55 protein-coding genes, 3 tRNA genes, 1 other RNA gene and 1 pseudogene (1 of these 60 cut by a window edge) are annotated in these 57671 nt (G+C 49.3%); 21 read left to right on the plus strand and 39 right to left on the minus strand.

Features of this window, described 5'->3' with window-relative positions; genetic code table 11:
- From nrfD (HZB31_06840) to fdnG, 3 genes are all read right to left on the minus strand, one after another.
- Nucleotides 1-768 (minus strand): polysulfide reductase NrfD (gene nrfD / locus HZB31_06840; GenBank protein MBI5847652.1); only part of this gene is annotated, 768 nt, incomplete at its 3' end.
- Nucleotides 768-1598, minus strand: coding sequence for a 4Fe-4S dicluster domain-containing protein (locus HZB31_06845; GenBank protein ID MBI5847653.1), 831 nt, complete (start codon nt 1596-1598; stop codon nt 768-770). The genes HZB31_06845 and nrfD (HZB31_06840), both read right to left, overlap by 1 nt.
- A 9-nt stretch (nt 1599-1607) precedes the next feature.
- Nucleotides 1608-4769: a formate dehydrogenase-N subunit alpha gene (fdnG, locus tag HZB31_06850; protein ID MBI5847654.1), complete on the minus strand. Its 3162-nt coding sequence runs from the start codon at nt 4767-4769 to the stop codon at nt 1608-1610.
- A 289-nt stretch (nt 4770-5058) separates the two neighbouring features.
- On the opposite strand from fdnG, the gene HZB31_06855 reads away from it, so the two are divergent.
- From HZB31_06855 to HZB31_06910, 12 genes and pseudogenes are all read left to right on the plus strand, one after another.
- A complete protein-coding gene (locus HZB31_06855; GenBank protein ID MBI5847655.1) occupies nt 5059-6372 on the plus strand; it encodes a PAS domain S-box protein in 1314 nt (437 codons plus the stop codon).
- On the plus strand, nt 6350-7771 hold the full coding sequence (locus HZB31_06860; GenBank protein MBI5847656.1) for a sigma-54-dependent Fis family transcriptional regulator: 1422 nt from the start codon (nt 6350-6352) through the stop codon (nt 7769-7771). The genes HZB31_06855 and HZB31_06860 overlap by 23 nt, the downstream gene beginning before the upstream one ends.
- Before the next feature lie 332 nt (nt 7772-8103).
- The gene (locus HZB31_06865) at nt 8104-8415 is read left to right on the plus strand and encodes a hypothetical protein (GenBank protein MBI5847657.1); all 312 of its coding nucleotides are present in this window, start codon (nt 8104-8106) and stop codon (nt 8413-8415) included.
- On the plus strand, nt 8399-8779 hold the full coding sequence (locus tag HZB31_06870; GenBank protein ID MBI5847658.1) for an STAS domain-containing protein: 381 nt from the start codon (nt 8399-8401) through the stop codon (nt 8777-8779). The genes HZB31_06865 and HZB31_06870 overlap by 17 nt, the downstream gene beginning before the upstream one ends.
- A 49-nt stretch (nt 8780-8828) precedes the next feature.
- Nucleotides 8829-9296 (plus strand): response regulator, encoded by a 468-nt coding sequence (locus HZB31_06875; GenBank protein MBI5847659.1) that lies wholly within the window; start codon nt 8829-8831, stop codon nt 9294-9296.
- A gap of 119 nt (nt 9297-9415) precedes the next feature.
- A tRNA-Thr gene (locus HZB31_06880) sits at nt 9416-9491 on the plus strand.
- Between the two features lie 254 nt (nt 9492-9745).
- Entirely contained in the window at nt 9746-10135 is a 390-nt protein-coding gene (locus HZB31_06885) for a type II toxin-antitoxin system RelE/ParE family toxin (GenBank protein MBI5847660.1), read from the plus strand.
- Nucleotides 10132-10329 (plus strand): annotated as a pseudogene (locus HZB31_06890) (helix-turn-helix domain-containing protein). Before HZB31_06885 ends, HZB31_06890 begins: the two are co-directional and overlap by 4 nt.
- Nucleotides 10285-10464 (plus strand) — tRNA-Thr (locus HZB31_06895). Before HZB31_06890 ends, HZB31_06895 begins: the two are co-directional and overlap by 45 nt.
- A 484-nt stretch (nt 10465-10948) precedes the next feature.
- Entirely contained in the window at nt 10949-11974 is a 1026-nt protein-coding gene (locus HZB31_06900) for an acyltransferase (GenBank protein ID MBI5847661.1), read from the plus strand.
- Nucleotides 11975-12263: 289 nt separating this feature from the next.
- A complete protein-coding gene (locus HZB31_06905; GenBank protein MBI5847662.1) occupies nt 12264-12437 on the plus strand; it encodes a hypothetical protein in 174 nt (57 codons plus the stop codon).
- Nucleotides 12434-13354, plus strand: a complete 921-nt coding sequence (locus HZB31_06910) for a histone deacetylase (GenBank protein MBI5847663.1) — start codon at nt 12434-12436, stop codon at nt 13352-13354. The genes HZB31_06905 and HZB31_06910 overlap by 4 nt, the downstream gene beginning before the upstream one ends.
- Here HZB31_06910 and HZB31_06915 read toward each other — a convergent pair whose 3' ends face one another.
- From HZB31_06915 to HZB31_06970, 12 genes are read right to left on the minus strand one after another with little or no spacing between them, the layout of a single operon-like run.
- Complete coding sequence (locus tag HZB31_06915) at nt 13355-15322, minus strand: hypothetical protein (protein ID MBI5847664.1); 1968 nt, start codon at nt 15320-15322, stop codon at nt 13355-13357.
- Complete coding sequence (locus HZB31_06920; protein MBI5847665.1) at nt 15319-15819, minus strand: hypothetical protein; 501 nt, start codon at nt 15817-15819, stop codon at nt 15319-15321. The genes HZB31_06915 and HZB31_06920 overlap by 4 nt, the downstream gene beginning before the upstream one ends.
- Complete coding sequence (gene pilO, locus HZB31_06925) at nt 15816-16346, minus strand: type 4a pilus biogenesis protein PilO (GenBank protein MBI5847666.1); 531 nt, start codon at nt 16344-16346, stop codon at nt 15816-15818. The genes HZB31_06920 and pilO overlap by 4 nt, the downstream gene beginning before the upstream one ends.
- Nucleotides 16343-17278 carry a PilN domain-containing protein gene (locus HZB31_06930; GenBank protein MBI5847667.1) on the minus strand — a complete coding sequence of 312 codons (936 nt, stop codon included), beginning with the start codon at nt 17276-17278 and terminating at the stop codon, nt 16343-16345. The genes pilO and HZB31_06930 overlap by 4 nt, the downstream gene beginning before the upstream one ends.
- A gap of 22 nt (nt 17279-17300) precedes the next feature.
- On the minus strand, nt 17301-17465 hold the full coding sequence (locus HZB31_06935; protein MBI5847668.1) for a hypothetical protein: 165 nt from the start codon (nt 17463-17465) through the stop codon (nt 17301-17303).
- Entirely contained in the window at nt 17443-18381 is a 939-nt protein-coding gene (locus HZB31_06940) for a general secretion pathway protein GspK (GenBank protein MBI5847669.1), read from the minus strand. The genes HZB31_06935 and HZB31_06940 overlap by 23 nt, the downstream gene beginning before the upstream one ends.
- Nucleotides 18378-20054 (minus strand): Flp pilus assembly complex ATPase component TadA, encoded by a 1677-nt coding sequence (gene tadA / locus HZB31_06945; protein MBI5847670.1) that lies wholly within the window; start codon nt 20052-20054, stop codon nt 18378-18380. Before tadA ends, HZB31_06940 begins: the two co-directional genes overlap by 4 nt.
- Before the next feature lie 37 nt (nt 20055-20091).
- A complete protein-coding gene (locus HZB31_06950; protein ID MBI5847671.1) occupies nt 20092-21540 on the minus strand; it encodes an MCE family protein in 1449 nt (482 codons plus the stop codon).
- Nucleotides 21515-22294: an ABC transporter ATP-binding protein gene (locus HZB31_06955; protein ID MBI5847672.1), complete on the minus strand. Its 780-nt coding sequence runs from the start codon at nt 22292-22294 to the stop codon at nt 21515-21517. Before HZB31_06955 ends, HZB31_06950 begins: the two co-directional genes overlap by 26 nt.
- On the minus strand, nt 22294-23043 hold the full coding sequence (locus HZB31_06960; GenBank protein MBI5847673.1) for an ABC transporter permease: 750 nt from the start codon (nt 23041-23043) through the stop codon (nt 22294-22296). Before HZB31_06960 ends, HZB31_06955 begins: the two co-directional genes overlap by 1 nt.
- 38 nt (nt 23044-23081) lie before the next feature.
- Nucleotides 23082-24179, minus strand: a complete 1098-nt coding sequence (gene alr / locus HZB31_06965; protein ID MBI5847674.1) for an alanine racemase — start codon at nt 24177-24179, stop codon at nt 23082-23084.
- Nucleotides 24172-24387, minus strand: coding sequence for a twin-arginine translocase TatA/TatE family subunit (locus tag HZB31_06970; protein MBI5847675.1), 216 nt, complete (start codon nt 24385-24387; stop codon nt 24172-24174). The genes alr and HZB31_06970 overlap by 8 nt, the downstream gene beginning before the upstream one ends.
- Nucleotides 24388-24762: 375 nt before the next feature.
- On the opposite strand from HZB31_06970, the gene ssrS reads away from it, so the two are divergent.
- The 4 genes from ssrS to HZB31_06990 all read left to right on the plus strand — a co-directional run bounded on the left by ssrS (nt 24763) and on the right by HZB31_06990 (nt 28858).
- Nucleotides 24763-24945: non-coding RNA, 6S RNA (ssrS, locus tag HZB31_06975), on the plus strand.
- A gap of 252 nt (nt 24946-25197) precedes the next feature.
- Nucleotides 25198-26427 (plus strand): replication-associated recombination protein A, encoded by a 1230-nt coding sequence (locus tag HZB31_06980; protein MBI5847676.1) that lies wholly within the window; start codon nt 25198-25200, stop codon nt 26425-26427.
- Nucleotides 26420-27982 (plus strand): ribonuclease Y, encoded by a 1563-nt coding sequence (rny, locus tag HZB31_06985; GenBank protein MBI5847677.1) that lies wholly within the window; start codon nt 26420-26422, stop codon nt 27980-27982. Before HZB31_06980 ends, rny begins: the two co-directional genes overlap by 8 nt.
- 93 nt (nt 27983-28075) lie before the next feature.
- Nucleotides 28076-28858 carry a TIGR00282 family metallophosphoesterase gene (locus tag HZB31_06990; GenBank protein ID MBI5847678.1) on the plus strand — a complete coding sequence of 261 codons (783 nt, stop codon included), beginning with the start codon at nt 28076-28078 and terminating at the stop codon, nt 28856-28858.
- A gap of 15 nt (nt 28859-28873) precedes the next feature.
- Here the strand turns inward: HZB31_06990 and HZB31_06995 are convergent, their stop codons facing one another.
- Genes HZB31_06995 through HZB31_07020 form a run of 6 tightly spaced genes read right to left on the minus strand, consistent with a single transcriptional unit; the run spans nt 28874 to nt 34759 of the window.
- Nucleotides 28874-29149 carry a HypC/HybG/HupF family hydrogenase formation chaperone gene (locus tag HZB31_06995; protein ID MBI5847679.1) on the minus strand — a complete coding sequence of 92 codons (276 nt, stop codon included), beginning with the start codon at nt 29147-29149 and terminating at the stop codon, nt 28874-28876.
- 13 nt (nt 29150-29162) lie between these two features.
- Nucleotides 29163-29717 (minus strand): HyaD/HybD family hydrogenase maturation endopeptidase, encoded by a 555-nt coding sequence (locus HZB31_07000; GenBank protein MBI5847680.1) that lies wholly within the window; start codon nt 29715-29717, stop codon nt 29163-29165.
- Nucleotides 29717-31417, minus strand: a complete 1701-nt coding sequence (locus tag HZB31_07005) for a nickel-dependent hydrogenase large subunit (GenBank protein ID MBI5847681.1) — start codon at nt 31415-31417, stop codon at nt 29717-29719. The genes HZB31_07000 and HZB31_07005 overlap by 1 nt, the downstream gene beginning before the upstream one ends.
- A 58-nt stretch (nt 31418-31475) precedes the next feature.
- A complete protein-coding gene (nrfD, locus tag HZB31_07010) occupies nt 31476-32606 on the minus strand; it encodes a polysulfide reductase NrfD (protein MBI5847682.1) in 1131 nt (376 codons plus the stop codon).
- Between the two features lie 5 nt (nt 32607-32611).
- On the minus strand, nt 32612-33616 hold the full coding sequence (gene hybA, locus HZB31_07015) for a hydrogenase 2 operon protein HybA (GenBank protein MBI5847683.1): 1005 nt from the start codon (nt 33614-33616) through the stop codon (nt 32612-32614).
- Nucleotides 33617-33619: 3 nt separating this feature from the next.
- Nucleotides 33620-34759, minus strand: a complete 1140-nt coding sequence (locus HZB31_07020; protein MBI5847684.1) for a hydrogenase small subunit — start codon at nt 34757-34759, stop codon at nt 33620-33622.
- Nucleotides 34760-35081: 322 nt separating this feature from the next.
- Between HZB31_07020 and HZB31_07025 the strand changes: the two genes are divergently transcribed.
- Nucleotides 35082-35501 (plus strand): OsmC family protein, encoded by a 420-nt coding sequence (locus HZB31_07025; GenBank protein MBI5847685.1) that lies wholly within the window; start codon nt 35082-35084, stop codon nt 35499-35501.
- 21 nt (nt 35502-35522) lie between these two features.
- Here HZB31_07025 and amrB read toward each other — a convergent pair whose 3' ends face one another.
- The 3 genes from amrB to HZB31_07040 are packed head-to-tail and all read right to left on the minus strand — an operon-like array spanning nt 35523 to nt 38139.
- Entirely contained in the window at nt 35523-36329 is an 807-nt protein-coding gene (amrB, locus tag HZB31_07030; GenBank protein ID MBI5847686.1) for an AmmeMemoRadiSam system protein B, read from the minus strand.
- A gap of 2 nt (nt 36330-36331) precedes the next feature.
- Entirely contained in the window at nt 36332-37699 is a 1368-nt protein-coding gene (gene dnaB / locus HZB31_07035) for a replicative DNA helicase (GenBank protein ID MBI5847687.1), read from the minus strand.
- Nucleotides 37696-38139, minus strand: a complete 444-nt coding sequence (locus HZB31_07040) for a 50S ribosomal protein L9 (protein MBI5847688.1) — start codon at nt 38137-38139, stop codon at nt 37696-37698. Before HZB31_07040 ends, dnaB begins: the two co-directional genes overlap by 4 nt.
- A 281-nt stretch (nt 38140-38420) precedes the next feature.
- Here HZB31_07040 and HZB31_07045 point away from each other — a divergent pair, with 281 nt between their 5' ends.
- Nucleotides 38421-39668: an outer membrane protein transport protein gene (locus HZB31_07045; GenBank protein MBI5847689.1), complete on the plus strand. Its 1248-nt coding sequence runs from the start codon at nt 38421-38423 to the stop codon at nt 39666-39668.
- A 60-nt stretch (nt 39669-39728) separates the two neighbouring features.
- On the opposite strand, the gene HZB31_07050 is transcribed toward HZB31_07045, so the two are convergent.
- From HZB31_07050 to galU, 6 genes are read right to left on the minus strand one after another with little or no spacing between them, the layout of a single operon-like run.
- Nucleotides 39729-40562 carry a site-2 protease family protein gene (locus HZB31_07050; protein MBI5847690.1) on the minus strand — a complete coding sequence of 278 codons (834 nt, stop codon included), beginning with the start codon at nt 40560-40562 and terminating at the stop codon, nt 39729-39731.
- The gene (gene rimO / locus HZB31_07055) at nt 40559-41836 is read right to left on the minus strand and encodes a 30S ribosomal protein S12 methylthiotransferase RimO (protein ID MBI5847691.1); all 1278 of its coding nucleotides are present in this window, start codon (nt 41834-41836) and stop codon (nt 40559-40561) included. The genes HZB31_07050 and rimO overlap by 4 nt, the downstream gene beginning before the upstream one ends.
- Nucleotides 41829-42278: a DUF2062 domain-containing protein gene (locus tag HZB31_07060; protein MBI5847692.1), complete on the minus strand. Its 450-nt coding sequence runs from the start codon at nt 42276-42278 to the stop codon at nt 41829-41831. Before HZB31_07060 ends, rimO begins: the two co-directional genes overlap by 8 nt.
- The gene (gene thiL / locus HZB31_07065) at nt 42241-43227 is read right to left on the minus strand and encodes a thiamine-phosphate kinase (GenBank protein MBI5847693.1); all 987 of its coding nucleotides are present in this window, start codon (nt 43225-43227) and stop codon (nt 42241-42243) included. The genes HZB31_07060 and thiL overlap by 38 nt, the downstream gene beginning before the upstream one ends.
- A gap of 10 nt (nt 43228-43237) precedes the next feature.
- Nucleotides 43238-45598: an endopeptidase La gene (gene lon / locus HZB31_07070; protein MBI5847694.1), complete on the minus strand. Its 2361-nt coding sequence runs from the start codon at nt 45596-45598 to the stop codon at nt 43238-43240.
- A gap of 25 nt (nt 45599-45623) precedes the next feature.
- Entirely contained in the window at nt 45624-46502 is an 879-nt protein-coding gene (gene galU / locus HZB31_07075; GenBank protein ID MBI5847695.1) for a UTP--glucose-1-phosphate uridylyltransferase GalU, read from the minus strand.
- 340 nt (nt 46503-46842) lie between these two features.
- Here galU and HZB31_07080 point away from each other — a divergent pair, with 340 nt between their 5' ends.
- The 3 genes from HZB31_07080 to HZB31_07090 all read left to right on the plus strand — a co-directional run bounded on the left by HZB31_07080 (nt 46843) and on the right by HZB31_07090 (nt 51160).
- On the plus strand, nt 46843-47790 hold the full coding sequence (locus HZB31_07080; GenBank protein ID MBI5847696.1) for a hypothetical protein: 948 nt from the start codon (nt 46843-46845) through the stop codon (nt 47788-47790).
- A 23-nt stretch (nt 47791-47813) separates the two neighbouring features.
- Nucleotides 47814-50102: a DEAD/DEAH box helicase gene (locus tag HZB31_07085; GenBank protein MBI5847697.1), complete on the plus strand. Its 2289-nt coding sequence runs from the start codon at nt 47814-47816 to the stop codon at nt 50100-50102.
- 65 nt (nt 50103-50167) lie between these two features.
- Nucleotides 50168-51160: a DUF3187 family protein gene (locus tag HZB31_07090; GenBank protein MBI5847698.1), complete on the plus strand. Its 993-nt coding sequence runs from the start codon at nt 50168-50170 to the stop codon at nt 51158-51160.
- Between the two features lie 38 nt (nt 51161-51198).
- Here the strand turns inward: HZB31_07090 and HZB31_07095 are convergent.
- The 9 genes from HZB31_07095 to mazG all read right to left on the minus strand — a co-directional run.
- Nucleotides 51199-51285: transfer RNA gene (locus HZB31_07095), tRNA-Leu, on the minus strand.
- Between the two features lie 111 nt (nt 51286-51396).
- Nucleotides 51397-51636, minus strand: coding sequence for a sulfurtransferase TusA family protein (locus HZB31_07100; protein MBI5847699.1), 240 nt, complete (start codon nt 51634-51636; stop codon nt 51397-51399).
- A 12-nt stretch (nt 51637-51648) separates the two neighbouring features.
- On the minus strand, nt 51649-53217 hold the full coding sequence (locus HZB31_07105) for a citramalate synthase (protein MBI5847700.1): 1569 nt from the start codon (nt 53215-53217) through the stop codon (nt 51649-51651).
- 53 nt (nt 53218-53270) lie between these two features.
- Nucleotides 53271-54488 (minus strand): aspartate kinase, encoded by a 1218-nt coding sequence (locus HZB31_07110; protein ID MBI5847701.1) that lies wholly within the window; start codon nt 54486-54488, stop codon nt 53271-53273.
- Between the two features lie 12 nt (nt 54489-54500).
- The gene (locus HZB31_07115; GenBank protein ID MBI5847702.1) at nt 54501-55709 is read right to left on the minus strand and encodes a cofactor-independent phosphoglycerate mutase; all 1209 of its coding nucleotides are present in this window, start codon (nt 55707-55709) and stop codon (nt 54501-54503) included.
- Between the two features lie 72 nt (nt 55710-55781).
- On the minus strand, nt 55782-56021 hold the full coding sequence (locus tag HZB31_07120) for an NIL domain-containing protein (protein ID MBI5847703.1): 240 nt from the start codon (nt 56019-56021) through the stop codon (nt 55782-55784).
- A 6-nt stretch (nt 56022-56027) separates the two neighbouring features.
- Nucleotides 56028-56306 carry a MoaD/ThiS family protein gene (locus HZB31_07125; protein ID MBI5847704.1) on the minus strand — a complete coding sequence of 93 codons (279 nt, stop codon included), beginning with the start codon at nt 56304-56306 and terminating at the stop codon, nt 56028-56030.
- Nucleotides 56307-56322: 16 nt separating this feature from the next.
- A complete protein-coding gene (locus HZB31_07130; GenBank protein MBI5847705.1) occupies nt 56323-57564 on the minus strand; it encodes a threonine synthase in 1242 nt (413 codons plus the stop codon).
- A gap of 73 nt (nt 57565-57637) precedes the next feature.
- Nucleotides 57638-57671, minus strand: partial view of a nucleoside triphosphate pyrophosphohydrolase gene (mazG, locus tag HZB31_07135; GenBank protein ID MBI5847706.1) — the final stretch only. Its footprint extends 749 nt past the window's final position; 34 of the gene's 783 nt are visible here — the last part of the coding sequence; the start codon falls outside the window, past its right edge — the gene reads right to left on this strand; the stop codon is at nt 57638-57640.

Genomic DNA, 57671 nt, shown 5'->3' on the forward strand with positions numbered 1-57671 from the left:
GACAAAGTAAAAGCCTATCGCTACGATCGAGCCTCTGGCAAGCCCTGAGAGAATCTTCATATCCGTCTGATGCTTGAAGAATTTCGAGCTCAGAATAGATTCGAAGCTTACCATCGAAAGCCCCATCATAATGGCGGAAACAAGGAAACTGAACGGCAGGAGACTGCTGTACCACAGCGGATGCAGTTTGTCAGGAACAATGAGGTAGACCGCTCCTAATGACGACTGATGCAGGGTCGAAAGCAGAGTGCCGAAAAGGGCGATCGGCATCATGATCTTCTCCACAAATCTCTGTACACCTTTAAGTCCGATCCGCTCAAAAAACATCGGACTCGACTCCATTGCGAGGACTGTTGTGTAAATGACTACATGGATAGCCACAATGAACATGATCGAGTGGATCTGCCACATGACCATGGGATGCCAGATACGAAATGGATGGCCGATCTCGAGAAAAATACCCGAGGCCGCCAACAGATACCCAAGAAAAGCCGTCAGGATCGCCGGTCGTGCTATCGGCTTGTATTTCTTCATATTGAAGAGATATACAGCGCTGGCGATCACAAACCCGCCTGCTGCCATGGCAACACCGCCCAATACGTCGAACCCTATCCAGAATCCCCAGGGGAAATCATCCTGCAGATTTGTTGTTGCACCGAGACCGAGAGTCATCCGTTTAAACACGGACACTGCACCGGCAATAATAAGTATCAGCAGCACCAGTGTCATGGGGGTGAACATCTTTATTTCATGGCGTTCTGTGCTCATTATTCATCCTCCTTGTCCATGTTCTTCATTCTCCGGGTGATCACCCAGCTTCCTATACCTGCAGCAAGGACAACGCCGATAATCGCAGGTATGCCGGAGATGTACTTCCAGGTCAGGTCAGGGAGCACCTGGTCACCGACCTTCGCATGACCTATCTGGTCAAGGGGAATGGCAGAAAGAAGAAGCACGGATGTGCCTCCTGCCTCTTTCTCGCCATAAATGTGATTATGGTATTTCCCGGGGTTTTCGGCGATCCTCTTTTTTGCCTCAGCAAGGTTCTTGTCAATGCTGTCACTGAACTGGATCGTACCGGTAGGACAGGTCTTTGCACAGGCCGGTATCATACCGGCACGGAGTCGGTCATAGCAGAAATTGCATTTCTGAATGCTGGGTGAGAGCTTTTCCCATTCATATTTCGGGACATTGAAGGGACAGGCAAGCATACAGTACCTGCAGCCCATACAGCGGTCCGCCCGGTAGATGACCGGGCCTTCCGGAGTCTTGATCAGGGCCTCAACAGGACATACCGAGGCGCAGGCTGGCTTTTTGCAATGAAAACAGCCGTTTCTTGCAAAGTTCCATGATACTGCGCCGTTCTGCACACTCTCATAAAAAGCGATGTTTGTGTAGGTCTTTGAGTTGAGCTTCGGAGGATTCGTAAACGTGCTGCCCTGAGTGGTCTTATCCGTTGCGTTCTGGTTCCAGGACTTGCACGATATCTGACAGCCTCTGCAGCCAATGCATTTGGTTGTATCAATCAGAAAGCTCGCCTCCATCTTCTTAACGGCCGGGTCTGTCGCTGTTTTTTCCATTATTGCATTCGTTCCCATATCAGCCCCCTAAATCTTTTCCACGTTGACCATGAATGCCTTGGTCTCCGGGATCATTGTATTTGCATCGCCGATAGTCGGGGTCAACAGATTTACAGACTCTCCCCCACTGCCGTCCTCCGGGAACTGCCATCCGAAATGGTTCGGCAGTCCGACCTGATGTATTGTGGAGCCTGCAATCTTAAAGGGCTTAAACCGTTTAGTGACAACAGCAGCGGCAGTAACCTCGCCACGGCCTGATTTGACTTTTACTTTGTCTCCACCTTTAATGCCTTTTTCAGATGCGAGTTCCTCACTCATCTCGACATAAAGCTGGGGTGCAGCCTCCAGCAGCCAGGGCAGATGACGTGTCAGAACACCGGTCTGCCAGTGCTCGGTCATTCGATACGTCGTAGCAACGTAGGGATAGCGGGTATCGCAGGAATAAAAGACATCATCGGGAGAACCGCCCTGGCCATCGTGAAACATCTTGACTGCCGGGTTAATCTTCGTCTTTGACATCAGATTTTCCTGAAGAGGGCATTCGAGCGCTTCATAATGCTCAGGGAACGGCCCATCGGCAAGGCCGGGGCCAAAGATTGCTCCCATGCCGTCCGCCCTCATGATAAACGGATATTTCCCTGCCTTCTCATCTGCCATAGGTGGAGCAGGCCCATCAGGCACATCGCCGTCCCAACCGGGAGCGGTCTTTTTTGTCTTTGGGTCCAGTTTGTCAGGATTCCATTTTATGACAGTACGCTTTGGGTCCCAGGGCTGCCCGGTCATATTAACAGCTGCGCGGTTGTAGATGATCCTCCTGTTGAGTGGCCAGCACCATGACCATTCAGGGAACATGCCAAGCCCCGTAGGATCAGCCTTACCCCTTCTTGCCATCATATTTATGATCTTGCCCTCTTTATGCGTATAGCTGCCGCTATAGATCCAGTTTCCGCAGGAGGTTCTTCCGTCCGCCTGAAGCGTTACAAAATTGGTGCAGAGCTCACTTTTCTTGCCTAACTGCTTCGTCGCATCCTTGGGATCAAAAATGTCCTCAAGATAATATCCGTTGATCTCTCTCGCAATCAGATGGGTATCAAACTCTTTATTCTTTGATTTATAGTTCCAGGTGAGGTTTGTGATGGGAGCAGGAAATTTGCCACCCTTTGTCTGGTAGAGCTTCTTTACGCGTTTATAGAGCTCATGGATAATCTCTCCGTCAGGTTTTGACTGTCCGATAGGCTCGATCGCCTTATACCGCCACTGTGCCCAGCGGCCGGAGTTTGATATACTTCCCTCTTTTTCTACGGATGACGTGCAGGGAAGCATAAAGACCTCGGTCTGAATATCCTTCGGGTTCATGCCCGGACCTTTCCAGAAAGAGGCCGTCTCGTTGTCAAACAGATTTACATTCACCATCCACTTGAGCTGGCCCATAGCCTTTCTGGTCTTATTCGAATTCGCCCCTGAGCATGCCGGATTCTGGCCCCAGGCAAAAAAGCCTTCAAACTTGCCCTTGGACATCTGATCAAAAAGCATAAGCCACGAACCGTTCTGGCCTTCATCCAGTTTCGGAAGCCAGGAATAACCGAAATCATTGTCTTTCGTAGCACTCGCCCCATAGATCGCCTTTAAATAGCTCGCTACATATTTCGGCCGGTTACCCCACCAGTTGACACTCTTGGTGTCTTTGGTCTTGGGCGTATTCTTCTCGTTATACGCATTAAGGTCAACCAACGTAGCGGTAGGCACGGGGACATATCCCGGCAGAATATGGAAAAGCAGTCCCTGATCAGTTGAACCCTGCACGTTGGATTCGCCACGCAAAGCATTTACGCCGCCGCCTGCAAGTCCGATATTCCCAAGAAGAAGCTGAATGATCGTCATTGCCTTTATATTCTGCGTGCCGACCGTATGCTGGGTCCAACCCATTGCATAACACTCTGTGCCGACCCTGTTCGGCTTTCCCGTAGACCCGTAAATCTTGTATACCTCAAGGAGCTTATCTTTTGGTGTTCCGGTTATATCAGAAACCTTGTCTGCTGTATACCGTGAATAGTGCTTCTTCAGAAGCTGGAACACACAGTTCGGGTCCTTAAGAGTCATGTCTTTCTTCGGCAGTCCCTTGTCATCCATCTGGAACGACCATGTCTTTTTATCATACTTGCGGGTCTTCTCGTCATATCCGGAGAAGATGCCATTAAGCTGGCCGGGCATCCTGAAGTCAGGGTTAACCAGATAGGCTGCGTTTGTATAATTGACAACATATTCTCTGAAGAAAAGATTGTTATCGAGGATGTATTTAATCATGCCGCCCAGGAAGGCTATATCAGTTCCGGAACGGAGAGGAGCGTACAGATCAGCCTTTGCCGCCGTTCTGGTAAATCTGGGGTCAACAACAATGAGTTTTGCACCCTTTTCACGCGCCTTCATGATCCATTTCATTGCTATCGGATGGTTCTCTGCAATATTACTGCCCATAACAAGCACTACATCAGCATTCTTGAGATCTATCCAGTGATTCGTCATTGCACCGCGTCCGAACGACTCTGCCAGAGCCGCAACAGTTGCGGAGTGTCATATTCGGGCCTGATGCTCTATATATACAAGCCCCAGCGAGCGGAGCCACTTCTGAAGAACATAGCATTCCTCGTTGTCCAGAGCTGCGCTTCCTACATGGGCAATGGCGTCGGTCCTGTTGACCGTAAATTCCTTTTCTACCTCTTTCTCTGTTCCGTCAGGCTGCTTCTCCTTGATCTTCGATTTTGAAAGGAACTTGAACGTCCGGTCACGCGTATCCTTGACCTTCTTTGCGATCTCGTCCAAAGCCCAATCCCACTCAACTTCCTTCCATTCGGAAGCGCCAGCAGCACGATACTTTGGCTTGAGCACACGTTTGTCATTATTCACGATCTGGTACAGCGATGCGCCCTTGGCACAAAGAGCACCCTCGTTGATCGGATGATCAGGGTCGCCCTCGGTATTGATCACCTTCCCATCCTTGGTATGGGCGATTATGCCGCAGCCCACAGCGCAGTATGGACAGATGGTCTTTGTTTCTGCGGCACCCTTGATGCGGGCTTCAGGTGACTGAAGCTGAGCCGATGCTTCCTGAGGTGTAATACCGGCACCTACAGCTCCCGCCACTGCAGTGCCTCCCGAAAGCTTCAAAAAATCCCTTCTCGAAAGACTCATACGCTACCTCCGATATAATGATTTAAGAATCGCATGAAATGATAAATTAGTCATGATAGCTTTGCATTAAAGGAAGATATAGCCATATCTGGCCGAAAGATCGCATTGTTAGGAAGATTTATCAATTCATTAAACATTTTTATCAACGCTGATAGATTAATGAATGTCTCAGATGCTGTCAAGGATATTTTGGCTCTTTTTGATTGGATAAAAATCGGTATCTGAAGATATTTCATGTATGGCATCTGGACACCCATTGTGCTAATATTGAGCACGCCTGAAGAGCTGCATGATCACAGCTAACAGAATTGTAACCATACATAAAACAGTGATGTCAAAAAAAACCTTTACAGCCAGGAAGCACCTGTTACTCGCAGAGCAAGAGTCGGCAGAGCTTGCCCTTCGTGAAAGTGAAGAGCGATTTCGTCAGATTTTTGAGCAGAATGAGGATGCACTTCTTGTTCTGGAACGCTCAACCGGAGAGATTATGGATTCAAATCCGGCCGCAATCGATCTTTTCGGATATACACAACATGAATTCATTTCGGGCGGCCTCCCCCTGATATTGATGCCACAGGAGCACGAACTATTCAGGACTGAACTGCTCAGTCGCGACACTTCAGACAGACTCCGTATTCCCCGGCTCACGGCCAGAAAAAAAGACGGCTCTTCGATCATAGCATCAATCTGGGGAAAGGCAGTCCGACTGAAAAAAAGCGAGATTCTCTTCTGCTCCTTTCGCAATATTTCTGAAAGGCTTCGCTTGGAAGAAGAAACTCAATTGCTTCAGGCAAAACTCATTCAGATGAACAAGATGACCGCTCTGGGCATGCTGGTCTCAGGCATAGCTCATGAGATAAACAACCCAAACCATTTTATTATGGTAAATGCTCGGATCATTTCTGATGCCTGGAAGGATGCAGCCAACGTGCTGTCTGATCACTACCAAGCGCATGGAGACTTCCCGTTGGGGGGCGTGCCCTTCTCTGAAATGCGGTATATCATGCCTCAACTCCTGGCGGCAATGTCTGAAGGATCAGCCCGCATCAAACACATTGTTGACAACCTGAAAGATTTTTCCAGACAGGGCAAAGCAGCCATTGACAATGCTGTCGACGTAAACAAGGTAATAACCGCTTCGGTAGCGCTCCTCAAAAGCGAGATCGGGAAATTTACCGGCCGATTTGAATTGAGAGAAGACGGTGACCTTCCTCTGGCAAAAGGCAATAAACAGCAACTTGAACAGGTTGTCATAAACCTGATCATGAACGCTCTCCAGTCCCTTCGGGACAGAAACGCCGGGGTTTGTGTATCGAGTCGCCTCGAACAGGAAAAAAACTGCATTCTGATTCAGGTAAAAGACGAAGGGATCGGGATACCACAGGAATTACTTAAGCACATTACAGAGCCGTTTTATACGACCAGGAGCGATGAAGGCGGTACAGGACTCGGACTCTCCATTTCCTTCTCTATACTCAAGGACCACCAGGGATCTCTGACTTTTGAGTCAGAGCCCGGCAAAGGCACGACCGCAACCATCTCTCTGCCGACATACCAAAGTTCCACGGAAAGGAATAGACATGCAACAGACGCTGTATCCTGAATACCCCATTTTACTTATAGACGATGAACCGATGATCCTCCTCAGCTTCGGCACGATCCTCCGCAAATCAGGCATAAACCATTTTCAGACCGTAGAGGACAGCAGGGACGTGCTGCAGACGCTTGAAAATCTGCAGGTCTCGGCAGTCGTGCTTGACCTCACGATGCCCCATGTCTCAGGCATCGAGCTTCTTGCGAAGATTAACCAGAGCTATCCTGAGATTCTGGTCATTGTAGTTACTGCAACGGACGACATTGAAACGGCAGTTGCGTGCATGAGATCAGGCGCCTTTGACTATCTGGTCAAACCGGTAGAGATGAACCGATTTATATCAAGTATCAGAAAGGCCCTTGATATCTCTTCTCTCATAAGCGAGGTATCGTCGCTTAAGCAGCATCTGCTCATCGACAGCCTTGAGCACGAAGCAGCTTTTTCTCCTATCATTACCGAGAGTAAGAAGATGCGAAGCCTTTTCCATTATGCGGAGGCGATCTCTACCTCATCCCAGCCGGTACTCATAACTGGAGAGACAGGCACCGGCAAGGAACTTTTTGCACGCGCTATTCATGATGCAAGCTGCAGAAAAGGTGCTTTTATCGCACTGAACATTTCTGGCCTTGACGACACCATGTTTGCGGACACCCTCTTCGGGCATAAAAAAGGTGCATATACCGGGGCAGATTCCTCTCGCGATGGCCAGATTGCACAGGCCGCAGGGGGCACCCTTTTTCTTGACGAAATTGGTGATCTCAACGAAACATCACAGGTAAAGCTGCTTAGACTGCTCCAGGAAAAGCAATATTTCCCCCTTGGTTCAGACATTTCTAAACAGAGTGATGCGAAGGTCATTGTTGCAACGAACCGGGACATTCAACAGCTTATGGGCACCGGCAGCTTCAGAAAAGATCTTTATTTCAGACTTCGGACTCATCATATCCATATTCCTCCACTGAGGGAGAGGATCGAGGACATACCAGAGCTGCTGGACCACTTTATAGAGGAGGCGGCAACGTCACTCAAAAAAAACCGGCCGGCCTACCCGAGGGAACTGGTCACACTCCTATCCACCTATCACTTCCCTGGAAATGTGCGTGAACTCGAGGCAATGGTATTTGATTCAGTCGCTCGCCACAGGGCAGGTAAACTCTCACTGGACAGCTTCAGAGAGACGATTCAGCATGACCAGGACCTTCATCCGATCGTGCTTCCGGCTGATGACGAAGTGGCGATTCTACTGACAAAACTATTCGGCAGATTTCCTTCTCTGCGGGAAGCAGAGGAGCATCTTGTTGCGGAAGCGATCAGGATTTCTGATAACAATCAGGGGATTGCCGCTTCACTTCTAGGCATCACCCGCCAAGCGCTAAACAAAAAAAAAAAAAAAAAAAAGAACCGCTAGAGAATATCCTTTTTTTGTTTTGTACTGTTTTAACCAGCAGGCAGGGTGCAACTTCTATTGCAGTTCGGAATATTCGAGGAAAACGTTTAACCTATTGATTTAATAACATTTTCCTGCTTTCGCTGACATAATTCCGCATTTTTGGTTTCACCCCTATTATGCCACTGCACAGTATGATATTACTGTGCCATATTGATTTTAGCGTATGCCACAGTTTTTATTTGTGATGGCAAATATTATGCATACATATTCACATGCGCGAGATATTTTTTGAGGAATACAGCAAAAAATGCAGTGAGCAGCCTCTGGGGACAAAAAAGCGTGCTAAATGCATGAAAAAACTCGCGGAATCCATTATTCTCCAATGCATCGAGGACCTATGGGACAGGTCCTCGATGCACGAGAGTATTGACTTCTTTACCGAGAGGGGGTTCAGTATCTGTGCCACCCTGGCAGGTATGGAAATAGGAGAACAGGTAAAGCTTCTTGATCTGGTGAACTGCACCATTTCAAGAATTCGGCATTTGCCACGCAAAGGATCAAGACATCCGGAAAGATGTGCGCCTTCAGACTTCGATAAAACCACAATAGCAACCATTCTAACCTCCACAGACCCCGTACATCACCATGGCATTCAGCTTTGAAAAAAAAGGCGCGATCGGAATGTTGCAATGCGAAGGGAGCCTTGAGGCAGACCGGGCCCAGACTCTGAGAGATGCTCTCATGGTCTGCATCGAGAACTCAGATCATGTGGTGATAAACTGCGGAAAGGTAAAAACGATCGACAGTCAGTGCATACAGATTTTCTGCACGGCACATAGAATGGCTGTCAGGGCAGATAAAAAACTGATAATTATCGGAATAGCTCCTGACATTAATCCTTCACCGCAGGAGATCAGTAATCTCTGCTTGTCACGTTCAGCCATCGGCTGCAATAAGTCATGCATTTGGATGCCAACTGAAGGCGGGATGGAGCTGCCAACAGCAGGTGACAGAGGCGTTAATTGAACAAGCATCTCTTTTTTTACAAATATAGAGATTATTTACACGGCACGAGATGAATCAGCAAAATGAAAAAATAAGCGTAATAATCATTGATGCATCAGCGGTTACACGCTATCTCCTCACCGAGATACTTGAACAGTCTGGCAGAATTGAAGTTGTAGCCTCTGTCCATGATCCTGCCGAAGCTCTCAATAAAATACTCACTCTCAATCCCCATGTGATAACTTTCGATGTCCGTATGCCAGGACTGGACGGCATCGCATTTCTCAAAAAACTTTGGGAGCTTCGCCCAACTCCGGTGGTAATCGTAAGCGCTCTAACCCAATATGAGACCGGTTCTTTCGCTAAAGCAATGGAACTGGGCGCAGTAGGATACGTTGCGAAACAGTCGTCGCATTCCTGGAGCGGCATACTGAATCTTGCCGACGAGATTGTTGAAAAAGTCAGATCGGCTTCAACGATACAGTTTCAGCAAAAAACCACTGTTGCCGGAAAAGCCGCAGCAATCGGCAATTTCTAAGAACGCAAGAGTTCAGATACGCTCACATCACCCCCAGCAGCAGCTCTGCCGACTCTCAGAAACAATAATCCTCTTCTAATGCCAATTTATTTTTGCATTTCTGGTAAAATAACCGCTGTGCCGGGATAGCTCAGTTGGCAGAGCAGCTGATTCGTAATCAGCAGGTCGCCAGTTCGACTCTGGTTCCCGGCTCCACTGTTATCAGGGGGTTACAGGTTTTACTGTAACCCCTTTTTTTGTGCTTTACTCACTACCAAATCACTACTCGAATTCCCCGGTTTTGTCCAGGACATCAAAATATCTTTTTCATGTCTTTCGTTAGAGGGGAAAGTAACGAAAATCCTGATGCCTGATCGGCATAGCAGAGCAGTTTTTATGCCGATACCTTTGTATTTTTGTTATGAAATGAAATACCTCGTAACTTGTCTTTACATCATATCAGGTGTAAGATAAGGGTAGTAAAATCCAAATGGCAGGTTCTTTATTACGAAACATCAGAGGGAGTAGTCCCTGTCGAGAAGTTTATCGATTCCCGTAAGGACCGAGATCAGGCAAAGATCTTCTCATGGATATCTCTTCTGGAAGAACAAGGTCCGAATCTTCTAAGGCCCTATGCTGACCTGTTGACAGATGGGATACACGAATTGAGGGTTAAGCTGTCAGGTGACCAGGTGCGGATACTCTACTTTTTCTGTTATAAGGACTATATCATTTTGACTCATGCATTCAGGAAGCAGACAACTGCAGTTCCACATGGAGAAATAAAGAAGGCGCAGATTTGCCGGGCAGATTTTCTTTCCCGGTTCTCTGAGAAGAAAATTAAGGAGGCAAAGAAATGAGAACTTTTGGAGAACACCTGAAAGAGAAACTGAAGGACAAACATTTTAAGGACCTGTACGACGAGGAGCGGCAGCTCGCTGAACTGTCTCTTAGTGTTATCAGCACTCGTGAGCACTTAGGATTGTCTCAGGCTGACGTAGCACACAAAGCCAGGGTGACTCAGCAGCAGGTTTCAAAAATCGAAAAAGGGATTAACTGTAATATTACGACGTTCCTGAAGGTTTGCAATGCCCTTGGTATCAAGGTTGATTTGGAACTCCCAAGGGTTGCAAGAGTTGCCTGATTCGTAATCAGCAGGTCGCCAGTTCGACTCTGGTTCCCGGCTCCACTGTTATCAAGGGGTTACAGGTTTTACTGTAACCCCTTTTTTAATGCACCGATCACGACATAATCACTACGCCTTGTTTGAGGTTATTTTTTCTCCTTCTCCGTCTTCCAAAAATGGCGGGGTTATTTAAATAAGTGAAATAATTTCCAGATATCCTTCCAGATTGCAGCATGTTACGTCACCAATGAACACAAGAAACGGTATTAAATGAACTGACCGGGACAGCCTGTTGATTCTGGAATTCTTGGCATGATGTTTGCTTTTGCTTTGTCTATATAAATGTTAATCGGCATTGAGGAGCAGATCCTCGATGCCAATACCTTATATATTTTCGCTTTAAAAAATATAAACCCTCGCACTCTTGAGCAAGCTTGCCGGTCAAAAGTATGATTGCCGAGATGAATAAATAAGGAGAACCATTATAATCGAGAAGAGGTCATCAGAATTCGGCCATATCAAACAAATAACGTCTGTTAGATTTGTTGTGGCTATTGCTATAGTAATATTCCACTTTGGAACAAAAGTAATTCCTTTTAGTCTTGAACCATTCAAACGACTTCTCGAAAAAGGTAGCCTTGGGGTTAGCTACTTTTTTCTCCTATCAGGATTTGTAATGGCAATAACGTATTATTCAGAGCAAGCCACTAAACAGATCGACAAGAAAGCATTCTGGATCTCCCGTTTTGCAAGAATTTATCCGCTCTATCTTTTCAGCCTCCTCTTAACTCTTGCAGTTGATCTATTTATGAGGGTTCCCATACTTAAGGGCCCGCTATTATTGCATGTTGCCCTGTTACAGGCCTGGGGCCCGAAATATGTGTCATCCTTTAACCCTCCGGCGTGGGCTGTTTCTGTAGAGATCTTTTTCTTTCTGATGTTTCCTTTTATCATCACCTTCTTTACAAGAAAGACAAAACTTCTGATTGCAGCGATAACGGGTATATTCTGGTTCTTCAGCCAGGTAGCGTATGAGTTGCTGCTGCTTAAGGTATATGTTCCTTCATCGGACATCATGCTCTTGAAGCTTTTTCTTTATAGCCCACTGTTGCACATCAATTCATTTATCATGGGAACAGCTGCCGGAGTATTCTATAAAACCGATTACAAGAAACCTATGAAGGATCACGCTGTTCTCTGGTTGCTGCTTGTACTTATTTTGTTGGTTTTGGCGTTCCAAAGCAATTATCATCTTGAATTTCATAACGGTCTTTTGGCGCCACTATTTGCAATATTTTTATTGGCCCTATCCCTCGATAGTTCGAAAATCTCGGAAATCATGTCCTCGAAGCCACTCATGCAATTGGGTGAATACAGTTATGCGATATACATACTGCAGGAGCCGGTTCATCGTTTTTCATTACTCGTATCCAATAAAATAGGACTGCCGCCTGACAGCGGGATGCGGTTTTATTTTTTTCTTATTCTTCTTTTGCCGTTTTCATCCCTGAGCTATCATTTAATCGAAAGACCGTCACGGGATATTATCAAAAGAGTGCTGATAAGAAGATAGACCTACTTAAAATGGCGCAAATAGACCACTCCAATAACCACTTTGACTGGCAGTCGTGATAGTGTCAACAGCATTACCAGACAGGATGCACGGAAGGCCACAATTAGCGATAAGACAGGCCGGGTAATATCAGGGGGTCAACGTTGCAATAACCAACATTGTTGATATCATTGCAAGCTGAAACTGCAAACATATTGTTCATTTTGATAAAATAAGGCAGTTCAACAGTGTTACAGTTATAGAAAGCATAAAGCAACAGAAGTAGGCTCTCCCAGAGAGGTGGTGCGTTATGAAGTTTAAAGCTGAGGATTGGGTCCGCAAAGTAAGAGATGAAAATTATGAGAAGAGTAAAAGAATGAGCCCGGAAGATAAGATTGCACGTACCAGAAAAGTGGCTGAGACTTTTGCAAAAAAAAATATGACCAGCTTTTTTTTAGACGTAAGAACCAACGATAGCGCATGAAAAAAGTCGGGTTCGGATATAGTGATATTTTTCTTCTTCATGAAATGCCTTTGGGCCATCCTGAATCAAAGGACAGGCTCATCGCCATAACGGAGAGGCTTAAGCAGTCGCCCCTTTGGAATCTTCTGCAGCATCTCAATCCCCGAAAAGCGGCCGAGGAGGATATCCTCGCCGTGCATACGAAATCCTATTTTTCCGGGGTCATGCGCTTCACCGGCTACTTTGACGCTGACACCTATGTATCGCCACACACTGCAGAAGCTGCCCTCGTTGCCGCAGGAACAGTAATTGAAGCAATAGACCAATGTAAAGCCGGCGACATTGATAGAGCATTCTGTGCCGTGAGGCCTCCGGGGCATCATGCTGAGGCAGATCGGGCGATGGGGTTCTGTATTTTCAACAATGTAGCTGTCGGCGCGCGCTACGCACAGAAACGAGGCTACCATAAAGTCTTTATTATAGACTTTGACGTCCATCATGGCAATGGCACCCAGCATATATTTGAAGAAGACGACACGGTCTATTATTTTAGTACGCATCAATACCCTCATTATCCCGGCACGGGCAGCGATGCGGAACGCGGCAATGGAAAAGGAAAAGGATTTACTTACAATATCCCCCTGCATTATGGCTCCGGGGATAAAGACTATTTCCAGGCTTATCAGGATATTCTTCCCGTGCTTCTGTCGAATTTTAATCCTGATATTGTGCTGGTTTCTGCGGGCTATGACCTGCATGCGGCCGATCCGCTGGCAGGGCTTCGGGTAACGAATGAGGGCATCAGAACCATTGTGAGAGGGATACTCTCATCAAAGCAGAATATCCCTTATATTTTCTGTCTCGAAGGCGGGTACAACCTCTATTCTCTCAGCGAATCAGTCCAGATAACAATCGAAGAACTGCTTGGCTTCCCATGATCAATCCTTCTTTGCTTCCTCTTCAACGGGATTGTGCAGATGAATTTCTGCCTGTTTGTTTCGTTCGTCGATCTTCTTTTTTACTTCCTTTATCCTGTTTTTGTACTCCTCAGTGAGCTGATCAGCCTCTTCATGATTTGAAACAACATGCGGTGTGACCATCACAATTAACTCTGTTCGGCTCGCCGTATCCGTCGTTGTCCCAAAGAGATACCCAAACAGCGGTATTTTGCTCAACAATGGAACTCCGGAACGCGTAAATCCTTTTTTCTCATTAATGATTCCGCCGATAACAAGCGTATGACCATCCTGTACTATTCCGGTAGTATTCGCTTTTCTCGTATTAAAACCCTGAAATTTACCAGAACCAATTGAATATTCTATGCCAGGCTCACTGACTTCCTGAGAGATCTTGAGAGTTACCTGCTTCTTTTCATTGATATGAGGCGTTACCGTCAGAATTACTCCTGCAGATTTGTATTGGACCTGCGAAGTCGTATTGGACGCATTAAACGAGTCTACCGTGCCTGTCGTTATCTGGGTGGCAATTGGCACTTCCTGTGCAATCTCAATTTTAGCCTCTTTATTATCGAGTGCTAATATATGGGGACTTGCCAGCACATGGGCCTTGCCAGAGCTTGCTGCCGCATTAATCAGAACATTAAACTGCGCAGGGTCAATAATATTGGCAAACAGTCCTCCTGAAGCTACAGGCACAAATTTAGTCAGATTGGTAGCAGCAGTGTCTCCCGAACCCGTGGTCTCAAAAAACGTATTGGGGTTCTTTGCATTCCCGGTTATAAAATCAAAACTCTGATCATTAATATGACTGCGACCTTTCAACATCCACTCCAGTCCCAACGTTGTCGAATCATCCAGAGAAATCTCTGCGATGAGAACTTCAATCAGGACCTGCTTGGCTTGGACATCGATCTTTTTGAGGGTTTCAAGCAGTACCAGGTAGGCTCGTGGGGATGATTTGATGATCAACGCGTTTATGTCATCATACGCCTCGATAAGCACGTCACCTTCAAGTTCGGCCGACAGGATATCAGCCTGAATAGTGGCACCGGTGGATGAAGGTGTCGGGGTGGCCGGCGTTCTCGGCCTGTTGGCAGCCGCAGCAGGAGTCGGCGTTGGCTGGGCGGGTTTTGCGGGCGTTGGCGTCGCAGCACCGCTCTTTTTACCATAAAGATTCTTCAGCACTTCACCCAATTTTTTTGCCTCACCATTTTCAACATGATAAATAAAGGTCTTTACCGAATCCCTCTCCGTTGAAGGGATATCAATCGCCTCAAGCAACTTCAGGAGCTTCATAATGCCTGAGGGCAACGCCGTTATGATCAGCATATTGGAAGGCTCATAAACGATAATATCCGTGCCTTTCGGCATAAAGTTTCGGACCAGATTGGCGACATCATTTGCTTTCACATACTCAAGAGGTATCTGATGAGTCACAAAACTCGAATCCTTGGGGGAAGCAGTCTTTTTCCCCATCTGGATCGGGACAGGCTGCTGCTTTGCGGTGTCGATCGGGACAATGCGGTAAAAACTTCCTTCCTTCACCGCCGTGAAGCCATTAAACTCCAGAACCGTCTGAAACGTCGAGAAAAGTTCGCTGACCGGTATCTTGTTATGGGACTGGATCGTAATCTTTCCTGAGACGCCGGGAGCAAGGATATAATTAATCTTTAACATGTCTGAGATCGTCGAGACGACGGTCTCGATGTCAGCATTCTCGAAGTTGAGCATTATATACTGTTCATCCGGCTTTTTCTCAGCAACCGTCTTTTCCGCCTTCCTCATTTCAGCCTTCGTCTCTATCGGTGGTGTCACGGCTTCCGGGAGTTTTGCTGCCTCCTCTGTAGTGGGCACAACAATGGGCTCACCAGGCTTTACAGCCTGCTTTGCTCCGCAGGCACTGATAAAGAGAATGATGAGGCACAAACTTATTAATTTCAGGTTCATTTTCCTGCCCTCGGTTTACTGGATAGTGTCTTCACTTTTTCAATCGTAAGCGTAATCGTTTCGCCTAACCATTTTAACACAACTGCTTTTTCTGATATATCGGAAACCTCGATATCCTCGACTTTATCTCCCTTGCGCAGCTGCGTGGACTTTGCCTGATTTATCTCGACATAGGCAACGTAATCGCCAAACGTATCGAGGATAATACCTCTAAGGGCAAGTTCAGGCCTCTTTGGAGGCGGAGGCGGAGGGACTGCCGCGCGCACCGGTTTCGGCTCCTTATACGTGCGCAGGGTGTTAAACAGATTCTTCTCATAGATGACCTTGTCCCATGCCGCAGCGTAGGTTGCCTTCATCGGTTCTGACTCCTTGATCTTTGCCTTTTTCACCAGAAGGTCAGACAGGGGGTTGTACAGGACCGCGCTGACGGTAAACTTCCAGCCCACAAAAAGGAATAGCGCGCCGACGATGATAAGCATAACGATTTTCCGAATCATAATTTACCCAAACCCGATATCTGCATTTTAAAGCGCAGCTCTCTGGGGTTCTGCATGTTTGTCACATTAATAGACATCTTCTCTATCTTAAACAGCACCGTGTGCTTCTCAAGATCATTCAAAAAATCTCCAATCTGCTTGATCGTTCCGCTTCCTTCAAAATAGACGGGGATAATGAAAAAGTTCTTTGCCTTCACCGCATTGATAGGCCGTATGGTCTGCATAGTCAGACCGGCACTCTGCGTGAGTTCCGAAAGTTCCTTCTGCACACGCGCAGCAGCGAGAAATTCTGATGATTCACTTACCAGTTTCTTTTCAACAGCCTTCATTTCTTCAACGGCTGCTTTGATCTCTGCATCCGTAATGGACGCCCCCTCCACATAAGTCTCGTATTTCTGCAGAGCGGCCGATTTGACCTGGATCTCCTCGCGCATGGATTCAGATTTTGGGGTCAGGACATAGGTCTGAAAAAGAAGCAGCGTCATGACCAGCGCCGTTGCAAGCAGAGTATATTTTTTTCTGTTCATGGCTCCCTGACCTCAAACTTCAGAGAGAACCGCTCCTCGCCGTCACGAGACAGGATTGGCGCAGCGAAAGCGATATTCTTGAAGAGTTTCGATTTGTCCAGCGCCGTGACCAGATCAGAAGTCTTTCGCGAAAAACCCTCAATCTCCACGAGCCCCTTTTCATCCACCGCCAGATTGATGATCCATGCGTTATCAGGGACTACGTTTGTCAGGTCTTTCAAAACTCTGATCGCCATGTTGGAACGGGTCTGAAATACCAGCAGCGTTTTTCTGTCATCCTGAAGCGCTTCAAGCTTCTTTCGGGCTTCAATGACACCTGACGCCTTGCTCTTGATGGTTTCGATCCGCGACTCGATCCTTCGGAGTGTTCTGACTTCTTTACCATAGGCAACAAAACCTGTTAACAGATACAGACAGAGGGCTGCAACCGCAAGGCCTCCGATCATATACGGATAATGGTCTTTTTTCTGCTTTATGAACTCCTGCGGTATAAATTCAAGATTCAGGCGTGTTCTCTGTACAAAGGAATAGATCAGTGCGTTGGGCACCGTAATCTGCGATTTCGTCATCGAAAAACGCTCGGCAATGAGCTGATCAACCGTCCCCGAGCAGTAGACCTTTCCTGGATAAGATTTGCGGAACCCCTCAAGGTTTTCTCCAAGGTCCGAGGCTGCCGATATTCTCTTCATCGAAAGAGGCAGTGAATCTTCAATACCCGCCATTTCGTAGCCATTATCCGTTGCAAGGACAAAAATACCTTTCACATTTTTCTCGCCGCTGATCCCGAGCATGCTGTTCAGCACATCCAAAACTCTGCAGCGGACGGAGAGGACTTCCAGTCCGGCCGCCGAGATCAGTTTCACCACGGCACTGACCGCCTCCTTCTTGATCGAAAAGACAAGGGTCTTTATACCATTGCCTGTCTTGACCATGAGGAAATCAAAGAGGTATTCATCAACACTGCTGAAGGGCCTCCAAAAGCACCTTATTACCCTGCTCCCTGTCCGCAGGAAGGCCGATACCCTCGGACCGCAGATAGGTAATCCGCTTCAGCCGCCGCTCAGCCACAGACATACGTATGTATTTACTGTCTATATCAAGTCCTAACAGTCTCGACACGTTCTCTCCAATAGATCGTTCTTAATTCGCTTCCCTTCGCTGAGGGCTCCCTGCTTACAATCCCGGTAATACGGGAGCCGATGGGGCTGTTCTTCGCCCGCGCAGTAACCTCTATCCTGAATGTCTGCGTCGACATGGCATTGAGACCACGTGCTGCGAACTGCTGCGGTATGAACCTGAATCCCCCATACGCCTTATTCCTCTGTTTGTTGATCGTTTCTATCTCAACTTCGTTAAGACCAAGAAACTGCATGACCTCGCGTGACACCGTATTGATATTGATCGCGTTCTTCCCAAACGTGGTTATGAGAGGAAGCAATCCTGTATTGCCGCTGCCGTCGCCAAAAAGATACTCGGGCTTCATCCCCTTGACCAAAACTAATTCTTCCGGCACATCAAAAAGACCATTCTTGGCCTTGTATGGTTCTTTGAGCGCCTCATAATAGTCGTCCTCAGCACCCGATAAATGATGTTCCTTGTCAGGATCCTTCCAGTCCAGGACTGAATCAATGATGACGATGATCTCATCTTCCTGGACACCGGCACGTTCGAGCAGTTTACGAAGCCGGTCCTGCTGGGCAAAGTTAATATTAATTCTCGAATTTTCATCCGTAATTCGTATCTCAAGCTCTCCCCCGTCAGTCTCTCTCTTGCCGGTAACGGGCACCGTCTCATTATCAATCCAGAAATTCCCTTCGTCATCCAGAAAATCCACCTGAGGATCTTTATCAGAGGAAATATACTGCAAGGCTTCATGGTATCCTGACAGAGCCTGATAATACGCCAGGGTCTCTTCTTTCAGATTGTGGGTGCTTCCGGTAACCCACCGGGTTGATCCGAGAAAATTCATCGACAGGATGCTCAGAAAGACAAGCACCCAGAGCACCATCATCAGCGCAATGCCTCTCTGCCTCACATTTCCACCTGGGTAACTCTCAGCACTTCATCGAGCGTTGTAATCCCCTTCTTCACTTTCTCGATGCCGTCTTCCCTTAGCGTCCTCATGCCGAGACTGATGGCCAGATCCTTCATCTCCTTGATAGTGGCCCTTTTCATGATCAATTCCCTGATCGGCCCGCCGATAGGCAGGACTTCAAAGATGCCTACCCTCCCCTTATAGCCGGTCCCTGAGCATTCCTCGCAGCCTCTTCCTGTCCATACCTCACGAATGTCCTTGCTGATCCTGTCAAGAACGTCTTGCGGCACCTCCTCTTTCACCTTGCAGGAAGGGCATATCTTTCTGACCAGTCTCTGGGCCATGACACAGACAAGGGTGGAGGCAACGAGATAGTTCTCAATACCCATATCCATGAGTCTCGTGATGGCACCGGGGGCGTCGTTGGTATGAAGCGTGCTGAAAAGGAGATGCCCTGTCAGAGCGGCATGAATCGCAATACTCGCTGTTTCCATATCCCTGATCTCGCCAACCATAATGATGTCAGGGTCCTGCCTCACAATATGTCTCAGGCCAGACGCAAAGGTGAGTCCTATTTTCGGGCGGACCTGTATCTGATTGATGCCGGGCATCAGGTATTCTACCGGCTCCTCTACGGTTATAATCTTCTTTTCAGACGAATTGATCTCGGCAAGCGATGCATACAGCGTGGTAGATTTACCACTTCCCGTCGGGCCGGTGATCAGGATCATGCCGTAGGGTTTCTTAATCACCTCTTCATAAATATCGCGGATCGTCTTGTCAAAGCCAATGTCTTCAAGGGTAATGAACGAAGACGCCTTATCCAGAAGCCTCATGACAACGCTTTCGCCATAGACTGTCGGAATCGTGGATACTCTGATATCGATGTTTCTGCCGGCAGATGAGACCTTGATCCTGCCGTCCTGGGGAAGTCTTCTCTCCGCGATATTCATCTGGGAAAGGAGCTTGATCCTCGAAGAGACCGCTGAATACATACGGGCAGGGAGCGTCTCTTTTTCATAGAGCACGCCGTCAATCCGGTATCGGACGCGGACGCTGAACTCACCGGGCTCCACGTGGATGTCGCTCGCCCTGTCCCTTACCGCATTTTCAATAATAAGATTAACCAGTTGGATTATGCCCTTTTCCTGGGCAAGGTCCCTGAGATGGCTCACCTCTCCCGTAAGGTCAGCAGTCGGCAGATCGTCTTCGGCAGCACCTTCGATAAGCCTCTGCATAACCGCTGTCCTTGATCCCTGCAGCAGCTGAAGCTGCTGGAGAACGTCCGACTTCTTTGCAAGCATCACCGACAGCTCATAGTCATAGGAAGAACGCAAGGCATCCACACCCTCATTATTCGTCGGGTCACCCACCGCGATACTGAGCGTATTGTCTTGCAGCGCCAGAGGCACAATGAGATTTTTTTCGAGGAAACTGAAGGACACATGATCCAGGGGCGTCTGCTCGGGAAAATCTGCGGCATCCATAAGCGGCATCCGGAACTGGATCGACAAGGCCTTAAAGACCATTTCTTCCGCAATCCCCTGTTCGATAAGGATTTCTCCAAATCTGCGCGTATGTCCTTCCTGGGTCTGCAGCTCGATTACGCGGCTGATCAAATCCTCCGAAATGCTTCCAGATTCGAGAAGTATCTGTCCTATCTTTTTATGCATAGTTAACTCGTTGATACTCCTGTAACGTTTTCATGGATTACCTGAAGTCCTGCTCATCGAACCGCAGACCCATACCGACATATCCGCCGCGATATCTTTTGCTCATGAGATTGTCTCCGCCTGCGCTCAGAAAGAGGTTCCTGAAAAGGAAATAGCTGACACCGGCCTTAACATGGACGGTCTTTGCATTCTCCTCGTTCTTCTGAAAGTCCCAGACATCAACTGTTATTTTACCTTTATCATTGTGTAAAAAATAGTCACCACCGATACCAAAGGTATTTTCAAAGAGACCCAGTCTTACCGCGGCATTATCAAAACGCCTTCCAACCTGAGCATTGAAGCGGATCTTATTGCTGATATGTTCCTCCCTGACAATATTCCCAGGAGGTGTCGTTGTCGTTTCCCTGACAAAAGACGTTCGGGGAGAACCTCCGACCAGACCGAGAATATAAGAGGTATCCTTATCCGGCCTCAATGCAAGATCGAAAGATGCCCTGCCATCTTTTTCCCGGGTAAGATATTCAGCCTGAAACGTAATATATGCCCTGAATCGATCTACAGCTGAAAGCGTTTTACCCAGTCCCTCCGCAGTCTTGTTGATCGAATCATAGAGGCGATCATCCTTGAGCAGCTTGCCGAGCGAGCCCTGCCCTGTCTCAACCTGCTGCGCCATCTTGTCAAAAGAGTCCACCGCACTTCTGATGCCCGGCCGGTTCTCTTCAACCATGGCCTTCAGCTCCCTTGTGGCCTTGTTCAGATTCTCGATCAACTCAGGCCCGGTGCTCCTTAGGCTCGCGGAAAAATCCTTCATGTTCGCGATAGAGGCACTGAGCGGGTCACTGTTCCTGTCAACCAGTCCGTTAAGAGAAGACGTCAGGGTATTGAGATCGTCAAGAACAGTCCTGAGCTTTTGATCGTTCAGCGTAATCGTCCGGTTGAGGGTGGCAGAAATCTCCCTGAGATTGACAATAGTTTCTCCCAATGATTTCTTTGTCTGATCATCACCTAAGACTTCGTTCAGCGACTCAGTGAGCCTCGTAAAGCTCTGGGAGACATTAATCAGGTTTCTGGCAAGGTCGTCCATATCAGCAACTTCCATAACATCGGTAATGATGTCGCCGTCTTTCATGCGACCGGCTTCCGCAGAACCGATACGGATGTCGAGATATTTGTCGCCCAGAAGGCCGGCAGACCTGATCGATGCCTGGGCATTTTTATAGAGCATCACCCCAGGGTCGATCCTCAGCCTGACGCGTGCCTTTCCCTCAATGAGCCCGATCTCTTCCACAACCCCTGCGTCAACACCTGCTATCTTCACCCGCGTCTTCTCATCGAGTCCGGCAGTTGAGCTAAAGATGACATGAATCGCATAGCCCTTCTTCTTTGCCCAGTCCAGACCGCCGACCTTAAATGTCATAAACGTAAGAACAGCCAGCACGATCAGCGCAAAAGCGCCGACCTTAAGCTCTGTTGACAGTTCTTTCATTGCTCACTCCTTCCACTCTGATGGGACCCACTGCGCTGCCGGTAATAAACTGTCGCACTACCGGATCGGCCGTATTGCGTATTTCGTCCGGCGTTCCTGTCGCAATGATTTTTCCCTGATACAGCATTGAGATACTGTCTGCTATTTTATACGAACTATGTATATCATGGGTAATGGCTACGGACGTTACCTTGAGCCTCTCCCTCAGATCAACAATGAGATCATTGATCGCATCAGCCGTTATGGGATCCAGACCGGTTGTCGGCTCATCATACAGCAGGATCTCAGGATCATGGGCAATTGCCCGTGCCAGACCGACTCTCTTTTTCATGCCGCCAGAAAGCTCGGAAGGCATCAGGTTCTCGATATTCACCAGGCCGACCAGTTTCAGCTTCTCCAGAGCAATTTCCCTGATCTCCTCAGGTTTCAGCGTTCCTCTACGGGAGAGGGCAAAGCCAACATTCTCCCATACGTTCATGGAATCAAAAAGTGCTGCCATCTGAAAAAGCATGCCAAACTTTTTCCTGATCGTATACAGGTCAGCTTCTTTGAGACTTGCAATATCCAGATCATCGATTAACACCCTTCCCTTGTCAGGCTTCAGGATACCGACAATATGCTTGAGTATTACGCTTTTGCCGGAACCGCTGCCGCCGATCACAACTCTGCTTTCGCCCTTTTTCACCACAAAGCTGGTCCCGGTAAGCACCTGGTTTGAGTTGAACGCTTTATATACCTCATCCAGCCGTATCATCAGAATAACCAGCTCGACAAAAAATAGTCGGAGATTAAAATGGTCATTGACGAGAGCACAACCGCGCCGGTAGTAGCCTTGCCGACGCCTTCAGCTCCACCGCTCGTATAAAACCCCTTATAACTGCTGAGGATCGAGATGGCGCCGCCAAAAAAAAAGGCCTTGATCAGTCCATTATAAATATCAGCGCTCTCAAGATAGCTCCAGGTCTGTTTCCAGTACACGACCGAACTGGTATTGAAGAGGACTACGGTCACAAAATAACCGCCGATAATACCGATAATGTCAGCGCAGACGGTAAGCGCCGGCAGCATGATCAGTCCGGCGACAACCCTCGGCACGATAAGATACTTGACCGGATTCGTTGCCAGTGTTTCAAGGGCATCGATCTGTTCCGTGACCCGCATGGTCCCAAGCTCTGCTGCCATGGCCGCACCGGCTCTTCCCGAAACAATAAGACCGGTCAGCACAGGGCCAAGTTCCCTTGTCATGGACATTGCAACGATCGTGCCGACAAGCGTCTCTGCGCCAAAGCGCTTAAAACCCGTATAGGTCTGAAGAGCGAAGACCATGCCGGTAAATATTGCGGTAACAATGACCACCGGCACTGACCGCACGCCTACCTCGATCATCTGCCTGAATATATTCGTGAATTCAAAAGGAGGAAGCGCCAATTGCCTCAGTGTTGTCAGCAGAAGGAGAAGTATCCTGCCGGTCTCCTCGGCAACAGCAATACCCCTGCGGGACATTGATATGACGCATCTGCCGAAGCGTTCGATCAGGCGGATCAATTGAGATAAGCCTTTCGGGCCCGCGTCCCCAGTGAGGTGAGAATTTCATAGGGTATGGTATTGATCCTCCGTGCAAGCTCTGCTGCGGTGATCATCTCATTACCCTGCCGGCCAAGGATCACGACCTCGTCGCCCTCAGAAACATTGGGGATATCAGTAACATCGAGCATGGTCATATCCATGCAGACCGTTCCTGCAACCGGCACCCTGCAGCCCTGCAGCAGCATCTCTGCGTTATTTGAAAAAAGCCGGCTGTACCCGTCGGCATAACCGACCGGCACGACCGCGATACGGCTGTCCCGTTTCGTAACAAAAGTTCTTGCATAGCTCACAGGAGAAGCAGTCGGCAGGCTTCGCACAGAGAGGACCTTTGTTCTGAGACTCATCACCGGTCTGAGTCCGAAGATCTCTTCAAACGGGGAATATCCATACAGGGCAATACCAGGTCTCACCGCATCAAACAGTGCGTCAGGCAATGTCAGGACAGCAGCGCTGTTTGCCATATGGCAGCGAAGGTTCAGCCCGGTCCGTGATTGTATGGCATCTCGGAGCTCGCTGAAGATTCTTAACTGCCAGAGGGCATAGCTTCTGTCGGTGCGATCAGCTTCAGAGAAATGGCTCATGAGCCCTTCCAGCCTGATCCCCCCGATGCCGGCTATCTGAAGCGCAGTTTCAAGCGACTCCTCCGGACTGAAGCCTATTCTTCCCATACCGGTATCGATCTTCAAATGAACGGCAATGGTCGTTCCCCGCTTCCTCGCCGTATCCGCAAATACCGTGGCCATCTTCCTGTCTCTCAGAATTGGCACCAGGTTATAACTGAAGTAATCATCGGGATCCTCCTGATCAATAAATACCAGGATGGGCACCGTAATGCCTGCCTCCCTCAGGAGTTTTGCTTCATCCGTATAGGCAACCGCAAGGTGGGTTGTCCCTCCTGCGATGAGCCTTCGCGCAATCTCTACGGCACCGTGACCGTACGCATCCGCCTTAACAACGCCGATCACATCTCTTTGCCCTATCATAGTGCGGATAAGCTGCAGATTGTGCTGAAGCGCGGCAAGGTCTATCTCTGCTTCCGGCCCTCTATGCACCCTTGCTTTTCTCGTCCTCTTTTCCGGCTTCCCCCTCAACGCCTTTCTTAGGGGTCACGTCGATCTCATCAGGCTCATTCGTTGCCTTCTTGAAATTCTTAATGGCCTTTCCCATGCCGCTTGCAAGTTCGGGAAGTCTTTTCGCCCCGAAAAGAACAAGGACAATAACAAGAATAATGATAAGCTCCTGCATGCCTAATCCAAACATTGTACGCCTCCTTACATGTATTTATATCGGAAATAACTGACTGTCATCAGATCCCTCTGTTTCATCGCTCGCATTTCCTCAACAGTCCACGTCAAAAAACTATAACATATAGGCACTTATATAAACTTTGTTGAAGTATTTTTTCAAGATTTCTATCGCCTTCTTACGATCCATAGCACCTGGACTTCGGCAGGGACATTACAGGACTAAAAAACGACTGTTTCGCCAATGGCATATAAGCGCTCATCCCGAGAGAATACATTTGAATAGTCTATTAAAAAAATGCATGCAATACAAGTCAAAACTCTTCTAAGTTAAAGAATTTTTTCTTGCTCATTCCGTCAAATTCTGTTATAACAATAGCATGAAATTGGTGATTACCTGCCCTGTAGGTGATATGTGAAAATGTTAATCCGGCAAATTAGATCTTTCGGGAGCCTGTGTGATGCACTGGTGTGCATGTTGGCAATCTGCCAAAAGCCTGAAGGTGAATTTAAGGCACCCACCTATATTTTAGGCGGATCTAATTTTTCACGTACACGACAGGGCGGGTCTATTTTCACCGAACTAACTATGCTGATGACTATGGTCCTGGCGCTTTTGGTTACAAACAACAAAAAAAATCATAGAGAAAACAATGGGTTCAAGTCTTTCATTACGGGCTTTTTCATACATCCCCTGCAAACATTTTTTTCCCGGAACACTGTTTTCTCTGTACCAAAGGGCTTCTTGAGACTATAGTCCGGCTCCGGACTGTAGGAATTGGAACTATTTAAAACTGAAAAAAAAGACGCTCCGCTTGCCTGGAGGATGCAGCCTGAGGATTTCGAGGATTTTCTCGGCCAATCGCATCTGCTTGACAGGAACAAGCCGCTCAGACGCCTTATCGAGGATGATAAGATCGTATCGGTCATCTTTTATGGCCAGCCCGGCACAGGCAAAACCGCACTTGCTCATATCATTGCCCGCAAAACAAAGGCACGCTTTATTTCAATCAATGCCGTAACTGCAGGTATCAAAGACATCAGGGAAGCAGTCGATTCATCGCGCGGGCAGCGGGCGATCCTCTTTGTGGACGAGATCCACAGATTCAATAAGACACAGCAGGATGCCCTGCTCCCTCACGTTGAAAAGGGTGAGATCATACTGGTCGGCGCATCGACACAGAACCCCTTCTTCTCCTTGGTCCCTGCCCTTTCCTCACGGTCGCTCATCTTCCCGTTTAAACCCATTCCAGAAGAAGAACTGAAAAAGCTCCTCTACCGGGCAATCTCCGACAAGAAGGGGCTAGGAGAATATGATATATCGCTTCAGCAGGAGGCTGCTGATTATATCGCCTCGGTGAGTAATGGCGATGCCCGAAAGGCGCTGAATATCCTTGAGCTTGCTTTCCTTTCATCACATGAGAGCGGCACAGACAAAGCGGTAATTACGCTGGCACAGGTAAAGGAAGTCACGCAGAACAGGTCGATCTATTACGATGAAGATGAGCATTATAACATCATATCCGCATTCATTAAGAGTATGCGCGGCTCTGACCCTGATGCTACGGTCTACTGGATGGCAAAGATGCTTGAAGCAGGAGAAGACCCCCTCTTTATCGCGCGCAGGATTGTTATCTGTGCAGCCGAAGATGTTGGCAATGCAGACCCGCAGGCACTCGTTGTAGCAGTCTCAGCGCTTCATGCCTTCGAAAAAATCGGACTTCCGGAAGGAAGGATACCTCTTGCCATGGCAGCCCTTTATACTGCCACTGCACCCAAGAGCAATGCCTCGTATGTTGCGATCGACAATGCCATAGAAGCGGTCAGAAATGAGCCTGCCCGGGAAGTGCCGGACCACCTCAAAGATTCAAGCTACAAGAATGCCAGGAAACTTGGCGCCGGTGTCGGTTATCGTTATCCCCATAGTTTTGCAGGGCATTACGTAAAGCAGATCTATATGCCTGATCAGAAGACGTTTTACACCCCCTCTTCCGAGGGGTTCGAAAAAATCATACAGGAAAGACTAAATAAAAGGAGGGAAACACCTGATGGATAGCATGTTGTATGTTGGCATCGCCATTGCCATTGGCATTACGGTTGGTCTCGTGATGAGCCTTGTGTATAAAAGCGCTTTAAAAAATCAGAAGGCTACCATTGATCTGGACAAGGGCAAGACCATTGAAATCGCACAAAAAGAAGCTGAGCATATCAGGAAAGAAGCTACTCTGGAGGCAAAGGATATTGTCTACCAGGCCAAGAGTGATGCAGAAAAAGAACTAAGGGAACGCCGTAATGAGGTAAACCAGTTAGAAAAACGCCTCCGTCAGAAGGAGGAAACACTTGACCGCAAGTTCGAGCAGAATGAAAAACGCGATCAGGAGTTGATCAAGCGTGATCGTGATTACACGACAAAAGAACGTGCGGTTCAGGAAAAAGAGACTAAGTTTACGCAACTTATCAAGGATCAGACAGAGATGCTCGAGAAGCTCTCAGGCATTTCGTCTGAGGAGGCGAAACAGGAAATACTCAGGCGGACCGAGGAGGAAGCACGCTTCGAGGTTGGAAAACTTATCAAGAAAATAGAAGACGAAGCTAAAGAAACTGCCGAAAAAAAAGCGAAAGAGATCATCGGTTTTGCCGTGCAGAGGTACGCCAGCGACTATGTTGCTGACGCTACTGTAAGCGCGGTAAGCCTGCCAAGCGATGAAATGAAGGGAAGGATCATCGGTCGTGAAGGGAGGAACATCAGGGCGCTTGAGGCAGCTACCGGCGTGGATCTCATTGTTGACGATACACCGGAGATGGTTACCCTTTCAGGGTTCGACCCGGTCCGGCGCGAGATCGCGAAGCTCTCACTTGAGCGTCTGATCGCAGACGGCAGGATCCATCCTACAAGGATCGAGGAAGTCGTTGAGAAGGTAAAGAAAGAGGTTGATGCGAACATCAGGGAAGAGGGGGAAAAGGCGGTCTTCGATCTCGGGCTCTCCGGCATCCACCCTGATCTCATCAAGACCCTCGGCAGATTAAAATACCGTACTTCTTACGGACAGAATATTCTCCAGCACTCGCGGGAGGTAGCATATCTGGCAGGCATGATGGCCGCAGAGATTGGTGCAGATCAAAAACTGGCCAAGCGCGCAGGCCTGCTGCATGATCTTGGCAAGGCAATAGACCACGATACCGAAGGCTCTCATCAGGAAATTGGTTCCAACCTGGCAAAGAAATTCGGGGAGAACTTCAAGGTCGTCAATGCCATATTCGCCCATCATGGAGATGTTGATCCTCTGACGGTTGAGGCTGCTCTGGTGGCTGCTGCAGACGCACTCTCGGCTGCCAGGCCGGGGGTCAGGCGCGAAAGCATTGAGCATTACCTGAAACGCCTTGAGGACCTTGAAAAATTGGCCCTTTCGTTCAAGGGAGTAGAAAAATGTTATGCGATTCAGGCAGGAAGAGAGATCAGGATCATTGTGAAACCGGAAGAGGTCAACGATGATATGTCCGCCCTTATCGCCCGTGACCTGTCGAAAAAAATCGAAGCCGAGATGTCCTATCCTGGACAGATCAAGGTAACGGTCATAAGAGAATCGAGACATGTTGACTATGCAAAGTAATCACTGCTGTAACGCGTTATGGGTCATGAGTAATAAGTTTGGCAAGCCTGAGACTGTTACACATCACACTTTACGCATTACGCATAACGGCTTATGAAGGTTCTCTTTATCGGAGATATTGTCGGCAAGGTCGGCAGGCAGACGGTGAGCGCCTGCCTGCCCGGCCTCGTTGACAAACATGGCATCGACCTTGTGATTGCCAATGGCGAAAATGTTGCGGCAGGTTTCGGCCTCACAGAAAGCCTGGTAAAGGACCTTTTCAGGATGGGCGTGCATGTCATAACCACGGGCAATCACGTCTGGGACAAGAAAGATTTTGTTGGGTATATTTCAAAAGAGAACCGGGTCATACGGCCTGCCAACTTTGCGCCAGGCGTTCCGGGATACGGCAGCGTTGTATACAGTCTGTCTGATGGCACCAAGGTTGGCGTGTTAAATCTTTCCGGCAGGATTTTCATGACACCGCTGGACTGCCCTTTTCGTACGGCTCAGACAGAGATTGAGACACTGCAGAAAGATACAAAGATCATCATTGTCGATCTCCATGCAGAGGCAACCTCGGAAAAGGTCGCATTTGGTTATTTTGTGGACGGAAAGGTGAGCGCGGTCATCGGAACCCATACGCATGTGCAGACAGCGGACGAAAAGATCCTTTCAAACGGCACTGCCTATATTACCGATGTCGGCATGACCGGCCCTGCTTATTCTGTGATCGGCATTGATGTGGACCAGATCATCCGGAGATTTCTGACCGGTATGCCGGACAGGTTCGAGACAGCCCAGGGTCCGGGAATTCTTTCGGCAGTGGTGATCGATATCGATAAGGATTCAGGAAAAGCAACCGGCATACAGAGGGTAATGCTCAATTATCCGTAACGCTTCCTTCGTATTTCAACTGCAGATCGGAGGGGCCTCGGCACGATTAACTTCAGATTCCATCTCTTTCGAAACATCCTCGATAATTGCAGAAATAACCTTCAGTGCCTCCTGTGCCGCAGATTCATCGACCTTCTGGAGCGCAAACCCTGCATGCACCAGCACATAGTCTCCTATCTCAACTTCTTCGGCCATCAGCATAAGATTAATTTCCCTGCGGGCACCGTATACATCGACAACAGCCCTGAACTGGTCTTTCTCGATAATCTTCGACGGTATGGCGAGGCACATGATCTATTATACCCTACATTTTCCCCCAGACGCTCTCTGTCCGGGAAATCTCATGCGGCGCACGCGGCACTACATCGCACCCCAAGCGTTTCAATTCATCAACAACAACCTCTACCAGATGGGCCATGCTCGCCCTCACCACGTCTGACAGACCTATCACCATAACGATCTCCTTCGGTTCGATGCCAAAGAGCACCATCTTCTTCGGTATCTCATCCGTAAGGGTTGCGGCAGCCAGAAGATCGGAGATGCCGAGCTGATGAGGTGAAATCCTTGTCAGAAACTGAGCAGGCACGTCCTCTCCTTCGACCCTCAGCACCGTGCCGGGAGGGTTGCCGCTCTTGATGGCGTCAATGATAATCAGGTAGTCTTTGCCGGAAATATAGGAGAGAAGCTCGATCCCTGAAGTGCCGCCATCGAGTATCTCGACATTCTCCGGAAACCGGTAACGCTTCTCTAACTCTTCTACTGCCCGGATACCGATGCCTTCATCCATCATCAGGATGCTGCCCACTCCCATGACAAGGATCCTGGGCTGCGATCCTGATGATGACAAAGGGATTTCCATCAGACGGCCTTGACCTTTACAATCTCATTACGGTTCTTGTCCAGCACATGGATCGCACAGGCAAGGCAAGGGTCAAAGGAATGGATCGTCCTGAGAACCTCAAGCGGCTTCTCAGGGTCTTTCACCGGAGTGCCCAGGAGCGCAGATTCATAAGGACCAAGTGCATCCTGACTGTTCCTCGGGCCTGCATTCCAAGTGGACGGCACAACTGCCTGATAATTCTTGATCTTGCCGTTTTCGATCACAATCCAATGCGATAGAATGCCTCTTGGGGCTTCATGATAGCCAAAACCTTTCTGAATGCCTGAAGGGAAGGTCGGGACATTAAAAGTCTTGGTGTCACCCTTTGCGATGTTTTCGATAAGGGCATTCCATTGGTCCTTCAGCGTATCATAGAGTACTGCGCAACGGATCGAGCGGGCGCCGATCCTGCCGATCGTCGAATGGAGCGCTCCCACACCGACCTTTGTTCCGGCCAGCGCACTGATCGTATCAAGCATCTTTACAGTATATTTCTTGGTCGGCTCATGGCCTGCGGCAAACATGCAGAGAACATTCGCAAGCGGTCCGACCTGGGCAGGCTTTCCCATAAAAGTCGGCGACTTGACCCACGAGTATTTCCCCTTATCCTGGAAGTCTGTATATTTCGGAACCGTCTCTCCATCCCATGGGTGCTTGTCCCAGTCACCGTCATACCAGGAGTGCTTGATGCTCTCCTTCACGTTATCCTTGAAGAAGGCATCGTTATAGCTCGTGATGGCCTTGAACTTCGTTATATCGCCGTCCGGTATATAGCCGCCGGGAAGCGCAAACTTTGTGCCCTTTGTATCCATCGGCATATCAGGAGCAGACAGATAATTGGTCACACCCTTTCCGTGTCCGGTCCAATCAGCATAAAACGCCGCAACCGCAGCAGTGTCAACAAGGAGGACGTTTTCGACAAAGTCGCCGACCTTGTCGATAAGGGTCTTAATGTAGTAGAGCCGCTCCATGTTCAGCGTTGACTGGCTGTCAAGGTTAATCGGGTTGGATACACCGCCGACCGCCATGTTCTGGATGTGCGGAGTCTTAGATCCAAGAATCGCCACGACCTTATTAATCTCCCGTTGGTATTCCAGCGCCTGCAGGTAATGATGGGCTGCAAGCATATTCACCTCAGGAGCAAGCTTCATCGCAGGATGGCCCCAGTAGCCGCTGCCGTATATGCCAAGCTGACCGGAACCGATAAAGGTCTTGAGCCTGTCCTGAGAAGCTTTTACCGCATCGTAGCTGTTGCCGGTCCAGGGTGAAAGTTTTTGCCCCAGGTTTGCTACGGCCCGTGCGTCCGCCTTGAGCGCAGATACAATGTCTACCCAGTCAAGCGCTGCAAGGTGATAAAAATGGACAATATGGTCATGGGTGGCGTGGGCGCCCATCATAAGGTTTCTGATAAACTGGGCGTTAAGCGGCACCTCCATCTGGAGTGCATTTTCGACCGAACGCACTGAAGCCAGTGCGTGAACGGTCGTTCAAACGCCGCAGAAGCGCTGCGTGAATATCCAGGCTTCCCGGGGGTCGCGCCCTTTCAGGATCGTCTCGATCCCCCTCCACATCTGCCCTGATGACCAGGCATTCGTGACCTTGCCGTTGTCAATCTCGCAGTCTATTCTCAGGTGGCCTTCAATCCTGGTAATAGGGTCAATGGTAATTCTTTTAGACATAGAGTCCTCCTCCTGACAGATAGTATTTTATGGATATTTGTTTATACGGGGATTTCATTCAGTGCTCGGTTTCCGGGAAAAGATTCAGATATTTCACCGAGAACTTGAAGCCGACGAATGCAAAGGCAATCATTGCGGCCGTGAGAACGATCTCCATCAGCGAAGGGAAGTAATCCACGCCAAACCTTCCTGCATATTCTGCCAGACCGAAGATGCCGACATTCATCCGGTTAAGAAGGATGCCGACGATCACCAGTATGTTGATCGCAAAGATGCTGCTCAGTCTTGTTCTGAAGTCTCTGACTGCGAGCAATACGAGGGGCAGCAGAACACCAATCACCATCTCAAGAAGATACATATTTGCCGTAAAGCTGCCGGTCAAGGCTGCCCCTATGCCGGCGCCCGACAGCAGGTCCCAGACCTTAAGGACAAAATAGAGAGCGGCAACAACAAGAGACCCCCTCGCCAAGCCCGTCAGAATATCCATGGGTGGTTTATGTTTAAAAATCCTTGCGCTCAGGATTGTCTCAAAACTCACCATGGAAAGCCCCATCATAATTGCAGAGACGAGAAACAGATAGGGAAGTCTGCTGCTGTACCAGAGCGGCGAAAGCTTTGAGGGAATGAGCAGATAGACTGCACCGAGCGAAGACTGGTGCAGGGTTGAAAGGAGCACGCCAAACAGTACGATCGGCACCATGATCCTGTTTACAAAACGGTAGGCCCCGCTCATCTTAAATCTCTCGAAGATCATGGGGCTGGACTCTGCGGCAAGCGTTGTCGTATAGAGCACAACATGAATGGCAACGATAAACATGATCGAATTGATCTGCCACATTACCAGCGGATGCCATAAGCGGAACGACTGTCCGATATCAAAGAAAATAGATGTTGCTGCAAGAACATACCCGAAAAAAGCGTTCAGGATAGCAGCCCTTACAATGGGTTTATATTTTTTCCAGTTCAGGAGGTAAACCGCTCCGGCTATGATAAAACCGCCGGCAGCCATTGCAACGCCGCCTAACACGTCAAAGCCGATCCAGAAGCCCCACGGCCAGATATCATTAAGGTTTGTTGCAGCACCGAGCCCAAACAGCATCCGGTAAATCGCCACAACACCACCCGCTGCCATAACAAGGAGCAGTCCCAGGGTCATGGGAGTCATCATCTTAATGTCTTTATGGTTCATCGCGGTTATTCCCCCTTATCCTTGTTTCTGCCCTTGGTGATGGCCCAGGTTGCTGCACCACCAATCAGCACAGTCGCTATGACAGCCGGTATTTTAGAGATGTAGGCCCAGGTGAGGTCAGGAAGGGCCTCGTCTTTGATATTCTTGTCAAATCCGAGCATCTCAAAAGGCAGTCCGGCAAGCAGAAGATACTGCGTTCCCCCGGCTTCTTTCATGCCATAGACATGATTGATGTATTTGGAAACCGTGCGTCTGCTCTTGTTCTTCGAGTCTGCGGTCTGTACCGGAAAATCGTATTGATCACCCGTTTTAAGAGTCAGCCGATTCTGGGCCTCTTTGCGAAGATCAACCACCTTGCCGAAGATCGAGGCGCCTGTCGGGCAGAATTCACAGCAGGCAGAGTATTTCCCCTCTGCATAGCGGTGATTGCAGAGCTGGCATTTTCTGACCTGAGGAGACGCCTTGCCAAATTCGTATTTCGGTATCCTGAAAGGGCAGGCAAGCTGGCAATATCTGCAGCCGATGCATTTGTTCTCTTCATAATAGACAACGCCGTTCTTAGGGTCCTTCTGAAGAGCAGCCACCGGGCAGGCAGAAACACAGGCAGGCGTGATGCAGTGCATGCAGTGCTGTTTTACAAAAGAGTAACCGTTTTCCGCTGAGTCCTTGGTTACGGCCGTTCCGTTTTTGACAACTTTAATGATATTGAGCGTTTTCGCCGAAAGGTCATGCGGGTCGTCCCAGATCTTTTCCGGAGTAGAATATTCATAAGGAGGAGCTACCACTTCCGTACCGGAAGAGAGCGCACCTTTTGGCATGCTGTTGTAGGTCTTGCAGTTGACCATACAGGATTTGCAGCCTATGCAGAGAGTCGCATCATAAAGAATGCCGACTGCCTCGGGAGGGAGTTCCTTTGACATGGACGCATTGACCGGCATCGCCTGTGAGGCAAGCAGCATGCCGCTACCAGCTGCCGCTGTCTTGAGAAAATCTCGCCTGTTCATGCTCATGGCCTATTCCCCCTTGTCTTTTTTGTCGTCGTCCTTCTTGCCAAGACCGGACAGCAGGGCCGCTCCTGCAGCGCCTATCGCAACTCCTGCTACGCCCGCAGCAAGCGCCGTGGTCCCGGGAGCCACGCCCTCTTTACCGGGAAAGACTTCGGTAAAGATTGAAGGAGGCGTAATATACTTCGGTCTTGCAGGGGAATGAAGAGGAACGGTAAAGCCGACACCCTTTTCCGTACAGCCAAAGCAGGGATGTCCTGTACCGACCGGCCAGGCTCCAGAGCCGACGTCGTTAAAGAGCTGGACAGGGCAGTTTGCAAAGGTCTCGGGCCCCTTGCATCCGAGCTTATAAAGACAGTAGCCCTTTCTGTGGCCTTCATCACCGAACTGCAGCGCAAACCTTCCTGCATCGAAATGCGGACGGCGTTCGCAGTTTTCATGAATGATCCTGCCATAGGCAAACTTCGGTCTTGATTGATCATCAAGCTCAGGAAGTTTCTTAAAGGTCACGTAATACAGCACGGTTGAAAGAAAATTATAGGGGTTAGGCGGACAGCCGGGAATATTAACCACAGGCGTCTTTATCCCTTTGCTCTTCAGCACTTCATGCGCCGCAGTCGCCCCTGTCGGATTAGGGTCCGAGGCCGGCAACCCGCCCCATGATGAGCAGGATCCCATTGCCACAACTGCTGCAGCATCAGTGGCCATTTCAACAAGAAGAGAAAGAGCTGTTTTGCCGCCGATCTTGCAGTAAATACCGTTGTCCTTGATCGGTATGGAGCCGTCGACAACAAGGATGTATTTGCCCTTATACTCCTTCATAGCCTTCACACGCCAATCCTCAGCCTGCTTTCCCGATCCGACGAGAAGAGTTTCATGATATTCAAGCGAGATCAGTTCAAGGATAAGTTTTTCGAGTGTCGGATGGCTCGCCCTTAAGAGGGTCTCCGTACATCCTGTGCATTCCTGCGCAGAAAGCCAGAGCACGGGTGGACGCTTCTGGGTCGTGACCGCCTCAGCGATCTTCTCTCCCATCCCGATCGGAAGCCCCATGCCTACAGCCATGGTGCTGCAGAACTTCAGAAAGTCCCTGCGCGAAAAACCGCAGATCATCTCCTCTTCCTTAGCGACAAGTTCAAGTTCCTTCATTGCCTTCCCCCTTCTGTTTCTGGATGTTAAATCTGTTCTGCACCTAAGCCGTCTCGTCAGATTTTGGACCATACCAACAGAGGCGGCTAATGAATTTATTTTATAGACGCATAAGCTTGATTATTATACTACTCAAAATTCAAATTAATTCAAACTCTTTTTTGCGCTCAAATTACGAAACAAGGAAAGATGCTAATTATAAATAGATACGGACGGCCGACTCGTATATACTTATGAGAAAGAGCAGCTTCGAGGAATGCATCCTCATCAGTAGCAGGGATACCGTATTCCAAGAGAAATTATATTTTCAGGGAGGATTACAATGGCGAAAGCAACGGTTACATTCACAGGCGGCATGCAGTTTGTAGCAACGGCAGATTCAGGCCATGCAGTGGTAATGGATGCAGGACAGGAGGTCGGCGGCATCAATTCGGGGTCAAGACCTATGGAGCTCCTCCTGATGGGCATCGGGGGATGCTCGGGAATGGATATCATCTCGATACTCAGGAAAAAGAAGCAGCAGGTGACAGGACTTGAAGCACACGTCAGCGGCGTTATGGCAGACGACTACCCTCATAAATATACAGAGATCGCGATCGAGTACATCGTCACGGGAAGAAAACTATCGGAGGAGGCAGTAAAAAGAGCAGTGCAGCTTTCAATGGACAAATACTGCTCGGTCAAAGCCACGCTTGAAGGAGCGGCCAGGATCGACTTCTCTTACCGGATAGTTGAAGATTGATGAGAAAATTGTGGCAGCTGGCTATTTGGATAAGACAATTCCCGCATATCCCACAACGCTGTCATAGTCACCGCTCACTTCCCCTGACGTCATATAATTAATAAGTCTTGCGTTCCTGGCCCCAAGCAGCTGCGCCGCAATAAGCATGACCGTTGCCGGCAATACGCCGCACATGGATATCCTCTCATGCATAACCGTATCATAGAGACCGCGGGGGTCAAGACCAAGCATCTTCTCTATTGCCCTGCTGTCTTTTTGACGAGCGACCTTGTCAGAGACATAATGACTCATGTCAGAACTCGCCAGAATCGTAACCGGGTATTCCACTGCCTCAATGGCCTTTGCAATCGCTTCAGCAAGTTCACTGCAGTTATCATAGGATGCGCTCATCAATGCAATGGGAACGATAGAGACATCGCGGGAAAAATGGACAATAAAGGGCAGCTGAACCTCCAGGGAATGCTCATAGGCATGAGCCTGCGAATCATTGACTGCCAGACTCGTGCCCTTGCATATCCTGCGTGCAAGACTGCTGTCGATATTGAGACTTCCGGTAGGGACCTCCCAGGCGCCTTCATCCATGATCGAAACTGCATGGCCAAGGCCCGTGTGGTTTGGTCCCAGCATGATAAACGTCTTTGGCATCGCAATAGAGGAGTAGACCTGACCAGCTACCGTACCGGAATATATGAGTCCGGCATGCGGGACCATGATACCGACAGCACCCATTGGGGGCAGACCGGAGGAGACTAACTGCTCAACCTGCCTGCCGAGTCCGGCACGAGTACCGTCATAGAACCTGCCTGCAACTGCCGGAGTTCGACGCATTATCAGAAGGTCTCTTCCAGTTCCTGATATTCGAGATCAGTCGCATCGACAAACCGCGTACAGTAGGCAAGAAAGGTGAGATTGACCTTGTCCGTAGGACCGTTTCTCTGTTTTGCAATATCCACCACAATGCCGCCCCTGCCCTCTTTCTCCTCCTTTGCTTCGCGGTACAGAAACATGATAACGTCGGCATCCTGTTCAATGGCTCCAGACTCTCTGAGGTCGGCAAGAGTCGGATTCTTGTTGCTGCCTGTCCTGGTCTCGACTCCGCGGTTCAACTGGCTCAGGGCAATGACCGGCACCTCGAGTTCCTTTGCCAGCGCTTTAAGAGAACGCGAAATATCTGCAATCTCCTGTTCGCGCCGCTCAAATTTTCCGGTGCCTTTCATAAGCTGAAGGTAATCGATAATGATGAGGCTGAGGCCGTGCTGCTGCTTCAATCTCCGCGCCTTTGCTCTCATTTCAAGCACCGAAAGGCCGGACGAATCATCGATAAATATTTTGGACTCGGCAAGTTTACCGGCAGCATTTGTCAGTTTGTTCCAATCCTCACGCTTATTGATGAATCCCTTTCTCACCTTGTTCGAATCCACCTTTGCCTCAGAGCAGAGCATTCTCATCACCAGTTGCTCCTTCGCCATTTCAAGACTGAAAATCGCCACAGGTTCGTTCATGCCAATGCCGACGTGTTGGGCAATATTGAGGCAGAATGCGGTCTTGCCCATGCCGGGCCGCCCGCCTATAATAATCAGATCTCCCCGCTGAAAGCCGGTAGTCAGCTCGTCAATGTCCTTGAATCCTGACGGCACGCCGGTGATCGCCTCTTTCCGGTCATAAAGCCTTTCGATCGTGACGAAGGTATCGGTAATCAGGTCCTTCATGGGGTAGAAGGCGGTCTTTACCTTCCGGTCATGAAGCGTGAATATGGTCTTTTCAGCAAAATCAATCAGCTCATCAGCGTCCTGCTCGCTTTCATAGACATTCTTCGCGATATCGGTTACCGAGGTGAGAAGCCCTCTGACCAGCGCCTTTTCCTTGATGATCCTAGCATGATACCGCACATTGGCAGAGGTCGCCACGATAGAGGCGAGAGAGGAGAGATACTGCAACCCGCCTATAGCTTCAAGCTCTCCGCGGGTTTTCATGAATTCAGTCAGGGTAATGATATCGACCGGATCAGATTTTTTATGAAGATCGGTCATGGCCTGATAGATCTTTTTGTGCGAATCGCGATAGAAATCATCAGCGATAAGCATCTCAACCGCGGTGTGAAGAGCGTCATTGTCAAGCAAAATGGCGCCCAGAACAGACTGCTCTGCTTCTATACTCTGTGGAGGGACCCTGTCTTTCTGGATTTCAGAATCTCTCATTCAGAAACAACATGAATTTTTACCGGAGCAGAAACCTCTGGGTGCATCTTGACATGAACAACAAATTCTCCAATGCGCTTGATTGGTTCATCAATATGAATTTTTTTCTTGTCGATTTCAAAACCCTGGGCCACGAGAGCCTCGGCAATATCCATGCTGGTTACACTGCCGAAAAGCTTCTCTTCTTCTCCGACCTTTGCCTTGATAACAAGCGTCAGTGCCGAGAGCTTCTCCGCTGAAGCCTTGGAGGCATCCCTGATCTTGGCGGCCTTCTCCATAATGATCTTCTTATTATGCTCAAGCTCCTTTATGTTCTTGGTGCTTGCCTCAGCAGCAAGATTCTTGGGGATCAGATAGTTCCGTGCATATCCGTCTGATGCATTGACAACTTCCCCCATATGACCAAGCCCCTTCACATCATCTTTGAGAATTACTTTCATACTATTCGTCTCCTTGTCTGCTTTTTTGTATTACGATACCACAAAAATTACAAAAATTTCCCTCTCTCCCGGATAGGCAAATCCGCTTGAATTTGGGCCTTTAGATTGTTTATAATCTGCGAAACTGTCGCAGAATGCTCCACAATGAAAAGGAGGAGGAAAACTACCAAGACTATTGTTGACAGGTTTTCACCTTACGGCCAAATATAATAAATCTTTCGTAAAACAGAAAAGGAGGGTATCAAATGAAAATGACAGGCAGCAGATGGGTCAATCTTTTTATGTTGCTCATGGCTTTCGTGGCAGGACTTGGCTTTGTTGCAGGTGATGCACAGGCAACGAACGGTTATTTTGCACATGGTTACAGCATTGAGAGCAAGGCAATGGGTGGCGCTGGAGTGGCATTGCCCCAGAGTTCGCTGGATGCTTCGGTAAACCCGGCACTCATGGCCTTTGTCGGAACCCGTGCTGACATCTCTCTCAGCATTTTTAATCCAAACAGGGAATATACCGTTGAGGGAACCCCTTCGGGCTTTCCGGGAACGTTTGGCCTGACTCCCGGAACGGTCAAGAGCGACAGCAACTATTTTCTCGTTCCGGCAATGGGTGCAAACTGGGTAATGACAAATAAGTCTTCAATCGGAATTTCAGTCTTCGGCAATGGCGGTATGAATACCGACTACGACAAAAGCACATTCTACGGGTCAAAGCCTACGGGTGTAGACCTGATGCAGTTATTCATCATGCCGACCCTTTCCGTAAAGGTAACACCAAAGCACTCTCTTGGATTCAGCCCAATTATTGCGTATCAGAGGTTTGAGGAGCGCGGTCTCCAGGCCTTTGCCGCCTTTTCGAGCGATCCTGCGAACATCTCCAACAGAGGCTATGACAATGCATATGGTTTTGGCGGCAGGATCGGTTACTATGGCGAGATCATGCCCTACCTGAGCGTCGGTGCATCATTTCAGACAAAGATCTGGACGACCAAATATGGCAAATATGCCGGACTCTTTGCTGAGCAGGGTGGCTTTGACATCCCGGCCAACTGGACAATCGGCGTCGCCGTTAAACCGACACCGGCCCTGGCATTTCTCTTTGATGTTCAGAAAATCTACTACAGTGATACAAACTCAATTGGCAATCCTATGATGCCCAATTTAATGACCGCTGCCCTTGGTAATGATGGCGGAGCAGGCTTTGGCTGGCATGATATGACTGTCTATAAAGCAGGCGTGCAGTGGAAGAGCAGCAATGCATGGACATGGAGAGCAGGCTATTCCTACGGCAAACAGCCTATCCACAGTGAAGATGTCATGTTTAATATCCTTGCTCCCGGCGTCATAGAACAGCATGCAACGGTCGGCGTCACAAGAGCAATATCGAAGACGCAGGACCTCAGTTTTTCTCTTATGCATGCTTTCTCAAAGACCGTTAGCGGGCCGAATCCAATGGAAGTTCCCGGCATGCAGGAACTTCGCATAAAGATGAACCAGTGGGAAGCGACCCTCGGATACACCTGGAAGTTCTAAGCTAAGAATCTCTTTCAGGGGCTACAAAAGGGGCCTGTGCTTCAAAGCACAGGCCCCTTCTTATTTGATAGTTACCGGTACCGGGATAAAGGTAAGGATAAAGATGACAAGCGCGATAAACCCTATCGTCTTGCGCCCTGGATCAAGGGGCACCTCAGGATAAAGGATAGGCGGATGCTTTGAACCGAGAAACAGCAGCAGCACGGCCCAGACCAGCCATCCCTGGAAGAAATAGCCGAGTATGACGAGCAGGCCTATCATACATTTTGAAAGCCATCCATGCCTTTCTCCCAATATTGCATAGGCAATATGGCCGCCATCAAGCTGTCCGGCAGGGATAAGATTAAGGGAGGTAACAAAAAACCCGATCCATCCTGCAAATGCGATGGGGTGGAGGTATACTTCATAGGCATCTGGAATAGAACCTATGACGATCTTCGTCAGAGCGATAAACAGAAGGGAATCGCCCAATACCAGCATCTCACCAGACTGACGCGGCATCGCATGTATCTCAGAGTAATGCAGACCGACAACAACGGCAACGACTGAGACGAGAAAACCCGCAATAGGACCTGATGAGCCGATATCCATGAGCGCATTTTTTGTGGTTATCGCTGACCGCATTTTTATGAAGGCGCCAAGCGTCCCAAACAGGGTCGGCGCCGGGATGAAGTAGGGAAGTGAAGCCTCAATACCATGACGCCGCGACATTATGTAGTGAGAAAACTCGTGGACAAGAAGTATTGAGAGCAGGGCAAGTGAAAACGGCAGCCCCTGAAAAATATGCTGCGGTTCTTTTATGAGGTCAACACCGGCATGAATCGCACCAACCGCAAGCGTAGAGACAAACGTCAGCAAAAACAGGGCAAGATTAAGGAGAGGAGACCTCCTCATCCAACAACAGTCCCCTGAAGGTCATAGTCGAAGGCCTGATCGATTCTGACGTTAACGAACTCATGCTTCCCGACCCCGTCTCCCTTCAAAAAAACGACCCCGTCTATTTCCGGTGCCTGGGAATATATCCTGCCGATCCCGACATCACCGTCCATCTCATCCACAAGGGCCCTGAAGACCCTGCCGACAAGCATCTTGTTCCTTTCGAGAGAAATGGCAGACTGCACCTCCATGATCCTGTCGCGCCGCTTTGCCCGGATATGTTTCGGCACCTGGCCTTTCAGCGCATATGCAGCGCTTCCCTCTTCCCGTGAATAGGTGAAGACGCCCAGCCTGTCTAATTCCATGCGCCGGACAAAATCGAGCATAGATTCAAAATCCTCCTGCGTCTCCTGAGGGAACCCGGTAATCAGGGTGCTTCTGAGCGCCACATCCGGAACCATTGTCCTGATCTTCTTTATAAGCTTTTCGTAATATTGCCTGCCGCCCCCGCGCTTCATCAGGCCGAGGATCTTTTCTTCTGTATGTTGAAGCGGAATATCGAGATATTTGCAAACTTTTTTTTCTGCTGCTATCGTTTCGAGGAGTTCATCCGTAATTGCGGTCGGATAGAGATAAAGAAGGCGTATCCAGAAATCACCGCTGATCGAGGCGATATCCTTTATGAGCCGCGAAAGGTCATATTGGGCAAGGTCTTTGCCATAGGACGTGATGTCCTGGGCCACGATGATGAGCTCACGCCGCCCTGCCCTGATAAGCGCTTCCGCCTCTTTCAGAATATCCTCGGGCGCGCTGCTATGGAAACCGCCCCGGATATCGGGGATTACACAGTAAGAGCAACCCCTGTCGCAGCCTTCCGCTATCTTGAGATAGGCATATGCCGTATCAGCAAGTCGAACATCAGGTTCCGCAGAAGCCGCCGCAGGCAGAACGCTGACGCAGTAATCAACGATCTTCTCGTCATCGCCAACGCCGTACAGCACGTCGATCTCCGGGATCTCCTGTTTCAGTTCCTCCCCATATCTTTTGGCAAGGCATCCGAAGACGACAAGTTTCTTTTTCCCGGACTCTTTGGCAGCCGTCAGCCTGAGGATCTCTTCTATCGACTCCTTTTTTGCTGCATCGATGAATCCGCAGGTATTGATAAGAAGAAGGTCTGCCTGCTCAGGATCTTCGGTATAAGACAGACCCCGTGCAGCGAGCTTTTTCAGGAGGTTTTCCGAATCGACCAGGTTCTTCGGGCAGCCAAGGCTTACGAGGGATATCTTAGACACGGCTTTTCTTCACCGTTCTGTAGACAATAAAATAACTGAGCAGTGCAGAAACAGAGCCCAAAACCGTGGTACCGAGCAGAAACGGCATAAGCAGAGGCCCCATGGTATGAAGCAGTTCTTTCATCGACAGATGAGCCCAGTCAATATCCGGGATAATATGGTTCATGGCAAGGAGCTTGGCGCCTAACCATATACCAAAGGAATAGATCGGCACAATGGTCCATGGATTCGTCACATAGATACCGACAATGCTCACAAACTTGTTCAGCCTGAAGATCCATGCAACCAAAAGACCGAGCAGCGTATGAAGACCGATGAGAGGAGACATACCGATAAAAACGCCGACAGAAAATGCCAGCGCTATTCGGTGAGGCGATTCCTTAATGGTAAGGATTTGCCTGAGCTTATCCCTGAAGTGAGAAATGCCGATACCCCTTTGCAGAAATTTTTATATTTTTTTCTTTTTCGTCAACGACCGAGATACCTGAGCGCATGATTTCGCCTATACAGAAGGCCTTAACCTCTGCCTTTGCGGAAGCCGTAAAGAGAAGCTCATAATCCTCGCCGCCGCTCAAGGCAAGCTCAAGGGCAGAAATTCCCATACAGGCAGATGTTGCCTTCATTTCAGTTGAAAGAGGCAAATCCCCGGCCCGGATTCGTGCACCCACGCCGCTCTCCCTGCAGAGGCGTGAAAGATCGATCAGAAGACCGTCGCTTATATCAATCATCGCGGTAGCAATGCCGGATATTTTTCTCGGATCTCTGGCAAGCGGCATCAGATGCCTTCTCAGCAGGGGAGCTGCAACATCCCATGCCACAGGCAAGCCCTTTCTTTCGCATTTCGCAAAATCAACCGTTCGTCGCATATTCTGGAGCATCCGCAGACCGCAGGCCGAATCGCCGAGCATACCGGTCACATAGATCCTGTCTCCGACCCTCGCTCCTTTTCTCTTCAGGACTTTTTCCCCGGTCCCAACAGCAGTAAGAGAAAGCATGATCCGGTCAGCAGACGATATATCGCCGCCTATGAGACTTACACCGTAGGTCTTAAGCGCCTCTTCAATGCCATCGAAGAACTGGTCAAAAAATCCTGTGGTGCTGCTTCCCTTGGCCGAGAAGTTCAGAAGAACAGACTGGGGTATACCGCCCATCGCAAAGATATCACTGATATTTACGGATACCAGCTTAAAGCCCAATTGAAAAGGGGTGATCCAGGAAAGATCGAAATGAACTCCTTCCACCATCATGTCCGTGGTAAGCAGAATATTCTTTCCGCCCCTGATCACGGCGGCATCGTCGCCAATACCGACAGCAACGCCCCGGGCCCTCTTGCCAAAGCGCTTGCGCAGGATCTCGATAAGAGAGAGCTCTCCGGCCCGAGACAATTTCATGATAGAGAAATCAGGATTTTTTCTTGGCCTTAAGCGCCGCTTTCAACACCTGATCCATTGTCTCTGCAAAGATGAACTCCATATCCTTCTTGATATACTTCGGGATATCTTCAAGATCTTTTTTGTTCCGCTTCGGCAGTATGATCTTCCTGATGCCCATGCGTTTGGCTGCCAGGGTCTTTTCTTTCAAACCGCCGATCGGCAGCACCCTGCCCCTGAGCGTTACCTCTCCGGTCATCGCAATGTTCTTGTTTACCGGCCTGCCGTTAAAGACCGAGGCGATGGCCGTGGCTATCGTGATGCCGGCAGACGGACCGTCCTTTGGAATTGCGCCTGCAGGAACATGGATATGGACATCGGTCTTTGAAAAGATGTCGTCCTTGATGCCGAGTGTTTTTGCCGTAGATCTGACGTAGCTGAGCGCTGCCTGGGCAGATTCCTTCATGACGTCGCCCAACTGTCCGGTAAGGGTCAGATTGCCCCTGCCCTTCATGGTCGTGGCTTCAATATAGATGATATCGCCGCCGGCTTCTGTCCAGGCAAGGCCTGTAGAGACGCCGACTTCATCCTTCTCCATCTCCTCTTCTGGCAGAAATTTTGGCACCCCAAGGAACCCCTGAAGATTCTTTGCCGTTATCATAAACTTCTTCTCTTTGCCTTCAGCGATCCGCTTTGCCACCTTTCTGCAAAGGTTTGCGATCTCCCGCTCAAGATTGCGGACGCCCGCCTCGCGGGTATACTGCGAGATAAGCAGATTCAGCGCCTGGTCCGTGATCGAGAGTATCGCAGCGGTAAGTCCGTGCTCTTCAAGCTGCTTTGGCAGGAGATACTTCTTTGCAATGCCAAGCTTCTCTTCCGTGGTATACCCGGAGAGATATATGATCTCCATCCTGTCTCTGAGCGGACCCGGTATGGTGTCGGCAAGGTTGCCCGTTGTGATGAACATGACATTGCTCAAATCAAAAGGCACTGACAGGTAATGGTCGGCAAAGGCGAAGTTCTGCTCGGGATCCAGCACCTCAAGCAGCGCTGATGAGGGATCTCCGCGGTAATCATTGCCGATCTTGTCGATCTCATCAAGCATAAAGACCGGATTATTCGTGCCTGCTGTCTTGATACCCTGAATGATCCTGCCGGGCAGCGCACCGACATAGGTACGCCTGTGGCCCCGGATCTCAGCCTCATCCCGAACGCCGCCAAGAGACATGCGGACAAACTCTCTGCCTAACGAACGTGCAATAGACCGGCCCAATGACGTCTTGCCTACTCCAGGAGGTCCGATAAAGCAGATGATCGGTCCTTTCATCTTCTCTTTAAGTTTTCGCACACTCAGATATTCGAGGATACGCTCCTTCACCTTTTCGAGGTCATAATGATCATCATTGAGCACCTTTTTCGCTGCCTTGATGTCGAGATTATCCTTGGTGCTCGTTGACCATGGGACCTCCACAAGCCAGTCGAGATAGGTCCGGATCGTTCCGGCTTCTGCGCTGTCCGGATGCATCTTCTCCAGCCTTTTCAGCTGCTTTTCCGCTTCTTTCAATACTTTTTCAGGCATCTTGGCCTCTTCCATTTTTTGCCTGAACTCCCTGATCTCTTCAGCCCGCTCGTCAATATCGCCGAGTTCCTTCTGGATAGCCTTGAGCTGCTCCCGTAAAAAGTATTCACGCTGGGTCTTATCGATCTCTCCGCGCGCCTCTGACTGAATTTTCTGCTGCACGATCAGGAGTTCTATCTCATGACCGAGGATATCGCTTACCCGTTTCAGTTTCTTCACCGGGTCGGTGAGTTCGAGTATTTCCTGGGCCTGCTCTGTCTTCAGTCCAAGATTGGATGCCACAAGATCTGCGAGCCTTCCGGGTTCATCAAGGTTCTCGATAACGACCATAATGTCAGGGAGTATGGTTTTGCCATACGATACTGCCTTATCGAGCTGCTCCTTGACTGTTCTGATCTGGGCCTCTTCCTCGATCGTGACCGCTGCCGGTTTCGCATCTTCTATCTTGGCAATCTCTGCCTCCAGATATGGCGTTGCCCGCAAAAACTTCTTAACCCTGGCCTTTGACAGACCCTGCACCAGGATCTTCACCCTGCCGTCCGGCAGCTTAAGCATCCTCATGATCATGCCGACCGTGCCGTTTTCATACAGGTCAGCAGCAGCGGGGTTTTCAATGCTCATGTCTCTCTGCGTAAGCAGAAGGATCATCCGGTTTTCCGCAAGGGCCTGTTCGATTGCCTTAATGGACATTTCCCTGCCGACAAATAGCGGGATGATCATGTAGGGGAAAACCACGATATCTCTGACCGGCAGCACCGGAATGATTTCAGGGATCTCGGTCTCTTTATCGTTATCTTTTTCTTTCTCTGCCATTGCTTCTCCTTATGCGTTCCTTGAATTAATGTTTCAGCTTTCTGGCAACTTCCAGCAGATATTTTCTAAAATCCTTTGCAAGCTCCTTATTCTTGAGGGCGAAGTCCACCGTAGCTTTGAGATAGCCAAGTTTATCGCCCGCATCATACCTCTTACCCTCAAATAGATACCCATATACAGGCCTCTTCTGAAGCAGCACATTGATCGCGTCTGTCAGCTGGATCTCTCCGCCCTTGCCGGGCTTCGCCTTCGCGAGGATATCGAAGATGTCAGGGGTAAGGATGTATCTCCCGATAATGGCCATATGGGACGGTGCGTTTTCAGGATCAGGCTTTTCAACAAGACTGTTGATCCTGAAGACATTGTCCCACTCCTTCACCCCGCCGATAATGCCATACCGATTGACCTCGTGGGTTGGAACCCTTTCAAGCGCCAGGATCGGGCTCTTCAGCTTACGGTATAATTTGATCATATCATGGAGCAGCGGCTCTTCTGTCGGGATAATGTCATCACTCAGGATGACGGCAAAAGGCTCGTCCTTTACAAAAGGCTTGGCGCAGAGGATCGCATGTCCGAGGCCGAGCGCATAGCCCTGCCTGATATAGGCAATGTTGATCTCACTCAGCCGGTTGATCTCCTCAAGCAGCTTCTCCTTGCCGCTCTTCTTCAGCTTATCCTCAAGCTCAAAGGCATAGTCGAAATGGTCCTCAATATTCCTCTTATGCTTGCCGGTGATGATAATAAACTCGGAGATATCACAGGCTATCGCCTCTTCAATGCCGTATTGAATCATCGGCTTGTCCACGATAGGCAGCATCTCCTTGGGAGATGCCTTGGTCGCAGGAAGAAACCGCGTCCCGAGACCGGCAGCAGGGAAAATAGCCTTTTTTATATCATCAGACATCTCTATACCTCATAAACAAATTTCGTTATTATACCATATATTAACAGGGGGATTTGACTACGATCTCATGAGAACTACCCTCCATTGAGGCAAGAGTCATCCGTATACTTAACCCATATGAAGTGCTCCTTGTCACGGGCTGTATCACGATAAAGATGGTGGAATAGAAGACCTGACTTGCGCAGGGACAATATCAAGCCACAATTAACATTATAATGGCACTGTTATTTTTGACAGTAGAGTCATTTTGGCAGTGGCAATCAGGATCGGACTTGAAAAATATTACACCGTATCCACCCTTGACATTTCGGTCAGCTAATCTCCTCTGCTAATATAGCGGATGTCCAATTCAGACAGGGAAGAACTGTTAGGCCTTATACAGGCCTTCTCTCCCGGAGCTATCTACACGATCGCGCCAAAGCAATATGTGGTAAGGGGCTTTGACTATTACCGGCAGGACAGGTTGGTCGAATTTGCATGGACACCCGACCGACCTGTCCTGATTGCAACCGTAAAGGGAACCTGGACCTACCATGTCACTATCAGGGTCCAGGGCAAACGCCTTTCCTTCAGCTGCGGCTGCCCTGCATGGTCTTATCATTCAAACTGCAAGCATGTTATATGCAGCATAATAACGATCGCAAACCTGCTCGATCCCTCTGCGTTCAAGATCGTCAACCGCGATGAGTCCCGCAGGCAAGGGCTCCTGAGAGAACTGTTTGGTGAGCCAGCGCTCTCTGCTGTTTCTGTTACCAAAAACGGAAACCATGAATTACCCGCCCCTGAAGTTATGGAATATTCCATCGTTATTCATAAGGACCGCCAGATAATCGATATACAGATCAGGCTCAATGGCAAAAGATTAACGCATTATCACAGCGCCTGTCCCCATGAACTGAGACAGTTTGTGCATCCTCAGCCCTCCTATCCGTATATGAGCAGAATGTTCGCTTTTGAGCATTACCTTAATCGCTACGGCAACAAGCATCCGTTTATGCTTGAAACTGAAAACGGAGAAACGCGGATACAATTCGATGAGGTTAAACATTACCGCACATGCACCTGTTTCGACGCCTATCCCGGTCAGGTAACAATAAGCAAGCTCTGCTTTTATGAAGACAGAGAAATCGGAGCAGCGAACATTGCCGGTGATTATGTCTTTGACCTTGATGCCGGCACATTCAGCGTTATCAGAGACAGAAGCGGCTGGCAGCTCTGGAATGAGTGCAATGACATCTTTCATCCCTACGGCTCCTTCGCAGAAGAGCCGGAAGATGTTTCACGATAAGGGCCGAATGTCTCGTTGAAGGCATGCCGACAGCCCCGGTCATTAAACTCTTCAGGATGCTGACCCCAACAGGAAACGGGCTTTCTCCTGCCTTGCGCGTTCATAAGAGGAGAAGAGCTCTCTGCCAGGCCTTCTTTGATATGCTTGGAGCTGAAACAAAGGCAGCAGCCGAAGGTGTAATCAAGAAGACCCTTTCAAATGGGGACTTTGGCCGGTACAGGATAATGAAAGAGGCACGGCAGGCACTGAAAGCCTGCTTTACTATCTTTAACCATGAGGAGCGTCAGCTGCTTCTTCAGAATAACAGATGGCTGTCTGTTGATCTGAACAAAGAAAGAGAGCTTTCCCTGTATCGAATCCCTTATGAAATATTCGGCTGGGAAATCTTCAAGGATATGCAGCAGCACGACCTCATGACCGTTGCAGCTGACGAGATGAGCAGAAATCTTTCCCTTCTTTACGATCGATTAACAATAGAAGGAATTGATCTTTATTATGAGCATAAGCCGGTCAAGACGACCTCCTGGGACTTTGCCTTCGATGCGGTGAGGCCTTCAAACCTCGACTGGTTCGAGATCAGACCCGAGATACGGTGCGACGGAAGGCTGATCGATGAAGAGACCTGGCAGAGGATACTCGCAGGCAGGGGTATGAGCGAACAGGACGACTGTGTCCGGATCCTTGATGCCAATTCACAGAAAGTGCTGTCCATGATTTCTGATATCTGCAGGCCTGATAAAAAAGACAAAAGACTACGCAGGGAAGTGGTACAGGTGCCACGCCTCAGGATACTTGACTGGATCATGCTCAGAAATAGCGGCGTTAAAATAAAACTGCCGCCTGAGGACGAGGAGATCATCAGCCAGCTGACCACCTTCGAAAATATCGGGGCCCGGCCACTACCCTCAGAGCTTAAGGCTAAACTGAGAAACTACCAGAAGGATGGCTATGCATGGCTTGCCTTCCTTTATGAAAGCAGATTTGGCGCCTGTCTGGCAGACGATATGGGGCTCGGAAAGACAATTCAGGCCATAAGTCTGTTAGGTGGCATAAAAGAAGGTCGCATTAACACTCAGAGATCAGATGCGCAATATCCACACCTCGTTGTATTGCCGCCGAGCCTGCTCTTTAACTGGGAGAATGAGATAACAAGGTTCTACCCAAAACTGAAGCTTGTCTTTTACGCCGGCAAGGAAAGAAGCACCTCTTTTGAGGGCTACGATGTTGTGCTCACCACCTATGGTCTGGTAAGGAGGGATATCGAGAGACTGAGGGAGATCCGCTTTGATGTCATTATCTTTGACGAGGCCCAGGCTATCAAGAATATCCATGCTGATGTCACCGGAGCGGTCAGGCAGTTGAAGTGCAATTTCAAGCTTGCAATGACCGGCACACCGGTCGAAAACCATATAGGAGAATATTATTCGATCGTCGACCTCGCTGTTCCCGGGCTGCTTGGTGAATACGAGGAGTTCAGGCCCCTGATCAAACAGGAGAGCTCCCCTTCCCTTAACAGGATTATAAGACGAACAAGGCCGTTTGTACTGAGGAGAACCAAAGAGAAGATACTGAAGGAGCTGCCGCCCAAGACAGAGACCGACATATATCTCGATCTCACCGAAAAACAGAAGGCACTCTATAAAAGAACGGTCTCAGAGATCAGGCAGACCATAGATGAGGCTTACAGAACAAAAACCGGACAACAGGCCCAGATCGTTGCACTGACAGCTATACTGAAGCTCAGGCAGCTCTGCATATCACCGCAGCTGCTCTCCCCTGAAATAAAGGAGTCTTCCCCAAAGACCGTATTCCTTATTGAAAGCCTCAGGGAACTTCTGGAGGAAAATCACAGCGCTCTGGTCTTTTCGCAGTTTACGTCCTTTCTTGATCTCCTTGAACCGGATCTCCGGAAACACAATATAAATTTCCTGAGGCTCGACGGCTCCACCCAGGTGAAGAAAAGAAAAAAGCTGATAGAGACATTCCAGGGTGGTGATGGCCCGTCGGTCTTTCTCCTGAGCCTGAAGGCAGGAGGACAGGGATTGAACCTGACCAGGGCATCCTATGTCTTTCATCTCGACCCGTGGTGGAACCCTGCGGTAGAAAACCAGGCATCTGACAGGGCACACCGCATAGGCCAGAAGAAAAAAGTCACCATCACGCGTATCCTGATGCGCCATACCATTGAGGAAAAGATGATGGCTCTCAAAAAAAAGAAGCTTGAGCTCTACAAAGCGGTCATGGAGGAGTCAGGAATGGGGAAGAAAGGCTTCTCCATAACACGAGAGGACTTTAATTACCTGCTCGGCTGACCTGCTTCATGCGCTACACTGGCAGGGTAGATTAAACCCCGCCGAATATATGGAGGTTGAAAAAGATGACAACGACAAATTGCGGGGTAACACCTGTAACGTGGCTCCTTGTTTTAATCTGTAGTATTGTCAGTCTATGCATGATCATGCCGGCATCTGCATTTGACGGACCGCTGAGGGTAAAGAACCAATTCCCGCTGTTTATGCATCTTGATTCCCCCTGTTTTGAGTCAGCAGCCACGGTCAATTCTTTTTCCACAACTCTTTTTTATTCGAGTGTTTTCATGAATAGACAGTCAGCACAGTGGAAGGCCCAGCTTGATATGGAGATAGCAGAATTGAACCTCAGATATACAAGACAGATCAGCAATCTTGTTGAGCTCGGGGTGGAAGTCCCTATCCTTGCCCTTACGAGCGGATTCATGGATCCATTTCTCAATACGTTCCACAGCACCTTCGGATTTGCGGATTATGGAAGGCAGAGCAGACCTGGTAATTCTTTCCTGTATCAGGTGCAGCGCAGGGGGAGTGTGATTATCAGGGGTGAGGATAACGGGATTGGACTTGGTGACATAAAACTCTCTGCCAAAAAGCTTCTTTTTGATAAGGATCCGCTGATAAGCATTAAGGCAGATGTCGAACTTCCGACGGGTGCCGCATCAAAGGGATACGGAAGCGGCAGTCTGGATGGCGGGTTGTCTGTATTGATCGACAAACGGCTGGGTGAAAATATCATCTCCTATTACAACATGGGGGTCATCTTCCCCGGAAGACTGAAGGCAGTGGAGCCAATCCACATCAACACCTCGGGTTATGGAGGCGTGGGGCTTGAAGCCCTGATATATCAGAAATTCAGCCTGCTCGGACAAGTTATGGTTCAAACATCGCCGTTCCCAAAGACCGGTATCGGTACTATAGACAGGACAAGTGTCCTTTTTACGCTGGGCGGCAGATACGTAAAGGGAAAAGAACATTTTGAGTTTTCTTTCACCGAGGACCCCAATACTGCGGGCGCCGCGGACGTTACAATTACCCTATCCTACAAAACATATTTCTAAAGAAAGCGGCGAAGGAAATGGTGCAACCCATTAAAATATGGTACCGAAGACCGGACTCGAACCGGTACGAGGTTGCCCCCGAGGGATTTTAAGTCCCTTGTGTCTGCCAATTCCACCACTCCGGCAAAGCAGGAAGGAAAGTCTGTAATGCTATCACAAAAAACAACGGGGTGTCAAAATGGATCGCATACGAAAAAGGCCGTATTTCGCAGGCATTTGAAGAACGTTTTTGCAGTTCAGACCGTTACGTTTTTGATCGTTATCCTGATAATGCCGCCCTCTTCACTGATGCCGACCAATTCCAGTTTCAGCCTTTGTACAAGATGAATAATATCGGATTTTGCGGCATCATTGGCGCTGACTTCCAGCAATTGGCCGGACTGCATTCCATCAATCGCCTTCCTGGTTTTCAGAACCGGCAGGGGACAGATCAGGCTCGTCGTATCAAGCAGAAGATCAGGCATTACCGTTGCCACGATAGCTTCAGATCAGCGCTCTTCTTTCAGGAGCTTGTATTCAACGCTGTCGACGATTGCCTGGTAAGACGCCTCAATGATATTTTCAGAAACACCGACCGTGCCCCAGCGGTTGTCCTTATCGCCCGATTCGACCAGAACGCGGACCCTGGCAGTGGTGCCCTTTCCTGCAGTAAGTACGCGGACCTTGTAGTCAAGCAGCTTCACATCCCTGAGCGTGGGATAGAACTTCTCGAGCGCCTTGCGAAGCGCGTTGTCAAGGGCATTGACCGGTCCCTTGCCTGTAGCAGCAGTATGTTCAATATGGCCGCTCACCTTCACCATGATCGTCGCCTCGCTCAACGGCTCTTCACCTTCTTTTCTTTTTTCAATAATGACCCTGAAGCCGATAAGGTCGAAGAACCGCTTGTGCAGACCGAGAGCCTTCTTCATGAGCAGTTCAAAAGAAGCTTCAGCGCCCTCGAACTGAAAACCCTGGCTTTCAAGTTCCTTAAGCTGTGTAATAATGTCCTGGAGCTGCGTTGATTCATTGGTGAGGCTGATGCCGCATTCTTCGGCCTTTCGCAGGATATTGGCCCGTCCGGCAAGATCAGAGATAAGGATGCGCTGCGAGTTGCCGACCAGTTCAGGCCTGATATGTTCATACGTCTCGGGCCTCTTCCGGATGGCGCTCACATGCATGCCTGCCTTATGCGCAAACGCACTGTCACCGGTGTACGGCTGACGTTTGAAATGCCTGAGATTGGAGATCTCAGTCACAAACCGCGACACGTCCCGAAGCTTTGTGAGCTGTTTGTCACTGATACAGCTTAGGCCGAGCTTCACCTGCAGGTTCGGAATGATCGAGATAAGGTTTGCATTTCCGCACCGCTCTCCAAGACCGTTAATGGTGCCCTGCACCTGGTTCACACCTTCTTCAACAGAAACGATCGTGTTTGCAACTGCGCAGTCACTGTCATTATGCACATGGATACCCAGAGGCGCAGTGAAATGCTTTTTCATCTTTCTGACGATCTCCGTGACGAGCGAAGGCGTACAACCGCCGTTCGTATCGCAGAGCACCAGGCAGTCTGCGCCTGCTTCCTGCGCAGCCTCAAGACATTTGAGCGCATAATCAGGGTTATGCCGGTAACCGTCAAAAAAATGCTCTGCGTCAAAGAAGACCTTGTCAGCATGTCGTTTCAGATAGGCCACAGAATCGAAAATTATATCCAGGTTCTCTTTAAGCGGAACTTTCAATGCCTCTCTGACATGGAAGTCCCAGGTCTTTCCGAAAATGGTTATCACCGGGGTCTTTGCATCCAGAAGGGCCTTGAGTGTCTCATCTTTTGATGCTCTTTTCTTCGGCCGGTGCGTGCTTCCAAAGGCAACCAGCTTTGCATTGACAAGTTTCAGTTTCGCCGCTTTTTTAAAATAATCGATGTCACGCGGATTCGAGCCTGGATACCCGCCCTCGATGAAATGAACACCAAGATCATCGAGCCTCTCGGTTATCCTGAGCTTGTCCTCTAAAGAAAAAGAGATGTCCTCCGACTGGGCGCCGTCTCTCAAGGTGGTATCGTAAATTTCTATTGTTCGCATGATCTTAGTTTTCATCTTAGTATTCTTTCATGAGGCAAATGGATGGAAAGGGTTTATGCTGCCAGGCCAAACGCCTCGTGAAGCACCCTGACTGCGAGCTCGGTATATTTGAGGTCTATCACACAGGAAACCTTGATTTCGGACGTGCTTATCATGGCGATATTGATATTATTGGCAGCAAACGTCTGAAACATCTTTGAGGCCACACCGGAATGGGTCCTCATGCCGACGCCGATGACAGAGATCTTGCTGATGTCATCCCTCGTGTCAACGCGTTCTGCTCCCAGCTCATTTGCAATCGCTTCTGAAACTTCAAGCGCCTTGCGTGTATCGGTCTTGGGGACCGTGAAAGAAATATCGGCAAACTTTCCATCGCTGCTGACATTCTGCACGATCATGTCGACCACAATATTTGATGCGGCAATAGCTTCAAACAGTTTTGCGGCAATTCCAGGCTTATCAGGCACATTGACGATCGTGATCTTTGCCTGATTCTTATCATAGGCTATGCCCGAAACAAAAACATTTTCCATATCCCTATCCTCCTCAACAACCAATGTTCCCGGATTATCATTAAAGCTGGACCTGACAACAACTGGCACCTTGTATTTCATCGCAAACTCGACCGAGCGCGTCTGCAGGACTTTTGCGCCGAGACTCGCAAGCTCAAGCATCTCTTCATAAGATATCTTATCGAGCTTCCGCGCCTCAGGTACGATGTTGGGGTCAGTGGTGTACACGCCGTCAACATCCGTATAGATCTCGCAAAGATCTGCATGGATAGCAGAAGCAATCGCGACAGCAGAAAGGTCCGAACCACCCCTGCCGAGGGTTGTGACGTCCTCAGTCGGCGTTATGCCCTGAAACCCGGCGATAACCACAACAAAACCCTCATCAAGCGCCTGCCTGATCCGGTCTCCGTTAATACGCTCGATCTTCGCCTTCGTATGGACTGCGTCTGTGACAATGCCGGCCTGACGACCGGTAAATGACTTTGCCTTATGGCCCAGTGCATCAATCGCCATTGCGGTAAGCGCACTGGTGACACGTTCACCAGATGACAGGAGCATATCCATTTCGCGCTCTGCCGGAGCCGCCGATATCTGATTGGCAAGACCGATCAGCTTGTCTGTCTCACCGGACATTGCCGATACGACGACAACCACCTGGTTGCCCCCCTTGACCGTCTTTGCAACGCGGTTGGCCACATTCGATATCCGCTCTACGTTACCGACTGAAGTGCCGCCATACTTCTGAACTATAAGTGCCACTCTCTCCTCCACCTACCCCTTTATAAAATAATCCATCAGTTTGTGCCCTTCCTCAAAAACCATAATGTCATCTCTATCGGTAATTGTTTCGTCATAGCCGGAGACGGCATTGATCTTCTGCTGCCGGCTGTCATAAATCATGAAAGGAACCGGTTCCGCGGAATGGGTCCTGAGCGCAACAGGAGTTGCATGGTCAGGAAGCACGATAATCCGGTATTCCGGGAAGACCTTCATGCCGGCCAATACACCGCCCACGATATAGGTATCAAAATCCTCGATCGCCTGGAGCTTGTCTTTGCAGCTGCCGGAGTGGCCGGCCTCATCAGGCGCCTCGACATGGAGATATACAAAATCGACGTCTTTCAGCGCCTCGATCGTTGCCTCGGTCTTTCCCTGATAATTCGTATCAAGATAGCCGGTCATGCCGGGGACCTTCAGGATATCGAATCCCGCATAGATACCAAGCCCCTTTGTCAGATCGACCGCAGAGACAAGAGCTCCGCGTATGCCGTATTTTTCATGAAAGGTCGGCATCTGGGGCCGCCTGCCCTGCCCCCAGAGCCAGACGCTGTTTGCCGGGTTCTTTCCGGCCCTGATCCTGCTCCTGTTGACAGGATGGCTTTCAAGGATATCAACAGAATCCATCATGATCTTCCTGATCACCTCTTCACCGTTGCCGACAGGGAGATAATCGATAATTTCTCTGCCCAGAATGTCATGGGGAGGGACACATTCAATATCCGTCGACCCATCAGCCCAGACCATCAGATGCCGGTAACTGACCCCCGGATAGAATGAGAGCGCCCCGGTGCCAAGCTGACTGCTCACATCCCTGATCAATTCTGCCGCTTCCTCAGAAGATATATGGCCGCTGCTGTAATCTTCCATTACAGCCCTGCTCCTGTCCCTGTTGAATTTGAGCGTAACGAGATTACATCTGAAAGCAACGTCGTTATTCCCCAGTTCAACACCGATGCTTGCAGCTTCAAGCGGAGCTCTGCCGGAATAATATCGGGAGGGATCGTATCCGAGAATGCTCAGATTAGCTACATCAGAGCCGGGGTGCATGCCTTCAGGAACTGTTCTTACCTTCCCAAGGATGCTTGTTGCGGCAAGCCGGTCCATATTGGGCGTAGAGGCCTTCTGAAGCGGCGTTTTTCCGCCGAGCTCCTCCAGGGGCCTGTCAGCCATGCCGTCTCCAACGATCACAATATATTTCACAAAAACTCCTTACAATGCAGGGGAAAGTCAGAAACCAATGCATTACTGCCCATCGACCCTGGCCGATAGTGCCTATTCGATTACGTCGCCCTCTACCATCTCAACTTCAATTCCTTTTCCCTTCAGAAACGCGATGCCCTTATCGAGGTTATCATCATCTCCCTCCAGCTCAAGCACCATCTCTCCAACCGTTTCCGTGATCCTGGCCCGCCTGATGTTCGGCATCACCGTAAACTGCTTCGCCATGGAAAAGATCACCGGTTCCTTGATAAGATCCTGAGGAAAGGTCAGCTTCACGCGTTTTTTCATCATACGCTCCTAGCAGGCTCCGCCTGCGATTGCAGGGACAATGGACACCTCATCGCCGTCCTTGACCAATGTCTCCTCGGCATTCAGGAATCGTATGTCCTCATCGTTGACATAGATGTTGACGAACCTTCGGATCTTGTTGTTTTCTGAAACTCTCTCCGCCAGACCCGGATAATTCCTGTCAAGGTCGTTCACCAGCGCAATGATTGTTCCGGTAATCCCATCGACCTCTTCCTTGCCCTGTGTCAGTTTCTGAAGCGGTGTCGGTATTCTTACTTTCACTGCCATGTATCGTTCCTCCTTGTTATTGGCCGCTGCTTATTTTTTCGAGCACTTCCTCGAAGGAGGAGAGGCTCGGCTTTATGTAATGCGGTACGGTCGTATGTCCCTGCAGTGCCTCCTGCGTCTTAAGACCGTTTCCGGTAATGCAGATGACCGTCATCTCATCGCGCTTAATTTTGCCGCTTTGGATCAGTTTCCGGGTTGAAGCCAGGGTAACGCCGCCCGTGGTCTCGGCAAAGATACCTTCTGTCTTTGCGAGAAGCTTTATGGCATCGATGATCTCCTGGTCTGAAACATCCTCGGCATGGCCGCCGGTCTCCCTGATCACCTGGGACGCATAAAAACCGTCCGCAGGATTGCCAATGGCGAGGGATTTTGCGATGGTATTAGGCTTCACCGGCCGGATAATATCGGTGCCGGCCTTGACCGCAGCGGCAATGGGGTTGCAGCCGGTTGCCTGAGAGCCGAAGATCTTTGTATTGAGGTCCTTTAATATGCCTATCTCTTTGAACTCCTTGAGCGCTTTCCATACCTTGGTCAGAAGCGATCCGCTTGCGCAGGGCACAACGATATTGTCAGGGGCCTTCCATCCAAGCTGCTCTGCAATCTCAAATCCGATCGTCTTTGATCCCTCGGCATAGAATGGTCTGATGTTGATATTTACAAAAGCCCACCGGTATTTGTTGGCAACCTCACTGCAGAGCCTGTTGACTTCGTCGTAATTGCCGTCCACCGCAATGAGATTCGGTTCATAGACCAGCGAGGCCACGATTTTGCTCGCCTCAAGCGTTGCAGGGATAAAAATGAAACGGTTGAACCCTGCACGCGCCCCATGGGCAGATACCGAATGAGCAAGGTTGCCCGTGGAGGCACAGGCGACCGTATCGAACTTAAACTCTTTTGCCTTGGTCAAAGCAACAGCGACTACCCGGTCTTTGAACGAGAGCGTGGGATGGACAACCGTATCGTCTTTGATATAGAGCTCATCGATGCCAAGCGCCTTCGCAAGGCGGTCTGCCCTGATGAGCGGGGTGTACCCGGAGTTAAGGCCCACCTGGGGTTCACCGTCAATAGGCAAAAGTTCCCGATAGCGCCAGAGGTTTTCAGGACGCTGCGCTATTTTTTCTCTCGTAATCGCCTGAGCAATCGACGTATAGTCATAGGCTACTTCGAGCGGACCAAAACAGAACTCGCAGACATAAATAGGATCAACAGGATATTCCCTGCCGCATTCCCTGCATTTCAGTCCTTTAACATGTCCCATCGTATCAACCTCTCCTGCGTAAAGTTCCTTATTTTACTGCAAATAACCAATAATTGAAATAGCACTCAGGATGTCAGGGCCGCTGCCTGTGCTTTGCCTCATCCCAG

It is taken from the genome of Nitrospirota bacterium, assembly GCA_016235245.1.
GTDB lineage: Bacteria > Nitrospirota > Thermodesulfovibrionia > Thermodesulfovibrionales > UBA6898 > UBA6898.

Bases quoted from the DNA above. Each gene is read 5' to 3' on its own strand.
- nrfD (MBI5847682.1), bottom strand. From the start codon at position 32,606: ATGAACCATAAAGACATTAAGATGATGACTCCCATGACCCTGGGACTG.
- HZB31_07000 (MBI5847680.1), bottom strand. From the start codon at position 29,717: ATGGAAATCCCTTTGTCATCATCAGGATCGCAGCCCAGGATCCTTGTC.
- HZB31_06905 (MBI5847662.1), top strand. From the start codon at position 12,264: ATGAAGTTTAAAGCTGAGGATTGGGTCCGCAAAGTAAGAGATGAAAAT.
- dnaB (MBI5847687.1), bottom strand. From the start codon at position 37,699: ATGAGAGATTCTGAAATCCAGAAAGACAGGGTCCCTCCACAGAGTATA.
- HZB31_07045 (MBI5847689.1), top strand. From the start codon at position 38,421: ATGTTGCTCATGGCTTTCGTGGCAGGACTTGGCTTTGTTGCAGGTGAT.
- tadA (MBI5847670.1), bottom strand. From the start codon at position 20,054: ATGCATAAAAAGATAGGACAGATACTTCTCGAATCTGGAAGCATTTCG.
- HZB31_07120 (MBI5847703.1), bottom strand. From the start codon at position 56,021: ATGATGAAAAAACGCGTGAAGCTGACCTTTCCTCAGGATCTTATCAAG.
- HZB31_07020 (MBI5847684.1), bottom strand. From the start codon at position 34,759: ATGAAGGAACTTGAACTTGTCGCTAAGGAAGAGGAGATGATCTGCGGT.
- HZB31_06870 (MBI5847658.1), top strand. From the start codon at position 8,399: ATGGCATTCAGCTTTGAAAAAAAAGGCGCGATCGGAATGTTGCAATGC.
- rny (MBI5847677.1), top strand. From the start codon at position 26,420: ATGGATAGCATGTTGTATGTTGGCATCGCCATTGCCATTGGCATTACG.
- pilO (MBI5847666.1), bottom strand. From the start codon at position 16,346: ATGAACAGAAAAAAATATACTCTGCTTGCAACGGCGCTGGTCATGACG.
- HZB31_06950 (MBI5847671.1), bottom strand. From the start codon at position 21,540: ATGAAAGAACTGTCAACAGAGCTTAAGGTCGGCGCTTTTGCGCTGATC.
- HZB31_06845 (MBI5847653.1), bottom strand. From the start codon at position 1,598: ATGGGAACGAATGCAATAATGGAAAAAACAGCGACAGACCCGGCCGTT.
- HZB31_06920 (MBI5847665.1), bottom strand. From the start codon at position 15,819: ATGATTCGGAAAATCGTTATGCTTATCATCGTCGGCGCGCTATTCCTT.
- HZB31_07040 (MBI5847688.1), bottom strand. From the start codon at position 38,139: ATGAAAGTAATTCTCAAAGATGATGTGAAGGGGCTTGGTCATATGGGG.
- HZB31_06980 (MBI5847676.1), top strand. From the start codon at position 25,198: ATGCAGCCTGAGGATTTCGAGGATTTTCTCGGCCAATCGCATCTGCTT.
- HZB31_06930 (MBI5847667.1), bottom strand. From the start codon at position 17,278: ATGGTCAAGACAGGCAATGGTATAAAGACCCTTGTCTTTTCGATCAAG.
- HZB31_07085 (MBI5847697.1), top strand. From the start codon at position 47,814: ATGCCGACAGCCCCGGTCATTAAACTCTTCAGGATGCTGACCCCAACA.
- HZB31_06915 (MBI5847664.1), bottom strand. From the start codon at position 15,322: ATGAACCTGAAATTAATAAGTTTGTGCCTCATCATTCTCTTTATCAGT.
- HZB31_06855 (MBI5847655.1), top strand. From the start codon at position 5,059: ATGATCACAGCTAACAGAATTGTAACCATACATAAAACAGTGATGTCA.
- HZB31_07105 (MBI5847700.1), bottom strand. From the start codon at position 53,217: ATGCGAACAATAGAAATTTACGATACCACCTTGAGAGACGGCGCCCAG.
- HZB31_07050 (MBI5847690.1), bottom strand. From the start codon at position 40,562: ATGAGGAGGTCTCCTCTCCTTAATCTTGCCCTGTTTTTGCTGACGTTT.
- hybA (MBI5847683.1), bottom strand. From the start codon at position 33,616: ATGAGCATGAACAGGCGAGATTTTCTCAAGACAGCGGCAGCTGGTAGC.
- HZB31_07080 (MBI5847696.1), top strand. From the start codon at position 46,843: ATGTCCAATTCAGACAGGGAAGAACTGTTAGGCCTTATACAGGCCTTC.
- HZB31_07130 (MBI5847705.1), bottom strand. From the start codon at position 57,564: ATGGGACATGTTAAAGGACTGAAATGCAGGGAATGCGGCAGGGAATAT.
- HZB31_06990 (MBI5847678.1), top strand. From the start codon at position 28,076: ATGAAGGTTCTCTTTATCGGAGATATTGTCGGCAAGGTCGGCAGGCAG.
- galU (MBI5847695.1), bottom strand. From the start codon at position 46,502: ATGTCTGATGATATAAAAAAGGCTATTTTCCCTGCTGCCGGTCTCGGG.
- thiL (MBI5847693.1), bottom strand. From the start codon at position 43,227: ATGAAATTGTCTCGGGCCGGAGAGCTCTCTCTTATCGAGATCCTGCGC.
- HZB31_06865 (MBI5847657.1), top strand. From the start codon at position 8,104: ATGAAAAAACTCGCGGAATCCATTATTCTCCAATGCATCGAGGACCTA.
- HZB31_06910 (MBI5847663.1), top strand. From the start codon at position 12,434: ATGAAAAAAGTCGGGTTCGGATATAGTGATATTTTTCTTCTTCATGAA.
- lon (MBI5847694.1), bottom strand. From the start codon at position 45,598: ATGGCAGAGAAAGAAAAAGATAACGATAAAGAGACCGAGATCCCTGAA.
- HZB31_06960 (MBI5847673.1), bottom strand. From the start codon at position 23,043: ATGTCCCGCAGGGGTATTGCTGTTGCCGAGGAGACCGGCAGGATACTT.
- HZB31_07125 (MBI5847704.1), bottom strand. From the start codon at position 56,306: ATGGCAGTGAAAGTAAGAATACCGACACCGCTTCAGAAACTGACACAG.
- HZB31_06860 (MBI5847656.1), top strand. From the start codon at position 6,350: ATGCAACAGACGCTGTATCCTGAATACCCCATTTTACTTATAGACGAT.
- HZB31_07090 (MBI5847698.1), top strand. From the start codon at position 50,168: ATGACAACGACAAATTGCGGGGTAACACCTGTAACGTGGCTCCTTGTT.
- amrB (MBI5847686.1), bottom strand. From the start codon at position 36,329: ATGCGTCGAACTCCGGCAGTTGCAGGCAGGTTCTATGACGGTACTCGT.
- HZB31_06970 (MBI5847675.1), bottom strand. From the start codon at position 24,387: ATGTTTGGATTAGGCATGCAGGAGCTTATCATTATTCTTGTTATTGTC.
- HZB31_06995 (MBI5847679.1), bottom strand. From the start codon at position 29,149: ATGTGCCTCGCCATACCGTCGAAGATTATCGAGAAAGACCAGTTCAGG.
- HZB31_06875 (MBI5847659.1), top strand. From the start codon at position 8,829: ATGAATCAGCAAAATGAAAAAATAAGCGTAATAATCATTGATGCATCA.
- HZB31_07025 (MBI5847685.1), top strand. From the start codon at position 35,082: ATGGCGAAAGCAACGGTTACATTCACAGGCGGCATGCAGTTTGTAGCA.
- HZB31_06955 (MBI5847672.1), bottom strand. From the start codon at position 22,294: ATGATACGGCTGGATGAGGTATATAAAGCGTTCAACTCAAACCAGGTG.